At 69.5% G+C, this 57,472-nt stretch carries 51 protein-coding genes and 2 pseudogenes (1 of these 53 cut by a window edge); 24 read left to right on the forward strand and 29 right to left on the reverse strand.

Annotated elements, in window-relative coordinates; genetic code table 11:
• Positions 1-142: 142 nt before the first annotated feature.
• The 8 genes from ABT004_RS07415 to ABT004_RS07450 all read right to left on the reverse strand — a co-directional run bounded on the left by ABT004_RS07415 (position 143) and on the right by ABT004_RS07450 (position 11,567).
• A complete protein-coding gene (locus ABT004_RS07415; RefSeq protein ID WP_351332294.1) occupies positions 143-1,441 on the reverse strand; it encodes a hypothetical protein in 1,299 nt (432 codons plus the stop codon).
• A 160-nt stretch (positions 1,442-1,601) separates the two neighbouring features.
• The gene (locus tag ABT004_RS07420) at positions 1,602-2,948 is read right to left on the reverse strand and encodes an alpha/beta hydrolase-fold protein (RefSeq protein WP_351332297.1); all 1,347 of its coding nucleotides are present in this window, start codon (positions 2,946-2,948) and stop codon (positions 1,602-1,604) included.
• A gap of 159 nt (positions 2,949-3,107) precedes the next feature.
• Complete coding sequence (locus ABT004_RS07425; protein WP_351332300.1) at positions 3,108-4,742, reverse strand: MFS transporter; 1,635 nt, start codon at positions 4,740-4,742, stop codon at positions 3,108-3,110.
• 358 nt (positions 4,743-5,100) lie between these two features.
• Positions 5,101-6,153 (reverse strand): Ldh family oxidoreductase, encoded by a 1,053-nt coding sequence (locus ABT004_RS07430; protein WP_351332303.1) that lies wholly within the window; start codon positions 6,151-6,153, stop codon positions 5,101-5,103.
• A gap of 28 nt (positions 6,154-6,181) precedes the next feature.
• Positions 6,182-7,894 carry a thiamine pyrophosphate-dependent enzyme gene (locus ABT004_RS07435; RefSeq protein ID WP_351332306.1) on the reverse strand — a complete coding sequence of 571 codons (1,713 nt, stop codon included), beginning with the start codon at positions 7,892-7,894 and terminating at the stop codon, positions 6,182-6,184.
• Between the two features lie 13 nt (positions 7,895-7,907).
• A complete protein-coding gene (locus tag ABT004_RS07440) occupies positions 7,908-8,768 on the reverse strand; it encodes an amidohydrolase family protein (RefSeq protein ID WP_351332308.1) in 861 nt (286 codons plus the stop codon).
• Between the two features lie 102 nt (positions 8,769-8,870).
• Positions 8,871-10,070, reverse strand: coding sequence for an L-2-hydroxyglutarate dehydrogenase (gene lhgD / locus ABT004_RS07445; RefSeq protein ID WP_351332311.1), 1,200 nt, complete (start codon positions 10,068-10,070; stop codon positions 8,871-8,873).
• A 39-nt stretch (positions 10,071-10,109) separates the two neighbouring features.
• The gene (locus ABT004_RS07450; RefSeq protein WP_351332313.1) at positions 10,110-11,567 is read right to left on the reverse strand and encodes an aldehyde dehydrogenase family protein; all 1,458 of its coding nucleotides are present in this window, start codon (positions 11,565-11,567) and stop codon (positions 10,110-10,112) included.
• A gap of 215 nt (positions 11,568-11,782) precedes the next feature.
• On the opposite strand from ABT004_RS07450, the gene ABT004_RS07455 reads away from it, so the two are divergent.
• A complete protein-coding gene (locus ABT004_RS07455) occupies positions 11,783-12,070 on the forward strand; it encodes a putative quinol monooxygenase (RefSeq protein ID WP_351332316.1) in 288 nt (95 codons plus the stop codon).
• 88 nt (positions 12,071-12,158) lie between these two features.
• On the opposite strand, the gene ABT004_RS07460 is transcribed toward ABT004_RS07455, so the two are convergent.
• From ABT004_RS07460 to ABT004_RS07500, 9 genes are all read right to left on the reverse strand, one after another.
• Positions 12,159-13,151 (reverse strand): uroporphyrinogen decarboxylase/cobalamine-independent methonine synthase family protein, encoded by a 993-nt coding sequence (locus tag ABT004_RS07460; RefSeq protein WP_351332318.1) that lies wholly within the window; start codon positions 13,149-13,151, stop codon positions 12,159-12,161.
• Positions 13,152-13,153: 2 nt separating this feature from the next.
• Positions 13,154-13,633 (reverse strand): GlcG/HbpS family heme-binding protein, encoded by a 480-nt coding sequence (locus ABT004_RS07465; protein WP_351332321.1) that lies wholly within the window; start codon positions 13,631-13,633, stop codon positions 13,154-13,156.
• Entirely contained in the window at positions 13,630-14,418 is a 789-nt protein-coding gene (locus tag ABT004_RS07470; RefSeq protein ID WP_351332324.1) for an alpha/beta fold hydrolase, read from the reverse strand. The genes ABT004_RS07465 and ABT004_RS07470 overlap by 4 nt, the downstream gene beginning before the upstream one ends.
• 23 nt (positions 14,419-14,441) lie before the next feature.
• The gene (locus tag ABT004_RS07475; protein ID WP_351332327.1) at positions 14,442-14,813 is read right to left on the reverse strand and encodes a VOC family protein; all 372 of its coding nucleotides are present in this window, start codon (positions 14,811-14,813) and stop codon (positions 14,442-14,444) included.
• Positions 14,810-15,598 (reverse strand): fumarylacetoacetate hydrolase family protein, encoded by a 789-nt coding sequence (locus ABT004_RS07480; protein WP_351332330.1) that lies wholly within the window; start codon positions 15,596-15,598, stop codon positions 14,810-14,812. The genes ABT004_RS07475 and ABT004_RS07480 overlap by 4 nt, the downstream gene beginning before the upstream one ends.
• Before the next feature lie 12 nt (positions 15,599-15,610).
• Entirely contained in the window at positions 15,611-17,047 is a 1,437-nt protein-coding gene (locus ABT004_RS07485) for an NAD-dependent succinate-semialdehyde dehydrogenase (protein WP_351332332.1), read from the reverse strand.
• A 100-nt stretch (positions 17,048-17,147) separates the two neighbouring features.
• Complete coding sequence (locus ABT004_RS07490; protein ID WP_351332335.1) at positions 17,148-18,065, reverse strand: VOC family protein; 918 nt, start codon at positions 18,063-18,065, stop codon at positions 17,148-17,150.
• Between the two features lie 141 nt (positions 18,066-18,206).
• Complete coding sequence (locus tag ABT004_RS07495) at positions 18,207-19,160, reverse strand: LysR family transcriptional regulator (RefSeq protein WP_351332338.1); 954 nt, start codon at positions 19,158-19,160, stop codon at positions 18,207-18,209.
• Positions 19,161-19,248: 88 nt separating this feature from the next.
• Positions 19,249-19,857 carry a carboxymuconolactone decarboxylase family protein gene (locus ABT004_RS07500; RefSeq protein WP_351332341.1) on the reverse strand — a complete coding sequence of 203 codons (609 nt, stop codon included), beginning with the start codon at positions 19,855-19,857 and terminating at the stop codon, positions 19,249-19,251.
• Positions 19,858-20,054: 197 nt separating this feature from the next.
• Here ABT004_RS07500 and ABT004_RS07505 point away from each other — a divergent pair, with 197 nt between their 5' ends.
• Positions 20,055-20,459: a cupin domain-containing protein gene (locus ABT004_RS07505; protein WP_351332344.1), complete on the forward strand. Its 405-nt coding sequence runs from the start codon at positions 20,055-20,057 to the stop codon at positions 20,457-20,459.
• Between the two features lie 70 nt (positions 20,460-20,529).
• Here ABT004_RS07505 and ABT004_RS07510 read toward each other — a convergent pair whose 3' ends face one another.
• Together ABT004_RS07510 and ABT004_RS07515 are read right to left on the reverse strand one after the other, a co-directional pair.
• Positions 20,530-21,804, reverse strand: coding sequence for a lactonase family protein (locus ABT004_RS07510; protein ID WP_351332347.1), 1,275 nt, complete (start codon positions 21,802-21,804; stop codon positions 20,530-20,532).
• 202 nt (positions 21,805-22,006) lie between these two features.
• Positions 22,007-23,257: a multidrug effflux MFS transporter gene (locus ABT004_RS07515; RefSeq protein ID WP_351332350.1), complete on the reverse strand. Its 1,251-nt coding sequence runs from the start codon at positions 23,255-23,257 to the stop codon at positions 22,007-22,009.
• A 74-nt stretch (positions 23,258-23,331) separates the two neighbouring features.
• On the opposite strand from ABT004_RS07515, the gene ABT004_RS07520 reads away from it, so the two are divergent.
• The gene (locus tag ABT004_RS07520; RefSeq protein ID WP_351332353.1) at positions 23,332-23,814 is read left to right on the forward strand and encodes a MarR family winged helix-turn-helix transcriptional regulator; all 483 of its coding nucleotides are present in this window, start codon (positions 23,332-23,334) and stop codon (positions 23,812-23,814) included.
• A 246-nt stretch (positions 23,815-24,060) separates the two neighbouring features.
• Positions 24,061-25,203 (forward strand): FAD-dependent monooxygenase, encoded by a 1,143-nt coding sequence (locus ABT004_RS07525; RefSeq protein WP_351332355.1) that lies wholly within the window; start codon positions 24,061-24,063, stop codon positions 25,201-25,203.
• A gap of 107 nt (positions 25,204-25,310) precedes the next feature.
• Here ABT004_RS07525 and ABT004_RS07530 read toward each other — a convergent pair whose 3' ends face one another.
• The 3 genes from ABT004_RS07530 to ABT004_RS07540 are packed head-to-tail and all read right to left on the reverse strand — an operon-like array spanning position 25,311 to position 26,937.
• On the reverse strand, positions 25,311-25,595 hold the full coding sequence (locus tag ABT004_RS07530; protein WP_351332358.1) for a hypothetical protein: 285 nt from the start codon (positions 25,593-25,595) through the stop codon (positions 25,311-25,313).
• 20 nt (positions 25,596-25,615) lie between these two features.
• Positions 25,616-25,963 (reverse strand): GntR family transcriptional regulator, encoded by a 348-nt coding sequence (locus ABT004_RS07535; protein WP_351332361.1) that lies wholly within the window; start codon positions 25,961-25,963, stop codon positions 25,616-25,618.
• A gap of 2 nt (positions 25,964-25,965) precedes the next feature.
• Positions 25,966-26,937 (reverse strand): SdpI family protein, encoded by a 972-nt coding sequence (locus ABT004_RS07540; protein ID WP_351332364.1) that lies wholly within the window; start codon positions 26,935-26,937, stop codon positions 25,966-25,968.
• Positions 26,938-27,106: 169 nt separating this feature from the next.
• On the opposite strand from ABT004_RS07540, the pseudogene ABT004_RS07545 reads away from it, so the two are divergent.
• Positions 27,107-28,007 (forward strand): annotated as a pseudogene (locus ABT004_RS07545) (aminoglycoside phosphotransferase family protein).
• Positions 28,008-28,061: 54 nt separating this feature from the next.
• On the opposite strand, the gene ABT004_RS07550 reads toward ABT004_RS07545, so the two are convergent.
• Entirely contained in the window at positions 28,062-28,832 is a 771-nt protein-coding gene (locus tag ABT004_RS07550; protein WP_351332367.1) for an SDR family NAD(P)-dependent oxidoreductase, read from the reverse strand.
• Between the two features lie 14 nt (positions 28,833-28,846).
• A complete protein-coding gene (locus ABT004_RS07555; RefSeq protein WP_351332370.1) occupies positions 28,847-30,331 on the reverse strand; it encodes an APC family permease in 1,485 nt (494 codons plus the stop codon).
• A 329-nt stretch (positions 30,332-30,660) separates the two neighbouring features.
• Between ABT004_RS07555 and ABT004_RS07560 the strand changes: the two genes are divergently transcribed.
• From ABT004_RS07560 to ABT004_RS07605, 10 genes are all read left to right on the forward strand, one after another.
• Positions 30,661-31,014 (forward strand): cupin domain-containing protein, encoded by a 354-nt coding sequence (locus ABT004_RS07560; RefSeq protein WP_351332373.1) that lies wholly within the window; start codon positions 30,661-30,663, stop codon positions 31,012-31,014.
• A gap of 76 nt (positions 31,015-31,090) precedes the next feature.
• Complete coding sequence (locus ABT004_RS07565) at positions 31,091-32,320, forward strand: PucR family transcriptional regulator (RefSeq protein WP_351332376.1); 1,230 nt, start codon at positions 31,091-31,093, stop codon at positions 32,318-32,320.
• Positions 32,321-32,540: 220 nt separating this feature from the next.
• Positions 32,541-33,434, forward strand: coding sequence for an FAD binding domain-containing protein (locus ABT004_RS07570; RefSeq protein WP_351332379.1), 894 nt, complete (start codon positions 32,541-32,543; stop codon positions 33,432-33,434).
• Positions 33,431-33,988, forward strand: coding sequence for a (2Fe-2S)-binding protein (locus tag ABT004_RS07575; RefSeq protein ID WP_351332381.1), 558 nt, complete (start codon positions 33,431-33,433; stop codon positions 33,986-33,988). Before ABT004_RS07570 ends, ABT004_RS07575 begins: the two co-directional genes overlap by 4 nt.
• A 46-nt stretch (positions 33,989-34,034) precedes the next feature.
• A complete protein-coding gene (locus ABT004_RS07580) occupies positions 34,035-34,334 on the forward strand; it encodes a Dabb family protein (protein ID WP_351332384.1) in 300 nt (99 codons plus the stop codon).
• A complete protein-coding gene (locus ABT004_RS07585; protein WP_351332387.1) occupies positions 34,331-35,299 on the forward strand; it encodes a cyclase family protein in 969 nt (322 codons plus the stop codon). Before ABT004_RS07580 ends, ABT004_RS07585 begins: the two co-directional genes overlap by 4 nt.
• Complete coding sequence (locus ABT004_RS07590) at positions 35,296-36,468, forward strand: FAD binding domain-containing protein (RefSeq protein ID WP_351332390.1); 1,173 nt, start codon at positions 35,296-35,298, stop codon at positions 36,466-36,468. The genes ABT004_RS07585 and ABT004_RS07590 overlap by 4 nt, the downstream gene beginning before the upstream one ends.
• A gap of 28 nt (positions 36,469-36,496) precedes the next feature.
• Positions 36,497-37,162, forward strand: coding sequence for an SRPBCC family protein (locus tag ABT004_RS07595; protein ID WP_351332393.1), 666 nt, complete (start codon positions 36,497-36,499; stop codon positions 37,160-37,162).
• 49 nt (positions 37,163-37,211) lie between these two features.
• Positions 37,212-38,657: an APC family permease gene (locus tag ABT004_RS07600; protein WP_351332396.1), complete on the forward strand. Its 1,446-nt coding sequence runs from the start codon at positions 37,212-37,214 to the stop codon at positions 38,655-38,657.
• A complete protein-coding gene (locus tag ABT004_RS07605; RefSeq protein ID WP_351332398.1) occupies positions 38,654-39,946 on the forward strand; it encodes a flavin monoamine oxidase family protein in 1,293 nt (430 codons plus the stop codon). Before ABT004_RS07600 ends, ABT004_RS07605 begins: the two co-directional genes overlap by 4 nt.
• Before the next feature lie 66 nt (positions 39,947-40,012).
• Here ABT004_RS07605 and ABT004_RS07610 read toward each other — a convergent pair whose 3' ends face one another.
• Both ABT004_RS07610 and ABT004_RS07615 read right to left on the reverse strand, forming a co-directional pair.
• Positions 40,013-40,765: a DsbA family oxidoreductase gene (locus ABT004_RS07610; RefSeq protein WP_351332401.1), complete on the reverse strand. Its 753-nt coding sequence runs from the start codon at positions 40,763-40,765 to the stop codon at positions 40,013-40,015.
• The gene (locus tag ABT004_RS07615; RefSeq protein ID WP_351332404.1) at positions 40,762-43,125 is read right to left on the reverse strand and encodes a xanthine dehydrogenase family protein molybdopterin-binding subunit; all 2,364 of its coding nucleotides are present in this window, start codon (positions 43,123-43,125) and stop codon (positions 40,762-40,764) included. Before ABT004_RS07615 ends, ABT004_RS07610 begins: the two co-directional genes overlap by 4 nt.
• Before the next feature lie 247 nt (positions 43,126-43,372).
• Here ABT004_RS07615 and ABT004_RS07620 point away from each other — a divergent pair, with 247 nt between their 5' ends.
• Positions 43,373-44,464: an alpha/beta hydrolase family protein gene (locus ABT004_RS07620; protein ID WP_351332407.1), complete on the forward strand. Its 1,092-nt coding sequence runs from the start codon at positions 43,373-43,375 to the stop codon at positions 44,462-44,464.
• A gap of 223 nt (positions 44,465-44,687) precedes the next feature.
• Here the strand turns inward: ABT004_RS07620 and ABT004_RS07625 are convergent, their stop codons facing one another.
• Positions 44,688-45,713 (reverse strand): LacI family DNA-binding transcriptional regulator, encoded by a 1,026-nt coding sequence (locus ABT004_RS07625; RefSeq protein WP_351332410.1) that lies wholly within the window; start codon positions 45,711-45,713, stop codon positions 44,688-44,690.
• 177 nt (positions 45,714-45,890) lie between these two features.
• Here ABT004_RS07625 and ABT004_RS07630 point away from each other — a divergent pair, with 177 nt between their 5' ends.
• The 5 genes and pseudogenes from ABT004_RS07630 to ABT004_RS07650 form a co-directional block, all read left to right on the forward strand.
• Positions 45,891-48,926 carry a glycoside hydrolase family 2 TIM barrel-domain containing protein gene (locus ABT004_RS07630; protein ID WP_351332413.1) on the forward strand — a complete coding sequence of 1,012 codons (3,036 nt, stop codon included), beginning with the start codon at positions 45,891-45,893 and terminating at the stop codon, positions 48,924-48,926.
• Positions 48,923-49,372: a NanQ anomerase/TabA/YiaL family protein gene (locus tag ABT004_RS07635; RefSeq protein WP_351332416.1), complete on the forward strand. Its 450-nt coding sequence runs from the start codon at positions 48,923-48,925 to the stop codon at positions 49,370-49,372. The genes ABT004_RS07630 and ABT004_RS07635 overlap by 4 nt, the downstream gene beginning before the upstream one ends.
• Positions 49,373-49,414: 42 nt before the next feature.
• Positions 49,415-50,929 (forward strand): amino acid permease, encoded by a 1,515-nt coding sequence (locus ABT004_RS07640; protein WP_351332419.1) that lies wholly within the window; start codon positions 49,415-49,417, stop codon positions 50,927-50,929.
• Positions 50,930-51,087: 158 nt separating this feature from the next.
• A complete protein-coding gene (locus ABT004_RS07645; RefSeq protein WP_351332422.1) occupies positions 51,088-51,699 on the forward strand; it encodes a dihydrofolate reductase family protein in 612 nt (203 codons plus the stop codon).
• Between the two features lie 57 nt (positions 51,700-51,756).
• A pseudogene (locus ABT004_RS07650) lies at positions 51,757-51,996 on the forward strand (ATP-binding cassette domain-containing protein); the annotation flags it as partial.
• Positions 51,997-52,072: 76 nt separating this feature from the next.
• On the opposite strand, the gene ABT004_RS07655 reads toward ABT004_RS07650, so the two are convergent.
• Both ABT004_RS07655 and otnK read right to left on the reverse strand, forming a co-directional pair.
• On the reverse strand, positions 52,073-52,708 hold the full coding sequence (locus ABT004_RS07655) for a class II aldolase/adducin family protein (protein ID WP_351332425.1): 636 nt from the start codon (positions 52,706-52,708) through the stop codon (positions 52,073-52,075).
• A complete protein-coding gene (gene otnK, locus ABT004_RS07660) occupies positions 52,705-53,991 on the reverse strand; it encodes a 3-oxo-tetronate kinase (RefSeq protein ID WP_351332428.1) in 1,287 nt (428 codons plus the stop codon). Before otnK ends, ABT004_RS07655 begins: the two co-directional genes overlap by 4 nt.
• Before the next feature lie 201 nt (positions 53,992-54,192).
• On the opposite strand from otnK, the gene ABT004_RS07665 reads away from it, so the two are divergent.
• From ABT004_RS07665 to ABT004_RS07675, 3 genes are all read left to right on the forward strand, one after another.
• Positions 54,193-55,593, forward strand: a complete 1,401-nt coding sequence (locus tag ABT004_RS07665) for a homoserine dehydrogenase (protein ID WP_351332431.1) — start codon at positions 54,193-54,195, stop codon at positions 55,591-55,593.
• Positions 55,590-56,948: a GntT/GntP/DsdX family permease gene (locus ABT004_RS07670; protein WP_351332433.1), complete on the forward strand. Its 1,359-nt coding sequence runs from the start codon at positions 55,590-55,592 to the stop codon at positions 56,946-56,948. The genes ABT004_RS07665 and ABT004_RS07670 overlap by 4 nt, the downstream gene beginning before the upstream one ends.
• A 64-nt stretch (positions 56,949-57,012) precedes the next feature.
• Positions 57,013-57,472 carry the 5' portion of a DeoR/GlpR family DNA-binding transcription regulator gene (locus ABT004_RS07675; RefSeq protein WP_351332436.1) on the forward strand. It continues 332 nt past the right edge of the window, so only the first 460 of its 792 coding nucleotides appear in the window; it begins with the start codon at positions 57,013-57,015; its stop codon lies off the right edge, out of view.

The following is a 57,472-nucleotide window of genomic DNA, read 5'->3' on the forward strand; positions in this document are numbered from 1 at the left end:
GGCCGGCTTCCCGGGGTCCTTCATGGCCACCGCGGGGTTGTTTCCCGCCCCCTCGGGCCGGTGGTTCCCGGTTTTACCGGGCGGGGCGTCGGGACCGCGGTCCCTCAGCCCCGCGCGGGAGCACCCGTGCGTGGCGTGCGGGTCAGCCGCGCAGCGAGTCCAGGATCTCGCCGATCCTCGAGGCGACCGTCTCGGCCGCCCCCTTGGCGTACGAGGAGTCGACCGCCTCGTAGGTGATCCTGGCGTAGCTCCTGGCCTCGGCCATGTTCTTCGCGCCGCCCTCCAGCATCGACATGACGTTGGTGTGCGGGAACGGCGAGTGCTTCCTGATGTCCAGCGCGGTGTCGGTGGACAGCTCCGGCGACACCCCGACGAACACCCCGTCACCCACCTGGAGAACCCAGATCGGCGCCTTCGCCGTGCCGTTCGGAGTGAACGTGTACTTCTTCGCCGGCGCCGTCGGATGGCCGCCGGTCACCGCGTCGACCGTGGCGGAGCCGGTGACGAGGCGCAGGGTCGAACCGCCCCCGCCTCCCGCCGTCCTGATGGTCTCGCTGACCCGGACGACCTCGGTGCCGAGGCGTTCACCCTGGACCGTCAGCAGGATCCAGCCCGCGTCCGCGGCGTCGACCTGGGACCACTTCTTGTCCTTGTCGATGGTGTACCGCTTCGAGCGGAACGCCGGTGACTGGTCGCCGCAGGCGCCGACGAGGAAGAGCCCGACGACGCCGTCTCCGTACTGCTCCTCCACGTGCGCCGCCGTCGCGCCCGCGAGATCGGCGGTGATGGGCAGGTCGCCGTTTGCCATCACCGACTCCATCATCACCGAGGACTGGACGTCGTAGTTGGTGAGGACGGCGACGGGCTTGCCGTCGAGGTCGTCGAAGCGGGTGACTCGGACGCTCTTGTCGGACGGGCCCGCCTCGCCGGTTCCGAGCCACCAGCCCTCGTTGGTCAGGACGTCCCGGTTGACGTTGACGTCGCACTTACCGGTGCCGTGGCCGACACGGGCGGGCCGAAGTCCCTTGACCGCGGCGGCGATTGCGGCCGAAGCGGACTCGGTGATCAGCCGGATGTACCGGGCGGCCCCCGCCGAGCTGTCGGCGGCCTGCACGTGCGGGGCGGAGAAGGTGTGCGTGACCGTCACGACGATGTCGTCCGTCGCCACTCCGGACGCCTTGGTGATGGCCGTCCTGATCGCGGTGATCGCTTCCTCGCTGATCGACGTCAGATCGAGGACGGCCAGGGCGACGCGGTGTGCGCCGTTCTCCAGCAGCAGGATCCGTACGTGCAGGTCGTCGTGGACGGTGGTGAAGCCGTCCAGCGGCAGCAGGGACGGCGGGATGCTGATCGCCGCCTTCCCCGCTCCCACCTTCAGCCCGGAGCCGGTGCTCGATGCCCTCGCCGACGCGGCACCACCGGCGAGGGAGGTGGCAGTCACCGCGGCGGCGAGAGAACCGTTCAGGAACGACCGCCGGTGCAGAACACCTCCCTTTCGGCCTCTCTCGCCCGTGTTGTCATTCTTCGACTCCATTGACTCCTCCGTCACGTCCGAACGGTGGTGAAATAAAAGGGAATTGGGGTGCTCTGCCGACCTGGGTCTATCGCGACTGGCGCATGATCCAGTCCCTGATGCCCGGAACGGCGTAGGCGATGCGCCAGGTGCCCATGTGGGCGCTGGTGTCCGAGCCGGAGGGCACGGTGGTGCCGGTTTCGAAGGTGGCGTAGTTGACCGGGGCGTGCTGCCGCTTCAGGTCGCGCACGTCCGCGGCGAACTGTGCGGGGGTGGACCGGCCGTCCCAGACCGCGGCGCCGACCTCTGTGCCCTGCTCCTTGATGACCTTGGTGATGGCGTTCTCGCCGGGGTAGGCCTTGTCGTCGTCCTGCGAGACGAGGATCCACAGCTTGTCGTCGGCCAGCGGGGCGCACTGTTCGGAGGGCCACTGGCCAGCGACGATGAAGGCGGCGGCGAACAGGTCGGGGTAGGCGATGTTCAGGCCCAGCGACATCATCGCGCCCATGGACTGGCCGGTGGTGTAACGCCGGTTCTCGTCGATGCTGTACTCGCGTGTCACCGCCTCGACGAGGTTGGCCGTGGCGTCGAAGAGCGTCGACGGCTTGTAGGTGTCGTCGACCACGACGGAGCCGTACTCGGGTGCCAGCACGAAGGACTCGTGCCGCGCCTGGTCCTCGTCGCTCGCCCAGCAGACCGCGCCGAGCCCCTGTACCAGCGGGCCCTGCGTGGCGACGTTCACGACACTCGCGTCGTGCATGAACAGCACGAGCGGGTACCTCTTGCGGGGGTCGTAGTGCCTCGGGACGAAGAGGTTGTACTTCAGGGTCCGGCCGGTCGCGGGGTCGTCGAACGTGAACTGCCGGAAGTCGTCGACGATCAGGTTCACGACCTTGCTGGTGGTCACCGTCGTGTCGTCGGCCGGGTAGCGGCCGCCGCGTGTGGTGGTGACCGTGCCCTTCTGGGTCAGCTGCGCCTCGGCAGCGACAATGGTGCCACCCGGTGTGCTGTCTCCGACCTGCGGCGGCCCACCTTGTCCCGGGGCCCCGCCCGAGCCGCCACCCGGGCCCTGCTGCGTCACCCACAGCGCCGCCGCCTCGTCGTCGGCCGACAACTCGACGATGACATGACGCCCGTCCCTGCCGTGCTCGGCGAGCTCGACGATCCGGTTCGCGTACACCTTGGTGACGGTGCGGTCGGCGACGGCGAATGTCGAGGTGGTCAGCGCCGAGGTGTCGATGTCGCGGTCGTACTCGACCGCGACGGCGATCAGCTTCTGGCCGTCCCCGAAGACCTTGGTGATCGCGGTGGCGCGCCGGACATGAGCGGACGACGCATGGGCGTCGTCCGAGTCGGCGGCCTGGGCCGCGGTGCCCAGTACGGTCGCGGCTCCGACCGCGGCGGCTCCGGTGACGAACGTACGCCTGGCAACCAATGCAGACTCCTTCGCTGGCGGGAGGGCCATCACGAGGTCCGGTGATGGTTCGCTTTCGGGAGGGATCGGACATCGTCGCCCGCCTCGAAATCCCTTACGGGCAGGGAGACTTGAGTGATCCGGTTCCCGGCGACGGGCAGACGCTACTAAAGAAACTTTTCAACTCGCTGTGTGTGGCAGCGCGGTCGGGGGCGCCGCCTCGCTCTCGTCCGCCGTGTCGGCGACGCCCGTGGTGTGCCGGCGTACGCCGATCATGGCCAGGCTGATGGCGGCCGCCGCCAGCATGCCGATGCCTCCGACGAGGGCGCAGGTGTGCAGGGCGTCGGTGAAGCTCGCGCCGTAGGCGGACAGCGCCTGGCCGGTGGTCTCGGGGGTCTTGAGGTGGAGGAAGGCCCCGGCCTGGATGCCGACGTCCGACACCATGCCGCTCACCGCGCCCTGGTTGGCCTGGTCGAGGCCGGACTCGGCGAGGTGTCCGGGCAGTGTGCCCACGGTGCGCTGGGTGAGGATGACGCCGAAGACGGCCGGGCCGAGCGCGCTGCCGATCTGGCGCAGCGCGCCGTTGGCCGCGCCGGCCGAGCCGGCGAGGTGCCGTGGCACGCTGCCGATGGCGATCGTGGTGATGGGGGCGATGGCCAGCGCGATGCCGATGCCCAGCACGGCGATGACCGCGGCCGCTTCGCCGGTGCCGGTGGTGGCGCTGAACACGTCCACGAGCAGCCCTCCGATGCCCGCGACCACGAGCCCGGTGACCAGGAGCAGTCCCGGAGTGGTGCGGTTCATGAGGCGTCCGACCAGTGGGCCGAGGACGACGGTGAAGCCGTTGAGCGCGATGAGGCGGAGGCCGATGTCCCAGGTCGAGGCATGGTGGACGAGCGCGAAGTACTCGCTGAGCGCGAAGACGAGACCGACCTGTGCGAAGAGCGTGAGGCCCATGACGATCGCGGCACCGGAGAACGCGGACGACTTGAACAGACGCATGTCCAGCATGGGAGAAGGGGACCGGAGTTCCACCAGGACGAACGCCACCAGGCTCACGGCGGCGACCACGAACGCGATGACGGCCTGCGCCGACCCCCAGCCCGCGCTGCCGCCCTCGATGACCCCGTAGACGAGTCCGCCGATGGCGAGGATGGCGAGTACCTGTCCGGGGATGTCGAGGTGACGGTCACGGTCGGCGCGCGACTCGGTGAGGTAGAAGGCCCCGGCGACGATCGCGATCAGGCCGATGACGAGGGAAGGCAGGAACATCCACCGCCAGCCGACCTTGTCGACGAACACACCGGTGAACAGGGGGCCGAGCGTGAGGCCGAGGCCGAGCGCCGCCGTCCACCAGGCGATGGCCCGGGTGCGCTTGCGGGGATCCGGGCAGGCGTGGCTGATCAGCGCGAGGGTGGAGGGGAGCAGGGCGGCGGTGCCGATGCCGGTGAGGGCCTGGCCGACGCAGACCTGCACGATGCCACCTGCGGTGAGACACACCAGGGCACCGAGGCAGGAGACGGCGAGCCCGGCGAGCCAGGTCTTCTTGCGGCCGTAGAGATCGCTGATCATGCCGAAGGTGAGGAGCAGGGCAGCGGTCGGCAGGATGAACGCGTCGGCGATCCACTGCAGCCCGGTGGTGGAGGCGTCGAGCTCCTGCTGCAGGACGCCGAGCGCGACGGAGACGCCCACGACCGGCAGATAGGAGACGAACACCCCGACGCAGGCGAGCACGATCGTGGCGGTGGTGCGGGGTGGCCGCCCGGACCGTGGTGGTGCGGACTGTTGCGGGACGCGGGGCGTGTTGGCCGACATGGCACCTCATAGGTGGGTGAGTGGGCAGGGGCGGGCAAGGACAGCGGCGCGGAGGAGAGATCAAACCGCCGTGTGGGAACGGCAGTTGGTGTTCCGTCCGGCCCGTGGTGTGGGGGCGGTGCTCGGGACGGTATAGGCGCCGACCGCCCAGGTGATGCCCATGGGCGTGCAAGCTAAGGTGACCGTTGACGACGGAGGGCGTGACCTCGTCGCTCGGGCCGGGCCGTCGAATCCGTCCTCGGGATGCGCCTGTCGGCCACGGGCATGCCGAAGGCCGGGGGAGGTGCGCTGCACCAACCCCCGGCCTTCCCTTGTTTCCCCCGCCCCAGGCGTACGCGCCCGGGAACCCCGGCTGTCGCTACGCGACGGTCTCCGGCAGGGTGACGCCCAGCTTCTCCGCCCGTTCGGTCAGGTCGCTCCAGACCTTGGGGGCCACGGGGATGCCCGCCGCGGCGCGCTGGGCGGACACCGCGGCGCTGCGCTCACCCGGGTAGTGGACCTCATCGGCGTCGTCGGCCACCGGAAGTCCCTTGAGGGCGGCGAGAGTTGAGTCCGCGTCGGCCAGGAAGGCGTCCGCGCTGCCGAAGGCCGCCGGGTCGAGGGCGATGAGGAGGGCGTTCTGCCGGTGCTTGCGGCCCTCGGGGTCGTCCGAGTGGAAGGCCGCGAAGATCGGGGCGCCGACCAGGACGCTCGTGATCAGCTCGAACGCGAGGGACATGCCGGAGCCCTTGGCGCCGCCCAGCGGGAGCGGCATCACCGCCTCCTCCGGGTCCGTGGTGGGTGTGCCGTCGGCGGTGGCGGCCGCACCCTCCGGCAGCGGGGTGCCGGACGCCTTGGCCTGGCGGATCTTGCCGAGGGCGATGGTGGCGGTCGCCATGTCGAGCAGCAGCGGCGGACGGCCGAGCGTGGGGACCGCCACGGCCAGCGGGCTGGTGGCGACGGCCGCGCCCTTGACTCCGGTGTAGCCCATGTTGGGCATGCCGGCGACGAAGCCGATCCCGACCAGACCCGCCGCGGCGATCTTCGACACGTAGTAGCCGATGGCGCCGGTGTGCACGGTCTGCCGTACGCCGACGGAGGCGATGCCGTTGGTGCGCGCGCGGGTCACCGCTTCCTCGGCAGCGGCGGACAGGGCGACCGGGCCGGGTGCGCGGTCGGCGTGCAGGACGGCGGCACCCGGGGTCGACGACTCGACCTTCATCTGTGGCGCAGGGTTGGCGACGCCCTTTGCCAGGAGGTCGAGGTAGGCGGGGACACGGGCGATGCCGTGGGACTCGACGCCGCGCTGGGCGGCCCACACGAACACGTCGGCGGTGGTCGCGGCGTGCTCGGCGCTCAGGCCGCCCTTTTCGAGCAGGGCGGCGGCGAAGGAGCGGAGGTCGGCCGCGGCGACCAGGGTCTTCTCGGGCATAGGGGGTCCTTAAAAGATCAGCGAAGGCTCAGCGGGAGACGAGGACGTCGACGACGGCTGTGGTGCCGTCGGCGACGGCCTTCAGCGCCCGTTCGAGAGCGGGGCCGAGCGCGTCCGGCGTGTCGACGGTCTCGGTGTGCATACCGAACGGTTCGGCGAAGGCGGCGAGCCGGGGAAGGCGGTGCAGATCGGTGCCGAGCCACTCGCCGGTCTCGGCGGCGGCGCCGTCCGGGTAGAAACGGCGGTGGTTGAGGTTCATCGACTTGTAGACCCGGTTGTTGAACACCACGACCAGGATCGGGAGTTCGTACGCCTGGGACGCGTCGTACGACGGGATCACCGGGTTGTACGTGAACGCGCCGTCGCCGATGGTGAGCACCACGGGCCTGCTCCGCTCGGCGAGTTTGACGCCGAGCGCGACCGCGATGCCCTGACCGAGACCGCCCTGCACGTAGAAGTAGGAGTCGGGGTCCGCCGTCTTGAGGTGGCGCTTCACGGTACGGCTGTGGGTGATGGTCTCGTCGACGACGATGCTGTCCTGGCCTTCGAGCAACGTCCTTAGTGTGACGGCGACGTGGACCGGGTCGATGCCGTCCGGCGCCGCGGCGGCCTTCGTCTCGGCTGCGGTGATCGCGACCTGCTCGGCCGCGTGCCGTTCCTCCTGCGCCGCGCGCCGGACGGCCACCGAGCCGGCGTCGAGGCCCTTGGCCCGCTTGGCGAGCTGGCGCAGGGTATTTGCGACATTGCCCTCCAAGTAGCGGTCGGCGAACAGGACTTGGTGGGCTATGTGCGGGCGCTGCGGCACCTGGTCGATGACGACGACCGTCGCCTTCGACGGGCGGCGCGACGGCGGGTAGAACGGGGCCCGGCAGTTGACCAGGAGGATCAGGTCCGCCTCGGCCATCCACGGGCCGATGTCCGCGCCCGCGTGCAGCGGGTGGGTGCGCGGGAAGTTGGCGCAGACGGCCGAGTCGGGTTCGACGACCGGGATCTGCCAGGCCTCGGCGAACGCGACGAGCGATTCGAAGCCGCCCGCCTCGCGTCCCGCGGTCTCCGTCACGATGACCGGGTTGGTCGCCTCGCGGATCAACTGGGCGACGGGCTCGACCTCTTCGGGCGAGCTGTGCATCGAGCCGGGCGGGACGATCGCCTTGGCCTCCCGGCCGTCCCACTCCTCCAGGAGGATCTCCAGCGGGATGTTCAGGTACGCGGGTCCTGCCGGGGCCCGCCAGGCCAGTTCCGCGGCCCGCGTCACCATCGACGGGAGCGTGTGCACGCTGGCCGCCTCGGTGGACCACTTGGTGAACGGCTGGGCGATCTGGTGCGGGCCGCCGACGACCGACAGGTTGCGGTACCACTGGCCGCCCGGGTCCTGACCCGGACCCTCGCCGTACGTCGTGGACTCGGACGAGGACACCACCATCGGGACACCGGCGAGCAGCGCGCCGTGCACGGCCATCGAGCCCTGCAGCAGGCCGGGCGCCGCGTGCAGCAGCACGCCCTGCGGGCGGCGCTTGAGGAGTCCGTACCCGGTGGCCATGCCGGCCGCGACGGTCTCGTGCGTCAGGTCGAGGTAGGTGGGTGCGGGGGTCCCGTCACGGTGGTGACGGGCGAGGGACTCCCACACGGGGGCCCACTCGGACCCCGAGGAGCAGAACAGATAGTCGGCGCCGACGGCGTTGAAGGCGGATACCAGAGCGTCCCCGCCGTCGACGCCTTCACTACGTTCCTTGTGCGTCATCTCTGGTGTCTCCTCAGCCCTCGATCGGCCAGTTCAGGACCTCGGCCACGCCCCGGCCCATCATCCACTCGAGCTCTTCGGGGGTGAAGTCCCAGTGCTTCGTGAACTGCTCGATGGTGTCGGTGTACGTGATGCCGTGACCGAGCAGGCGCGTGATGTCGGTGCCGTAGAAGCAGCGCTCCGGGCCCATCTTGTCGACCATCTCGCGCACGTACTTCTGGATGTTGTCGTTCGGGAAGGGCTGCGTGGAGTAGCCGGGCAGCGCCGAGAGCTTGACGTAGATGTTGGGGTGCTCGTGCAGGTCGGCGGTCTCCTGGACCCAGTAGCCGATGGAGTCGTCGACACAGCGGGCCATGATGCCCATGTGGTCGATGATGATCTTAAGTCCCGGGTGCCGGCCCGCGATCTCGCCCAACTCCCGCTTCCAGATGGGCGCGTGGACCATCGTGGGGATGTTCAGCTCCTCGGCGATCGGCCAGTACCAGTCGTTCGTCCCGTCGATCATCCAGTTGCGGTCGATGGGCCGGTGGAAGGTGAGGCGCGTTCCCTTCACATGCGGGTTCTGCGCGAAGTCGGCCATCATGGCCTTGCCCTCTTCGGGCTTGTTCTGCGGGATGCGGGCCATGATGCCGAAGCGGTCCGGGTGCGCCTCGCACGCCTCGAGCGCGTAGTCGATGCGGTCGCCCTCCCAGGACGGCGGAAGGATCAGCGCCCGGTTGACACCTGCCTCGTCCATCAGCTCCAGGGCCTCCTCGTACGAGAAGGCCTCCTCGCGGTGGCCGTTGAGGCGGATCCGCTCGCGGGCGCCGGGGACCCAGGGGCGGTCCGGGGTCTCTTCCTTCCAGATGTGGATCTGGGTGTCGACGACGAACATGTGGGTGCTTCTTTCCGTAGGAGGACGTGTGCTGCGAGATCGACGTTAGGTGGGTCGCCGTGTCTTGCGCAGAGCTGAGAGCGCAAGCAGTTCTTGCGCGCTTCAGGACGCGTCGTAGACCATGTCGACGATGTGTTCGGCGATCGCCATCGACGCCGTCGCGGCGGGCGAGGGCGCGTTGCGCACAGCCGTGATCAGGCCGGCCCGGTGGATGCGGAAGTCGTCGACGAGGGTGCCGTCGCGGTCCAGGGCCTGGGCGCGCAGGCCCGCACCGCCGCGCACGACGTCGGCGACACCGACCCCGGGGACGTAGTGCTTCGCGTCCTTCATGAAGGCGGAGGACGAGAAGGAGCCCTTGTACTCCCTGATGCCGGTGCGCCAGTGCTGGGCTGCCATGCGCCAGGCGCCGGGATAGGCGGCGAGGCCGAGCAGGTGCCCGGGGGAGACCCGGGTGCGGGTGTATCCCTCGCGGGCCAGGGCCAGCACCGCGTTGGGGCCGACCTCGACCGAGCCGTCGACGCGTGGTGTGAAGTGCACCCCGAGGAACGGGTAACGGGGGTCGGGCACCGGGTAGATGAGGCCGCGCACCAGGTCCCGCTTCTCCGGCTTGAGCAGCATGTACTCGCCGCGGAACGGGACGATGCGGGGCTCCTGCCCGTCGTCGGCAAGCCTGGCGACGGTGTCGGACTGCAGGCCCGCGCAGAGGACGAGCCGGTCGACCTTGACGCGCTCCTGCCCGGAGGCCACCTCTACGCCGCCGGGCACGGTGGCGATGCCGGTGACCGGGAAACCGAGCTTCACCTCGCCACCGGAATCCGCGATGTCCTTCGCGAACTCCCGGGAGATCGCCGGGTAGTCGGTGATCGCGGTGCGCGGCGAGTGCAGCGCGGCGATGCCACCGGCGTGCGGCTCGATCTCGGTGATCTCGCCCTTGGAGATCATCCGCAGGTCGGGCACGTGGTTGTTCTTGGCGCGCTCGTACAGGGCGTTCATGCGGTCGAGCTCGTCCGCGCGCACCGCCATGACGAGCTTGCCGATCTCGCGGTACGGCAGCCCGCGGCCCTGGCAGTACTCGCGCAGCAGGGCGACGCCCCGTACGGTCAGGTCTGCCTTGAGGCTGCCCGGCGCGTAGTAGATGCCGGCGTGCACGACACCGGAGTTGTGGCCGGTCTGGTGGTACGCGACCTCCTGCTCCTTGTCGAACACGACGACGCGGGTGCCGGGGCGGCGCAGCGCGATCTCGCGGGCCGTGGCGAGGCCCAGGATGCCCGCGCCCACGATGCCGATCGATTCGTCGGCCAACGTCCGCCTCCTTTCTTGCGGTGGGGGACAGGGCCTTGGTCAGGCGCCGTAGTGGATCGCGACGGTCTTGACGCGGGTGTAGAAGTGCAGCGCCTCGGTGCCCTGCTCCTTGAACGGGGAGCCGGAGTCGTGGAAGCCGCCGAAGGGGTGGTGGACGTCCCAGCCGGGCGTCGTGAGGTTCACGGCGATCTGGCCGCACTCGGCCTCTTCGGCGAAGCGGTGGACGGCGTTCAGGTCGCGCGTGAACACGGCGGCGGCGAGGCCGAAGGAGGAGTCGTTGACGGCGGCGACGGCCTCGTCGAAGGACTCGACGGCACGCAGCGCGACGACCGGGCCGAAGACCTCCTCGCGCCAGATGTCGACATCGGCTGACACCTCACCGAGGACGGTCGGGTTGACGTAGCAGCCGTGGGCGAGGTCGGCATCGCTCGGCACGTCGCCGCCCGCCAGCACCTTCGCACCCTGCTTGACGGCGTTCTCGATGTGCCCGACGACGCTGTCGCGTTGCCGCGGACTGGAAAGGGGGCCCATGCCCGTCCCCCGCGCGAGCGGGGCCCCCGGCTCGATGTGCGCCACTTCGGCGAGCAGCAGCCGCGTGAACTCCTCGTACACGGGCCGCTCGACGATGACACGGCTGGTGGCGGTGCAGCGCTGTCCCGCCTGCCCGAAGGAGGCGGCGGCGACGGTCTTCGCGGCCTTCGCGAGGTCGGCGTCGGCGAGGACCACGGAGGCGTTCTTGCCGCCGAGTTCGCCCTGGAAGCGGATGTTGCGGGTGGCGAACGTCGTACGGAGCCGGCCGCCGACCTCGTTCGAGCCGGTGAACGTCACGGCGGCGATGCGCCGGTCGCCCAGCAGCGCGTCCTCGATCTGCGCCGTACGGCCCGTGACGACGTTCAGGACGCCCGCCGGAAGTCCCGCGTCGTGCAGCGCCCGCGCCAGGTGCAGCCCGGAGACCGGGGTCTCGGTGGCCGGCTTGAGGATCGCGGCGTTGCCGGCGGCGAGCGCCGGGGCGAGCTTGCGGGCCGGGGTGATCAGCGGATCGTTCCACGGAGTGATCGCCAACACGACGCCCAGCGGCTCGTGCTGGGCCGTCGTACGCGTGTCGGGGCGGGCGTCGTTGAGGAGTGTGCCGTAGCCGCCGCGGCCGACGAGGAGCCCGTAGTACTCCAGGAAGTCGGCCGCCTTGATGGCCTCGCCGCGGGCCTCGGCACGGGTCTTGCCGTTCTCCGTGGCGACGTCGACGGCGATGTCGTCGGCGCGCTCGCGCAACAGCCCGGCCGCCTTGGTGAGCACGGCGCTGCGCTCCAGCGGGCTGGTGCGCTTCCAGACCGCGAAGCCGCGCTCGGCGTGGCCGTAGGCGCGGGTGACGGCCTCGGGGGTGAGCGCGGGGACCCGGAAGGCCGGCGCGCGCAGATCGGCCGGATTCTGCACCTCGATCGACTCGCCGGAGGCCGGGGCCACCCACTCCCCGCCGACCAGGGTTTCCACGTCACGCATCTCGATCACTTCTCTCTCCGGGTACTCCGGGGTCCGCCGGACTCACGGGGCTCTGCGACATCTGGAACCCGATGTACGACACACCATGCGGACCGGTGTGCGGGAGATCCGGGGAGGCAGCCAATGGTTGCGCTGTGCGCGGGCCGGTGCCGAGGCGATGTGTGTTGCAATCGGGGGCGCTGTTGAACTGGTCTTTCAGGTAAAGGAGTCACCCCATGGCGTACGCCGTTTTTGCCCACTACCGCTGTGCCGCCGAGGATGCGGAGACCGTGCGGGACGCCCTGTTGAAGGCGCGGGAAGCCACGCTGGAGGAGACCGCGAACCGCGCCTACGAGGTGCACGCGGAGGTGGATGTTCCCGGGGGCTTCGTGCTGTACGAGGTGTACGAGGACCGGGCCGGGTTCGACGCACACTGCGCGTCCGCACACTTCGCGGAGTTCGTCGTGGGCGTGGTGCGTCCCCTGCTGACGTCACGGGAGGTCACGTTCGCTGAAGTGCTCTAGGTGTGTGCTCTAGGTGTGCCCTGGAAGTGCTCCGCGCCCCTGAGGAAGGCCCGCACAGCGGCTTCCCCGGGGGCGCGGTGTGCGTCGCTCAGAACTCGTTGCCCCACACGTATCTGGCCAGGGTCTCCACCAGGACCAGCTTGCTGTGCTCCTCGTCCTGCGTGAGGAGGGGGCGGGCGGCGATGTCCGCGAACCCGCGCGATGGGAGGATCGCGGCGTCCTCCAAGTCCTTCAACTCGCCTGCCTTGTCCAAGCGGTCGAGGACCGTGTCGACATCCTCCAGGCCCGCCACGGACGCGTCCACGACCCCGAAGCACACGTCCCTGTCCTCGGGCAGGGTGCGTACGAGGTCGAGTTCCGCGGTGGAAGCGTGCAGCAGGGGGAGTACCCAGCGGTCCACCGGGATTCCGGAGTAGAGCTGCCGCGCCTTGTCCCGGTCGACGGTGCCCGGAGGTGTCGCTCCCGGGAAGTAGCCGATGCGGACGCCCTCGGGGCGGGTGTCCAGGACGGTGGCGGGGGCGTCGACGGTGAGTGCCTCCGCGAACGACAGGGTGCCCACCGGGGTCTCGTCCGGGCCCGTCGCGGGAAGCAGCAACGGGTTGTCGAGCTGGATGAGGCGGACCCCGGCGTCGACCAGGCGGCCGATCTCCGCCCGGATGATCTCGGCGAACGCCTCGCCCAACTCCCGGGCGGGCAGCGGCCCTTGAACGGTGGCGGCCAGATAGGACGGCGCCGGGAGCGTGACCTTCGGTGCGATCAGCGTCAGCTCGGACAGTCGCGTGGCGCGGTCCACCGCCGACGATCCTGCTGCCTTCGGCGCCGCGTCCGCGGCCCAGGCCGGCAGGCCGTCGGCGTCCGTGCCGCCGGTACGCCGCACTCCGCCGACGTGTTCCAGAATGACGCCGCGGGAGTCCTCGTACGGGAATCCGCCGTCGGTGACGACCGTGGAGCGCAGCTTGCGCTGTCGGGCCACCGAGTCGGCGATCGCCGTGTCGAGGGAGGCGGGGTCGGTGCGGTCCAGGCCCGCCGGGCGGACCAGGCTGCCGTGGTGGTCGATGCGGAAGTTGAACGTGTCCGCCATGGTCAGGACTCCTTGCCGGGAGAGGCCGGCTTGCCCGCGACGCCCCAGGCCGCGAACTCCAGCTCGTAGCCGAGGGACTTGAGGACTTCTTCCGCGATGACCTGGTCCTCGTCCGCGGTCCCGCCGGCGATGCCGAGGCCGCCGATGATCTCGCCGTCCTTCTTGATGGTGAGGCTGCCGTCGGCGGCCATGATCGGCATGGCGGCGCCCGGGAGCTGCGAGAGCTGGGAGAAGAAGACGGGCTGGCTCTCCTGCCACTTCTTCAGCATCTTCCCCGGCCGCTGCATGATCGCCGCGGTGTACGCCTTGGCGCGGGCGATGTCCGGGGTCAGGGGGCGGGCGCCGTCGGGGCGGCGGATCGCCACGACGAAGCCGCCCGCGTCGACGACGGCGACCGAGACCGCCTTTCCGACGTCCTGGGAGCGTTCGTGGGCGGCGGCGATGATTTCTTCTGCGGCGGCGAGCGTCAGAGCGGCGGTCATGCGGAATCCTTCACAGGGGTCAGGGTGCGGCGCAGGCGGGCGACGGCCGTGTTGTACCTGCCGGGTGTCTCCCAGTACATGGAGTGGGGCGCGCCCTCGACGATCTCCAGATGGGAGCCGGGGAGCAGTTCGTGGGCGCGGGTCACGGTCTTGACGCTGAGCACCGCGTCCTTCTCACCGGCGAGGAACGCGACGCGGACACCGGACTCCGTGATGTCCCACAGCGAAGGCCCGTTGGTGTCCAGGTTGCGCAGGTCGGCCATCTTGGCGACGTTGAAGGTGCCCATCTGCTGGAACAGGAAGGTCAGGTCGGCTCGCTCGATCTGAAACGTCTTCGTCAACAGGCGGTCGATGACGGGGAGTTTGACGGCCTCGGCGCGGTCGGCGGCGGCGAGTTCCGCCAGCTCGGGGTGTCCGATGCCGCCGAGCGAGTGGCCGAGGACGACGGACGAGACCCGATCGGGCCGGGCGAGACCGGCACGCAGGGCGGCGACGGAGCCGATGGACTGGCCGACCAGCATCGCGTCGTGGATGTCCTCCTGGTCGAGGACGGCGACGACGTCACCGGGAAAGTCCTGGCCGTCGAACTCCGCCATCGACGAATCGGACTTGCCGAAGCCGCGCAGGTCCACGGTCAGTACCGTGAACTCTTCGCGCAGTGCGGCGACTTGTTGCCACCAGGCGGCGTGGTGGCCGCCGGAGCCGTGCACGAAGAGGATGGCGGGACCGGAGCCGTGACGCTCGTAGTAGATGCGCGCGCCGTCCTCGGAATCGGCGTATGGCATGAATAACTCCTCAGTGCGTCCGGCTAGTTGGGGCGCTTGGCGTGGTACACGAGCTCGATCATGGTGTGGTCGGGATCGTGGATGTAGCAGAACTTCGACTGGTTCTCGGGGCGCTCGATCGGCCTGGTGTGCCGGATCCCCAACTCGCCCAGGTGGTCCAGGAATTCGTCCCAGTCGTCGACCTCGACGGCGAAGTGGTAGGGAGCCATGCGCTCCATCTCCTCGACCGGAGTGAAGTGCAGGTCGAAGTTGCCGCGGGTCATCAGCACCACGCGCGTGTTCGACTTGGGCATGATGCGCTTCATCCCGAAGACCTTCGTGTACCAGTCCGCGGTGCGATCCGGGTCGGTGGTCGGGAAGTTGACGTGGTGGATGTAGCGGGGCGCCTTGCTCATGCGCTTGTCCCTTCCTCAAGTTCCTCGTGTACGGGGTTGGAGAGCACGCCGATGCCGCTGATCTCGACGTCGACGGTGTCCCCCGGCTCCAGCTGACTGGTCGACTCGGCGCCCATCCACAACACGTCCCCGGGGTGCAGGGTGAGGCGCCGGCTCATCGCGACGATGTAGTCGTACGGGTCGAACACCATGTCCCCGGTGGGGAACCGGGAACGGACCTCGCCGTTCACGCGCAGCGTCGTGGTGGTGGCCGGTCCGAGGGCGTCCACACCGGTCTTGATCCAGGGGCCCATCGGCTTGAACGTGTCGCTGTTCTTGGCGCGCCAGAACGTGCGGTCCTCGTGCTGCCAGGTGCGGGCGCTCACGTCGTTGCCGATCGTCCAGCCGAAGATGCCCGCGCGTGCCTCGTCGTACGAGGCGTGACGCATCCGTGTGCCGATGACGGCGACCAGTTCCGGCTCGGCCTCGAACCGCCCGGTGACGTCGGACGGCCTGACGATCGGTGAACCATGCCCGGTCAGCGCGTTGTTGGCGCGGTAGCCGACCTCGGGGCGCTGGGGTGTCTCGGCGTGGTGCTCGGCGATGTGGCGGGGGTAGTTGAACCCGACTGCGTAGAACACCGGTGGGACCACCGGGGGCAGCCAGCGGGCCTCGGTCACGGGCAGTTCGCCCGTGACCGAGGGAGCCGGGCCCTCCAGCGGGGAGGCCGAGAGCAGTTCCACGACGTCACCGGTGACACGGCCCCAGCGGGCGCTTCCTTCGACGTCGACTCGCGTGTATTTCATGGGAGTTGGGCCTCAGCTCAGCTGGTGCGAGACGCGCTTGGTGACGAGGTAGGAGTCGAGCGCTTCGGGTCCGCCCTCACGCCCGTAGCCGCTGTCCTTCACACCGCCGGAGGGGGCCTCGTGCACGGAACCGCCGCAGTGGTTGATCGAGAGGATCCCGGCCTCCAGGCCTGCGGCGAGCTTCTCGGCGGTGGCCGCCGAGTCGGTGAATCCGTACGCGGCGAGTCCGAACGGGAGCGAGTTGGCGAGCGCGAGTGCGTCGTCGAGGTCCGTGAAGGGGACGATCGGGGCGATGGGCGCGAACGGCTCCTCGCTCATGATCAGCGCGTCCTGCGGTACGTCGGTCAGGACGGTCGGCGCGAAGAAGTGGCCGGCCCGCTCCAGGCGAAGCCCGCCGGTGCGCACGGTGGCCCCGCGACGCACGGCGTCGGCGGTCAGGCGCTCGGCGGCGGCCAGGCGGCGCTCGTTGGAGAGCGGGCCCATCGTGGTCTGCGCGTCGAGCCCGTCGCCGACGACGACCGCCTCCGTCGCCTTCACGAACGCGGCGGCGAAGTCCTCGTACAGCGACTCGTGGACGAGGAAGCGGCTCGGTGATGTGCACACCTGGCCCGCGTTGAAGAACTTGGCCCGTGCGGCGCGCTGGGCGGCCTTGGCCGGGTTGGCGTCCGCGCACACGATGACCGGGGCGTGGCCGCCGAGCTCCATCAGGGACGGCTTCATCACCTCGCCGGCCTTGGCGGCGAGCAGCTTGCCGACGGGTACGGAGCCGGTGAAGGCGACGAGTCGGGTGACCGGAGAGGAGATCAACTGGGCTGATACGTCCGCCGGTTCGCCGAAGACGAGGTTGAGGACACCCGGCGGCAGGCCCGCGTCGGCGTAGCAGGCGACCAGTGCCGCAGCTGTCGCCGGGGTCTCCTCCGACGCCTTGATGACCATCGAGCAGCCCGCGGCCAGAGCGGAGGAGATCTTGCGGTTCGGGCCGCCGACGGGGAAGTTCCACGGCACGAACGCGGCGACGGGGCCGATCGGTTCGCGGCGCACGGAGAGCAGGGTGCCGGGGGTGGTGGGTATGGTCCGGCCGTAGGCGCGGCGGGCGTCCTCGATGTGCCAGCGCAAGGTGTCGGCCGTGCGCGTGGCTTCGCCGGCCGCCTCCTTGAGCGGCTTGCCGCCCTCCAGGGTCATGACCTCGGCGATGTCGGTGGCGCGTTCGGTGAGGAGATCGGCGGCGCGGTGCAGGATTTCGCTGCGCCGCGCGATCGGGGTGTCGCGCCAGACCTTGAAGCCTCGGTCGGCGGCGTTCAGCGCGTCGTCGAGGTCACCGGCGGTCGCCAACGGGACGGCCCCGAGGGCCTCTTCGGTGGCCGGATTGACGACCGGCGCGGTCCTACCGTCTCCGGAGTCGCGCCACGCGCCGTCGATGTACAGGCGGATGGTGGGGTAGCTGGTCATAAGCGGGTGACCTTTCGGATCAAGCCCCTGCGGCGGTGCGCGTCGAGCCCTTGCGGCGATCGAGCAGTGAGGTCCGGGGCGAGGAGCCCGGCGTCCGCGCCTAACGTTCGGCGTCACGGTTCTGCCGCAACGACCAGATGGTGTGCGGCGGAGCCGTCTCGTGGACCCGGGTCTCGTACGTCGCGTCGGCCCGGTCCATGTCACACGCGTACTCGACTCGGCCGCCGCACGGCGCGTGCAGGAAGCGGAAGATGTTGGAGCCGATGGTGTGCCGGCCGAGCTTGCGGGCCTCGCGCCATCCCTTGTCGATCATGTTGTTGCCGCCCTCGATGACATCGTCGACGCCCGGCACCTCGTACGCGATGTGGTTGATCCCGGCCTTGTCGGGCCGGTGGCAGAGCAGGAACGTGTGCTGGTCGTCGTCGCCGGGGGCCTGCATGAAGACACCCATGGGCTCGACGATGTCGGTGGGGCGAAAGCCCAGCCGGTCGGTGTAGAAGGCGACGGCCGCCGCGCGTCCGGCCTTGGGGATGTTGAGGGCGACGTGGCACATCCGCAGTGGCCGCACCTGCCCGACCGGCCCCAGCGGGGCGTTCCAGCGGTCGATGCTGCCGGAGACGTTGGCCGGGCGCGGAGTGACATCGAGGGGGCGCGGGCGGGCGAGGGTGAGCCCGACCCCGAAGCCGGTCTCGTCGACGGTGTGGTGCACGCCGTCCGCGCTCTCGCGCACCGCACGGTCCTTGCCCACCTCCCGTACCAGGAGCTCCAGTTCGGCCGCACTGTCCACGCCCCAGACGATCTCGCACACCGTCGGCCCGTCCTCGAGGGGTGGCGGCAGGAATGCTCCCGGAGTGGTGTCCAGCTGGACGGTCTGCCCGGCCAGGGTCTCCAGGGCGGCGTGCTCATCGGTCCGTTCGAGCAGGAGTAGACCGAAGTCCTCGAAGAACCGCACGGATCCATCCAGAACCCCGGTGTCCGGGACCCTGTAGGCGACCGATTCCATGCGCTGAATCCCCATCGATTCCTCATTCCATGACGGAATTTCGCCGAGCGTGAGTGTGAACTCGAACCTGAACTTTCACCTGAACCTGAACCTGAACGTGGGCGTGGGCGTGGCCCTGAATTCCCCCGGCGATCGTAGATTTGCCGGCCGACGGCCTCAACGGGCCTGCCGTGCGGTCTCTGCAATCCTTGGTTGCGCACCGGCTCCGAGCGCCGGCATGGGGTTCCTGGAGAACCATCCTGTGAGGTACTCCAGGAACACGGCGACCTTCTTCGGTGTCGACCGGCCGGGTCCGTAGATCGCGTACAACGGCCGGTCGGGGGCGCCCAGTTCGGGCAGCAGTACCTCAAGGGCGCCGGAGAGGAGGTCGTCGTAGGCGGGTCGCTGCGGAAGAAGCCCGATGCCGCGACCGTGCACGGCCGCCTTCTGCAGGGCGATGTAGGAGTTCGAGGAGAACGCCACGTCGCGGATCTTGTGCAGTGTCGACGCGTGTCCGTGGCCGATGCGCCACACCGGATCGTTGACGTGCACAAGGCACTCGTGCCGGGCGATGGCGTTCGGCTCGGTGAGCGGCCCGTGGCGCTCCAGGTATTCCGGAGCGGCGCACAGGACGAAAGGCAACGAGGCGATCTTCTTCAGGCGCACCCCGGAATCCCGCAGATCGCGGGTGTGGAACGCGACGTCGAATCCGCTGTCGAGAAAGTCGTACGTCCGGTCCGACATGCCGCCGAGTTCGAACCGTACGTGAATCTTCGGATGGGCGGCCGAGAAGGCGGCGATGGCGTCGCCGAGGTCCAGGCTGCCGATCCATTTCGGGCAGATGATGCTGAGTGTGCCCTCGGCCCGGTCGTGGCTCTGCGCCAGCGAGGTGTCCTGTTCCGCTATCTCGTCGAGGATGCGGGAGCAGAACTCGGCGTAGAGCAGGCCCTGTTCCGTCAGGCTCACCGAGCGCGCGGTGCGGTTGACGAGGCGGACGCCGACCTGTCGCTCCAGTTCGGCCACGTGCCGGGAGACGAGTGAGCCGGAGGAGCCGAGTTTCTTCGCGGCCCCGTTGAAGCTGCCGTTCCGGGCGACGGTGACGAAGCTGTGCATGAGCAGTAGGCGGTCCATGGTCCCTCGCTTTCAGGTGCCCCCGCAGAGATCAAAATAAGGTCACCCTCACCTAAATTGTCAACCATCATGTTGTCAATCGATTCGCCTATCGAGAGTGCGGGTGCTGCTTGCGCTGCTCGCGCGCCACTCGCCCGTATTCCCGCACGTCCGGGAACGGCGGCTCCTTGTCGGCCTGCAGATCCACCTGGAAGGTGTTGAGGCACATGCCGAGCATGGTGAAGTTGCCGAGCGCGCCGATGGCGTCGACCAGGCCCTGGGCGCCGAAGTGCTGGTGGGCCGCGGCGAATGTGTCGTCCGTGACGAAGTGCTCGTCGAGCACCTCGTGCACGAACTGGTAGAAGGCCTGGTCGGCAGGGTCGTCGAAGTGCACGTCCGTGTGCCGCTTCTCGGCGATGGCACGGACGGCGGCCTCCGGGATCCCGGCGTCGATGGCCTGCTGCACATGCGCGTTCCAGGAGTACTGGGCGTCCCAGTTGCGCGCGGCCATCAGGAGACTCAGCTCGCGCAGATGCTTGGGCAGGGAGCAGTCGAAGCGCGCGAACGCGCCCAGGGAGTTGGCCCGTTCGGCCATCTCCGGACTGTGCAGCCACACGCGGAACGGGCCGCGCACGGCCCCCCGCTTGCCGGCGATCCGGGCGGCCAACTCCTTCTGGCGCGGGGTCATCTCGTCTTCGCTGAGCACGGGGAGCCGCATGGCCGCATACCGCCTTGGTGTCATCAGGGCACGGCCTGCTTTAGCCGTGCGGACGGTGGCCGACGGTACCCCCGCACCCGCCCGCCGTGATCCCTCCGGGAGTGCAACGTAAAGCTGCGCGCCGAACGGCATCCCCCGACGTCACACGCCTTCTAGCCTCGGTCGACGCACTGCACTACTGGTGAGAGGTTCCCCGCATGACCACGATCATCAAGGCCGCCGACGTCCCGCTCCTCGACCGGGGCGGAGCCGTCGCGTCCACACCCTTGATCACGACCCCCTCCGCGGGCGGCGAGAACAAGATCACCAGCGGGATCAGCGTCTACCCGGTGGGTTCCGGCGCCCCGTTGCACTCGCACAACTGCGACGAGCACGTCACGATCCTCGACGGCGAGGCCGAGGTCGTGGTCGACGGCGAGGTGACGAAGCTGGAGCGGTACGACACGACGTACGTCCCCTCCCCGATACCCCACCTGTTCCGCAACGTCGGAGACACCCCGCTGCGCATCCTGTGGGTGTACTCCTCCGGGTACGTGACTCGCACGTTCACCGAGACCGGCAAGACGGTGGAACACCTGTCGGCGGAGGACCAGATGGGCTGACGCACGGCTTTGCGCAGAAAGTGGATTCATATACCGGATTCATACTGCCCTGCGCGGGACCGTCGGGTTGTCAATGCGAATGATGTGGCAGCTCGTAAAATATGCAGGCCGCGGCCGTCGGTTGGGGGGTGCGTTTCCCCGTGTCCTGCAAGGTTCCGTTCTCGCGGATTTTGAGCACGAGGAGTTCCTCGCTGGATATGCAGGCCACGACCAGGTACTGGCCATCCGGAGAGATGTCGCACCCCCTCGGCCATGTGCAGTCGAGATTCAGGATCTGTAGACGTGTGAGTCGGCCGGATTCCTGATCAACCATGAAGGTGGTGATGCACTCGAATCCGGAGGTGTTGTCGCTTGCGCCGCGCGTGATCGCGTAGAGGCGGGTGCCTGAGGCGTTCAGTTTCAAGTCCTGCTGTTCGAACTTTCCGCCTTCTGGGATCCTGCTCTTGAGCCACCTTCCCGGTACCGGCTCCACGGTATTGACGGGAGTCAGATTTCCCTCCGTGTCGTAGGTGAACGCACATACCTCGTTCACGGCTTCGTTGTTCATGAAGAAGTACGGTTTGTGCGGATGGAAGGTGCAGTACCGCGGGGCGGACCCGCTCGGGCGCGCGTGTTCGGATGTGCGGATGAGTTCGTTCCGGTCGCGGTCGATTCGGAAGAAGCTGATTCGATCGCTTCCCTTGTCGCACACGGCGAAGAGGTTGCCGCTCGGGTCGGGGACGCAGCAATGCGGGTGAGCGTTTGCTTGATTGGCATTCGGGCCGGACCCGTGATGTTTGTACATGTCGTAAGGCTGGCCAATGACACGATTCTCGTCGACAGGGAACAGAGCCGTCGTGGAGTCTCCGTAATCCGTTGTGACATGCCACGTGCCGTCCCGCCCCTTCTCGCTCTTCGTGACGGGAGCCGAGGTGCCGTGGTTCGAAACCATCAGGTACCTGCCGGTGCCGTCCACTGCGGGCATCGACGGCATTGCGGCGTATGTGCGTGCAGCGCAGATCTGCGTCAGCTCGCCGGAGTCGGCGTCGATGGCGAAGGAGATCACCCGGCCGCCGCCTCCCGTCTCCCCGGGCAGGTCGGCCTTGGAATCAACGACGTAAAGCGCGTCATTCTTGGGAGTGACAAAGAAATCTCCGACGCTGATGTCGTCCGCGACGGCCGTCTTCAGCTTCAGGTCCCCTGTCCTGGGGTCGAACTCGTAGAGCCACAGGCCCTGTTCGCCGCCCAGGTGCGACCAGGCTCCGACGGCCAGGAACATCGTGCTCGTACGGGTTCCGGCCACGGCCCGTGCAGGTACGGTGCCGGCGAAGAGGCTGAATCCGAGGGCGACCGTTCCCTTGGCCACGGCCCGCCTCCCTATCGCGTGCTTGTCCATCGCGTTCCTCCGCATGGGTGCCAGGACTGCTCTTCGCGTGATCGTGGCGGCCAGAGCGAGCGGCTTGTAAGCGGCCGGAACGCAAACTAAGTGTGTGTCTGTCGGACGTGGGTCTCCGGTCGGCCCGGGGGGCATGGGCCATGCCCCCGGGCCGACCGACGGAGTTACTGAGCTACTCCGAGGTGGCCACCGTGGTGCTGAGATCACCTTCCGTACTGTTCTCGCGTTCAGTCTCAGTGGACTTGTCGGGCAGTACTGCGAACGCCACCGTGGCGAGGGCGATCGACACGAGTATGGCGATGACCATCGGGGCGGCGCTGTTCTCGCCCGCGATGCCGACCAGCGGTGAGATCGCCGCGGCGAGCAGGAACTGCAGGAAGCCCAGGAACGCCGATCCGGTCCCGGCGTGCTTGCCGGTCTCGGCCAGCGCGAGCGTGGTGGCGTTGGCGAAGATGGGGCCCATCGAGCCCTGGAACACGGCGAACAGCACGAGCGTCGGGACCGTCGGTACGCCAGCCGAGACACACACCGCCAAGCCGACGGCCGACAGTACGGCGACGGTCAGTCCGACCGCGATCATGCGGCGGTACGGAACGCGCCCGGCCAGCGCGGCGGCGACGGCACTGGTGGCCACGACGACCAACGCGTTGAGGCCGAACAGCAGCGAGTACATCCCCGACGACAGGCCGATGACCTGCTGCATCACGAACGGCGACGCCGAGATGTAGGCAAAGAGAGCCGCGAAGGCGAAGCAGAAGGTGAGGAGATAGGCGACGTAGGTCCGGCTGGTCAGGGTCTCCCGGACGGCGGAGAACGTCGCGCTCAGGCCACCTCGGGCGCGTGCGGACTTCGGCAGTGACTCGCGCACCCACACCAGTGTGCAGACGGAGGCCAGCAGGGCCAGGGCCGCCTGGACCCAGAACACCGCTCGCCAGCTCGCGAAGGCGACGATCGCGCCGCCGGACAGCGGGGCGACGACCGGAGCCACCACGTTGATGATCATCAGCACGCCGAGCAGCCGCGCGGCCGCCTGACCGCGCGAGGTGTCGGAGACGACGGACCGGGCCAGCACGACGCCGGCCGCGCCGCTGAGTCCTTGCAGGAACCGGCCCAGGGCCAGCAGTTCGACATTCGGAGCCAGCGCGCAGGCGACCCCGGTGACCGCGCAGATCGCGGTGCCGAGCAGCAGCAGCCGACGACGGCCGAGCGCGTCGGACATCGGCCCGATGAACAGTTGGCCCAGGCCGAGACCGGCCAGGCACGCGGTGAGTGTCAGCTGTACGCCGGTGGCGGTGGTGCCGAGTTCCTGGGCCATCGCGGGGAACGCGGGCAGATACATGTCCAGCGCCAGCGGGGCGACAGCGGTCATCAGGGCCAGGGCGGCGATCAACCGGCCAGTGACGCGAACGGGGGTGTCTTCCATCTGTGCTTCCGATCCACAAGAAGTGAGCGTGGCAGTTAGTTATGAGCTAGATATATATCTCTAACATATCTGATATGGTCGAACTCATGACTGCGGCCCGAAACCATGCGGTCGAGCAGCGAAGGCTCGCCACGGTGCTACGCGACCTGGGTTGGACGATCCATCGCTTGTTGCCCGAGGTGGCTGGGCTGGAGCCGCTGTCCAACAGCGAGTTGGCCGTGGTCAAGCAGGTTCTTTCGACGCCGGGCGTGACAGGCGGCGAGATCTCCCGCCGCTTGGGCATGCGGCAGAGCAATGTCAGCGCCGCCGTTCGCGGGCTGGTGGAACGCGGGCTGGTCGAGCGGGAGCGCAGCGCCGAGGACCGCCGGATCACCTGGCTGCTCCCGACGGAGAAGTCACTCGGTGCCGTGGAGTCGATCGCTGTCACGTGGTCAAAAACCTTGCGATCGGCGCTGTCCGAACTCACTCCGGAACAAGCCGACGCCATCGAGTCCGCCACGGACGCGCTGCGGGCGCTGGACACGGTGCTGCGCGAGGGCCCCGGCCCGGAGTCCTGACCTCGCCCGGTCGGTTTCCGCGTCGGCCGTCCCCGGGCGAGCCGCCGTCCCCGGGCGAGCCGCCGTCCCCGGGCGAGCCAATGGAGAGAGGGCATGCGCGATCCGTGGGGAAGCGCTCGTACTGCACGTTGAGGTTGAGTCCCAGCGCGCTATCCAGCCGTCTGCCGCGTCACTACTTTCGTAGCCGTGATCAGTCCCGTGTGTCTGGAAGACGACGGGAAGAAACGGCTAGCGAAGGTGGCTGGGATGATTCGAGGCAGTGTCTTGATAGTCGGTGGCGGGATCGGTGGCCTGTCCACCGCGATCGCGTTGCAGAACGCCGGATACGAAACCCGCATCCTGGAGCTGCAGGAGGGCGTCCACTCCTCTGTCTACGGAGTGGGGATCATTCAGCCGGTGAACGCGCTGCGGGCGCTGTCGATGATCGGCTGTCTCGAGGAGTGCCTGGCCGCCGGCTACGCCAGTAAGGCCTGGGGGCGGATGCTCGACGTTGATGGCAACGAGATCCGCGAGGTGCCAGGAGCGGTCATCCCGGAGTCCGGTCTGCCGTCGATGAACGGCCTGACCCGGCCCAAGCTGCACAAGATTCTGACGGACAAGGCGCTGGAGGTCGGCGTCGTCATCACATACGGCGCGACGTTCACCGAACTGACCGAGCACGCCGGTGGCGTTGATGTGTCCCTCAGCGACGGCGGCACGGTCACCGTCGACATGGTGGTCGGTGCGGACGGCGTCAACTCCAAGGTGCGCCCGTACGTGTTGGGCGAGGACGGGCCGCAGCCGAAGTACCTGGGCCAGTCCGCGTTCCGGGTGAACATCCCGCGTGAGCCGGAGATCGACCGGATCGTGCTGCAGCACGGCCCGGCGGGAATGGCGGGATTCGTTCCGATCGGCCCCGACCTGGCGTACCTCTTCTACAACATGAACTGGGAGGAGGGGCGTCGGCTGCCGCAGGAGCAGACCGCGGAGCAGCTGCGCAAACACCTCGCACCGTTCGGCGGCCTGACCGGCCGCGTGCGTGACAAGTACCTGGACGACCCGTCCGCGATCGTCTTCAGGCCGGAGGAGTGGCTGATCGCCCCGGCGCCCTGGCACCGCGGCCGGATCGTCCTGATCGGCGATGCCGTGCACGCCGTTCCGCCGCACCTCGGGCAGGGAGCGGCGCAGGCCATCGAGGACGGCGTCGTGCTCGCCGAGTGCCTGTCCGACTCCGGGGACCTGGAGTCCGCCTTCTCGGCCTACGTCGGTCGCCGCTACGACCGCTGCAAGCTGATCGTGGAGTCCTGCGTGAAGATCGGCCACTACGAGATGGACCCGGCCGGCCACCCCGACTTCGACCATGCCGGGCTGACCCAGCACTGCCTGGAGACGATGGTCAAGCCGCTCTGAGGGGGGTTGAGCCGATGTCTCCTTGCGTGTGAGGTCAAACCAACCGGTGGCGGCGGGGCGGGTCATCAGGCTGGTCATGCCTGCTGCCCGGGCGCAGGCGGTCACGGTCAGCTTGCCGTCGCCGAATTTTGAGCGCTGCACCATGCCGTCTGCGGTGAGCCGTTGACCGTGTCATCGTCCACGGTCACCTTGCCGGGCTTGCCGAGTCGCTGCCCCGCCGCACCGGACACCGGGAGGGACCGTTCGTCGGTGGTGTGTCCCGTGACCCGCAGCGATGCGGTGTCCACGCGCGCGGTGCCGCCCTCGACCGTGAAGTCGACTGCGCTGCCGTGCACTTGGGGCGGCTTGGTCGAGGCGGCGTCGTCCGACGGCGACCCGGCGGTGGCGGGCACTTCAGGCGCTTCGACCGCCGTCAGTACGCCTCCTCCACCAGGTCGATCAGCGCCTGTCGTGACACCCCGGCCTCGCGGGCTCGCGTACACAACTCCCTTACCGTGCCCCGGATTTCGCTCGCGCCTTCGCCGGTGGCGACGACCACTGCGCCGCGGCCACGGCGGAGTTCGATGACACCTTCTTCGCGCAGGGCCTGGTAGCCGCGTAGGACTGTGTGAATGTTGACGTCGAGGGAGTCGGCGAGGGTGCGGGCGGCCGGGAGGCGCTCGCCGGTCGAGACCTCGCCGGCGGCCACGGCGCGGCGTACGCAGGCGGCGATCTGTTCGCCAAGTGGCGTACGCGCGGCCGGGTCCACGCGGAAGAGCACCGTCAGCTCACCTTCTCGCGCCGGGCGAGCGCGTTGAAGAGGGCGGCGCCGGTACGGGCGTCGTCGACCGTCACGCTGAACTCCCGTCCGGAACGCCGCTTGACGGCCAGCGCCTCACCACCGCGCACCACGACACCGGAGCGACCGGGGCGCACCCGGTAGCCCCAGCCGCCGAAGTCTCCCAGCGGGCTGACCTGCCGTACCAGGGCTTCGCCCGCGTCGAGCGGCACCCGGGCCTCGGGCCAGGGCAACACCCCGAACCGCACCCGCAACCCCCGCGCGTCGACCCGTACTCGTACCCGACCGAAGCAGGTGAGCAGCACTCCGACCGGAAGCACGATCACGAACGGAGACCAGCCGTACAGGCCGAGCCTGGCCGCACCGACCGCCGCGAGTGCGACGCCCGCGGTCAGGACGACCTCGTTGACGGCGGTACGGGTCCACACCGCGCGTTCGCCCGCGCGAAGTTCCATGTACGGAGGTGTGTCGCCCGCACCCGTGCCTTCCCCCTCCGGGACCGGCACTCGCGCGATCAGTAGCCGGCCGAGCAGCGCGGACAGCAGGCCGACTCCCGCGGCCGTGCCCATCTGCCACAGCGGAAGGGACGCCCCCGCGCCGTCGGACAGGCCGCGGTTGACGATCACGACGGCGGAGAGGATGTAACCGATGAATCCGGCGACACCCCAGCCCAGGACCACGGTGAACCGGGTGGAGCGCGCCTCGCGGCCACGGCGCACGGTGATCGCGAAGAGAGCGCCGAGCGCGGCCAGGGTCACCAGCGCGCTCACGGCGTACGAGGTGAGCGAGGCAGTCCCGTCGACGTCCCCGCCGAGCCCGAAGTGGGTGCCGAGTTCGTCGGGCAGGTCACCCGAGACGACGGCGACGATCACCGCGAACGCGATGAGGGCGAGCACGTACGGCGCCGCGGCGACGGCGGTGAGGGTGCGGGTTCTGCCCGCTCGCGGTGTTCCCATGACGACCCTTCGCAGTAGTTCGACTTGTTCGCATTGTATGCGAACAAGTGGGAGGGATGGAAGATGGAACACCGCGTCGTGCCGGCTGACGGGTGAGCCTGCCGCTCGGCCCGCAAAAGTCGGGGAAGCGGCGGAGGACGTCGGGGCCGTCTCGGTACTGTCGTTTCGCATGACCGACACGGAGATCGAGATCACTGCGGACCTGGTCCGTGACCTGTTGCAGGAGCAGCACCCGGACCTTGCGGGGTTGGCCGTCCGCGAGGTGGCGGGCGGCTGGGGGAATCAAATGTGGTGTCTCGGGGCGAGTTGGCCGTGCGGATGCAGCGCATGGCCCCACCCCCGAGAGCCAGTTCAACGAGCGGCGCCGGCTTCCCGTGCTGGCTCCGCGTCTGCCGCTTCCGGTGCCGAACCCGGTGCGGTTCGGCGCACCGTCCGCGCGCTTCCGCGGGCACTGGACCGTGATGACGTGGGTCCCCGGCGTGCCGCTGGACCACGGCGTGATCAGTCGCGGCGCGCACGCGGCCGAGGCTCTGGCGGGTTTTCTCAGGGCGTTGCATGTGAAGGCGCCCGCGGAGGCGCCGGTCGCCGAGGACCGCGGCGCCCATCCCAGGAACTACACGGACGGCTTCGAGGACTTCATCCAGGCCGTTGTCCCCGACGGCCTCGCCGGCGATGTCCGGGCTGTCTGGGGGGACGCCGTTGCGGCCCCTGGGTGGGAAGGTCCGCCGGCCTGGGTGCACGGCGACCTGCATCCCGCGAACGTCGTCGTCGCGGACAGAACGCTCTCGGGCATCGTCGACTTCGGTGACATGTGCGCCGGCGATCCGGCGTGGGGCCTTGCTGCCGCATGGGTGCTCCTGCCCGCGGGGAGTGCCTCGCGGTTCTTCGATACGTACGCGCGGGCAGACGGGGCGACGATCCGGCGCGCCCGCGGGCTGGCCGTCAGGAAGAGCCTCTTCCTGATGCTCATGGGACAGAACGGCGACCGGGGTTTTCCCGGCGGCAAGCCGCACTGGGGGCCTGCCGGCCGGGCGGCACTCGAGCGTGTGCTGAGAGGCAGTTCGATGTAGCCACGGGGCGACGAGTCGACGCCCCGTGGACGCCGCTCGTCCCCGCTGGTCACATCAGGCCCAGTCCGCGGCCTCGGCGAGAGGACCGGCCAGCATGCCGCCGTCGACCAGGAAGTCGGAGCCGGTGCAATAGCTGCTCTCGGCGGAGACCAGGAACGCGATGACGTGCGCGACCTCTTCGGGTTCCCCGATTCGCCCCAGGGGGACCGTGGAGCCGGAGTGCCCCTTGTTCCGGCGGATGCTTTCGCGCTGCCCCGCTCCCTGACCGCCCATCATCGTGTCGACGAAGCCGGGCAGCACGGCGTTGACGCGAATGCCGTTCGCGGCGAGTTCGAGCGCCGCCTGGCGGGTGATTCCGCGAATCGCCCATTTCGCAGCGCTGTACGAGCCGAGGCCGGGTTGGCCCACGGTTCCGGCCACCGACGAGACATTGACGATGGAGCCGCCTCCCGCAGCGCGCAGCGCGGGGGCCACCGAGCGGATCCCGAGCCATACGCCCGTCTGGGATATGGCTACCACCCGTTCGTAGTCCGCGGTCGAGGTGGATTCGATGGTGCCGTCCAGTGCGATGCCTGCGCAGGAGACCAGTGCATTCACTTTCCCGAAGCGTTCCTCCGTCGCCGCGACCAGGCCGGTCCAGTCCGTTTCGCAGCTGACGTCCACGTGCGTGTACATGGCCTTCGGGCCGAGTTCGGCGGCGAGTTCCTTACCCTCTGCGTCCTGGATGTCCGCGATGACGACGTCGGCTCCTTGTGAAACGAGGAGCCGTGCTGTGGCTCGGCCGATTCCATGCATGGATGCGCCGCCGGTGACGATGGCGGTCACGTTTTCTAGACGCTTCATAGTTGCTCCTCCTGCCGGCTTTCCTGGCGGGTCTGTGGTGCGGGGTCGGCGCCGATCCGTGCGTAGACCGCGGGCCGCCGTGCCCTGAGCCAGGTGCCCAGGACGGTCCCGGCCAGAGCGACGAAGACAAGCAGCCACGGAAGTGAATTGATCAGCGGCGAGGAAACCCCGGTGAGTTTGTCGAAGTTCTTGACGATGAGGACCACCAGCACGGAGAGGCCGACGAAGGCGGCGGCAGTTGCCGCGAGGGTGCCCCGCAATCGCTCGGTGCGGCGCGCGACGTAGGTGCCGATGGCCGCGGCGGCCGCGACCTGGAGCAGCATGACGCCGAGGGTCCCCACGCCCGTCATCGAGGTCACGACAGTCAGGTAAGGGTCAAGACCGGTGCTCGCGGCAACGACGACGACGAGGAGATTCACCGAGCTTTGGAGGAGGCTCGCTCGTGACGGTGTGCGGTGCCGCGGATGCGGGGAGCCCACCCACCGGGGCAGCAGTCCCTCGCGTCCCGCTACGAATACGTAGCGATTGGCGACATTGTGGAGGGCGAGGAGTGAGGCGAGCAGGCTCGTCAGGTACGTGATTTGCATGACGGTGGTGAGCGCATGGCCGGCGTACGTGTCGCTCAGGGTGAAGAACGTGTTCCCGAGTTCCTTCGACGCGACCGACTGCACCTTGTCGGGCCCGATGGCTCCGACCGCGATCCAGGACGAGAGGAAGTAGAAGACCGCGATCACCACGACAGACAGGAACGTGGCACGGGGCACGGTCTTGTGCGGTTCGGCCGTTTCCTCGCCGTACAAAGCGGCCGACTCGAAGCCGATGAAGGACAGCAGGGCGAACATGAAGCCGAGCCCGATCGACTTCGCATCTGAAACCGTGTGCGGCGAGAAGATCGAGAGTGGGAAGGCGTCGGCGCCGCGGTTCATGACCATCGCGATGTCGAGGATGATGATGGTCGCGACCTCTGCCGCCAGCAGGTAGACCAGCACCCGCGCCGCTACGTCGATTTCGCGATAGCCGAGGAAAGCGACGACGGCGATGGCAGCCACCGACAGCACCGGCCACGGTAGGTGAAGCCCGAACACGGAGCCAGCGATGAGGTTTCCGAAGTATCCGAACCCGGCGACACAGGTCAGGGCCACCGCGTTGTACGCGACGATGGCTACGAAGGAGGCGGCCACGGCGGGCGGCCTGCCCAGGCCATGGGCGACGTACTTGTAGAAGCCGCCGGAGCCGCTCATCCGCCGGCTCATCGCCGCGTATCCGACGGAGAAGAGGAGGAGGACGGCTCCCGCGACCAGGAACGCGAGAGGGGTGGCGGCCCCGCCGCCGAGTGCGAAGCCGAGGGGGATGATGCCGGCGATGCACGAGATCGGTGCCGCCGCGGCAACGACCATGACGGTGATCTTGGAAGTGGTCAGTGTCCCCTTGAGGTTGGCCGACTCACGGGCTGCGGGCGGGGCTTTCTTCGCAATGGCCATCTTGTCCTTTGCCTTCGTCGCGGAGCGGACCCCGGGGGAGTGTGATGCGGGTGGAAGTCGAGCCGACCGTAGCCACCGGCGAGGAGCCGGTCTTTGTGTAAGTGCGAGCAAAAACGCGGGGGCTTCATCGGAATCGTCAGTCGCCGAGAATGCGCCACGTGACGTCGTCCGGCCTCCTGCCGAACCCCACAAGTACGGAGGCGTGTGTTGCAGGAATCCGTAGATCCCGCAGGCCCGCCCACGGGTGACGCTTGGCCGCGAAGCCCGGGGCCGCCCGGGGCACCTTGTGACCATCCGAATCCGCCCGCCCGACGCAGGGGAGCCACGTTATGAAGAATCCCGGTGCCATGTCGGCGCCCCGCACGACACCTCTGGAAACCTGGCAGCCGGAAGGCGTGACACTACGGTCCGGGACCCCCGCGGGCCGCGGCTTCACCCTCTTCGAGGACCACCGTGACGGCGCCCGGGCCACCGGCTTCTTCGAGTGCGACCCCGCCGTCACCGAGTACCTGCTCGAGTACAACGAGTTCATCTACGTCATCGAGGGACAGGCGCGCGTCGAGCTCGACGACGGCAGCGCCGTCGAACTGGGCCCGGGAGACTGCGCGTTCCTCCCGAAGGGCCACCGCTCCACATGGACGTTCAGGTCGACGTTCAAGGAATTCTGGGTCCTGTGCGACTGACCAGGACCCGGCGTTCGCGGTCCACCGGATGAACAGCCGGTGGACGCCATGAAGATGACGAGCCTAGGCTCCGGGAGTGGCCTTGGAAGACAACCTGCGTACGCTGTCCGACACCATCCGGGAGCGTCTTCCCGCCCTGACGGACGCGATCCAGCACCGTCTCAGGGAAGAGGTGCCGGAGTACTACGTACGAGACGATCCGCGCCTCGCGGCCTCGGAGACCGAATCGATCATGTCGTCCCTCCGGGACATCCTCGACGGGCTCACCGGGAACCGCGAGGCCCCCGCCACCGCCTCCGATGCCACGCTGCGCGAGGCACGGCTGGCCGCGCAGGCCAACCTCGACCTCCATGCGCTGCTGCACACGTCCCGGGTGGCGCAGGCATGCCTGTGGGACGTGTTCCTCGAAGTCGCCAACGAGCACATCCAGGACGACGAGGAACGGCTCGACATGCTGCGGCGCGTCAGCAAGTTCCACTTCGCCTGGAACGACCGCGTCACCGCTTCCATCATCGACACGTACCAGAAGGAGTACAGCGCCTTCTATCTTCAGGGACGCGACCGCAAACGACGCGCCATGGTCCGCGACATCCTGGCCGGACTGCCCGTCGACGCCGCCGCGCTCGGCTACCAGCTGCGCGGCCGGCATCTCGCCCTCATCGCCTGGGGCGGTTCGCCGGAAGCCGCCCTCAAACGCATCGCCACCACCTTCGGCTGGCAGGTGCTGACCGTGGCGGGCTCGGACGACACGGTCCTCGCCTGGCTGGGCCGACCCGGCACCAAATCCACCGGCGACCAGGACGTGTCCGCGGTCGACTTCGGTCCCGACACCTACGTGGCCTGCGGGCAGTACGCCAACGACGTCGAGGGTTTCCGGCTCAGCCACCGCCAGGCCTGGCAGGCATACCGGGTCGCCCGGATCTCCGCACGCCAGGTGACCTGGTACCAGGACGTCGCCCTGGAAGCCCTGGTGTTGCGTGATCTGACAGCCGTCAGCGACTTCGTGTCCCAGGAGTTGGGGCCACTGCACGGAACCGGTGAGCGGGCACGTGTGCTGCGCGGCACCCTCGTGGCCTACTTCGCCAGTGGACAGAACGCGGCATCGACCGCGACGGTCATCGGTGTGCACGAACGCACCGTCGCCTACCGGCTGCGTTCCATCGAGAAGTGGCTCGGGGTGTCCGTCTCCGCGCGCCGGGACGAACTCTCCGTCGCCCTGCGCCTCTTCGAACTCCTGGAGTCCCGGCCGCGCGACGCGGGCGGCGAGACACCCGTCGCCCTGCCCGCCGCCGGGCCGCTGCTGTAACCGGACCCCTCAGGCACCGGGTTCCGTCAGGAATCCACGCAAACACCTGCGGTCCTTGACCGGAAAGTGAAGTACCACCGCCCCGGTGTCATGCCGCACCGTGGAGCACTCCACTGCCCCCGCCGACTCGCGGCCGGGGCAGCAACCGCCATGCGTGGGTGCGTATGTACCCCGGTGACGCCCCGCCCACCCCGTACCCGGCCCACCGGGAAGGTGTCCTGTGAAACCACCACCGTTCGCATACGAGTCACCCGAGACACTCGACTCGGCCGTCGCCGTGCTCGCCGACGTCGGCGACGAGGCCAAACCACTGGCCGGCGGCCAGAGCCTCATCCCGCTCCTGAACCTGCGCTTCGCCTCACCCACGACGCTCGTCGACCTCAACCGCCTGACCGGCCTGGACCACATCCGTGTGGACGGTGACACACTGCGCATCGGCGCCCTGACCCGCCACAGCACCGTGGAACACAGCCGCGACGTAGCCGTGCACCACCCGCTCCTCGCCCAGGCCATGCGTTTCGTCGCGCATCCGCAGGTGCGCAACCGCGGCACCCTCGGCGGCACCGTCGCGCACGCGGACCCCGCCGCCGAAATCCCCCTGGTCATGCTGCTCGCCGACGCACGCTTCACGGCCCGCTCCCTGCGCGGTGAACGCGAGCTCGCCGCGCGGGACTTCTTCGTCTCCCTCTATACGACGGTCCTGGAACCGGACGAGATCCTCACGGAGGTGTCCCTGCCGATCGCCCCGCCGCGCCACGACCGGGCCCGCGGCAGCTCGTTCCAGGAGTTCGCACGACGGCACGGTGACTACGCGATCGGGGGCGCGGCAGCCGTCGTGGAACTGGGCCTGGACGGTGTCTGCACCGATGTCCGCCTCGGCCTGCTCGGCGCCGGCGGAACCCCCCTGGAGGCGGGCGAACAGGCACGCGCACACCTGCTCGGATCCGAGGTCACCGCCGAGGCGGTGCGCGCCGCCGCCCACGAGGCGACCACCGGCATCAGCCCACCGGCCACCCTGCACGGAGACACCAGGTACCGGACCACTGTGATCACCGAAATGGCCATGCGGGCACTGCGTGGCGCGACCGACGCGGCCAAGGAGGCACGGACATGAGCAGGCACATCGAGGTCGCGGTCGAGGTCAACGGGGAGCGATACGTGCGCGACGTCGAGCCGCGGCTGCTGCTGTCTGATTTCATCCGTCACGAACTGCACCTGACCGGAACACATGTCGGCTGCGAACACGGCGTGTGCGGTGCCTGCACCATCCTGCTCGACGGTGCACCGGTCCGCGCCTGCCTGATGCTCGCCGCACAGGCCGACGGGCACCGCATCCGCACCGTGGAGGGCCTGGGCGAAGACGGCGCGTTCACACCGCTACAGGAAGCGTTCCGAACGTGCCATGGCCTCCAGTGCGGATTCTGCACACCCGGATTCCTGATGACATTGCAACCAGTCGTGGACGCCGGAGCCGCACTCACCGACGACGAGGTGCGCGAAGCCATCTCCGGCAACCTGTGCCGGTGCACCGGGTACCAGCAGATCGTTGGCGCCGTCCAACTGGCCCTGGCCGCAGGGGAAGACGGTGTCTTGCCGCACTCCGGCAAATCCGCTCCGACTCTTGTGCCTGAGTGCACTGTGGCCCCAACCGCACCGGCACAAGACTGAACACGTCCCGCACACGACGGGGCACCCCACCCAAGGAGGAACACACGTGATCCGGCATGTCTTCATGTGGCAGGTGGCCGACGGCAACGACCCCGAGGAGGTGGTCGCCCTGCTGAACAAGCTCAAGGGCCTTGCCAGCCTGCGCAGTTGGGAACTGGGCAAGCGCACCGGCGACCCGGGCGACAACGGCACCCCGTGGGACGGCGTACTCATCAACGACTTCGATGACTGGCAGGGCCTGGAGGACTACTCCGTCGACACACTGCACACCGAAGTGGTCGCCCAGCTGATGCCCAAGCTCGCCGCCCGCGCGGTCGTCGACTTCGAGAAGGGGGTGACGGTGTGACCACCACTCCGTCCCCGTCGCGCGCCGGAGTCCGGGCCGCGTCCAGCCCTTGGGGCCCAGACGACCAGCTCGGTGCCCTCAACCTGCTGTCGCCCATCGCCGGGGCCGCGGTGCTGGCCCGCGCGGACGGCCGCCACGTCTACGACCTCAGCGTCGACTACTACGTGGGTATGCCCAGCTTCCAGGCGGCCGGCGACCCCGCGTACCAGATCTACATGAGCCACACACCGGGCGGAACCGCGGTGGACAACCTCAACGGCGCCGGTGAACAGGTCAACCGCCATGTCTGCTACTCCGGCGACGTGGTGTTCATGTACACCCACACCGGAACGCACATCGACGCGCTCAACCACTTCGGCGTGGACGGGCAGATCTACAACGGCTTCACCCCCGAGGAACACCTCGGCAGCAGGCACTGGACCAAGGGAGGCGCCGAGCAGATCCCGCCGATCATCACTCGTGCCGTCCTCCTCGACGTGGCGCGACTCAAGGGTGTGGAGTGCCTGCCCCCGTCATACGCGATCACCGTCGACGACCTGCGTGCCTGTCTGGACGCCGCTGGAACCGAACTCGCCCGGGGGGACGTGGCACTCGTGCGCACCGGCCGGATGGCGTACTGGCCCGACGGCGCCAAGGTGCTCGGCAACCCGCCCGGCCTCGGCCTGGACGCGGCGCGCTGGCTCACCGACCAGGGGATCGCTGCCGTGGGCGCGGACCAGGAGTGTGTCGAGGTGGGCCCGTCGGAGCACGAGGACAACTGGCTGCCGGGACACTGCCACTTCCTCGCCGAGGCCGGTGTCCCGATGATCGAGCTGTTGAACCTGGAGGCACTCTCCCGCGACGGACACACCGAGCTCTGCCTGATCGCCGCGCCGATCCGGCTGCGGGGAGCCAGCGGGGCACCCCTGCGTCCGCTCGCGCTGCCGCTGCGCCCCGCAGCCACGACGCAGGACGGCACCTCATGAGGATCGCGGTCGTCGGCGGCTCGCTGGCGGGACTGCACGCGGCGGTCCTGCTGCGCGACGCCGGTTTCGAGGTGGACCTGTACGAACGCTCACCGGCACCCCTGTCGGGCCTGGGCACCGGCATCGTCGTACAGCCGGAAGTGGTGCGCTATCTCCTGGAGCGCACCGCCACCACCCTCGAGGAGATCAGTGTCTCCTCCCACGTGATGCGTTACCGCAGGGCCGATAGCGGTGACCTCCTCGGAGAGATACCGGCCGGCTGGCGTTTCACCTCCTACAACTCCCTCTACCAGGGGCTGTTGCAGTCCTTCGGACGCGAGCGCTACCACTGCGGACGGGCCCTGATCGGCCTCGACCAGGACGCCGACCGCGCCGAACTCCGCTTCGCCTCGGGGGAACGCGTGACGGCCGACCTCGTGGTGTGCGCCGACGGCGGCTTCTCCACCGCGCGACAGCGGCTGCTCGGGCTGCAACCCGAGTACTCCGGGTACGTCACGTGGCGCGGGGTCGCCGACCGGGACACGGTGTCCGGTGAGACATGGGACCACTTCGACGAGGCCTTCACCTACGGGCTGCTCGACGACGGGCACATCATCGCCTACCCCATCCCCATGACGGGCGCCACCTCCTCGGTGACCCGCGGCCTCAACTTCCAGTGGTACTGGAACGTCGAGGGCGCGGCCCTCGACGAACTCATGACGGACACCAGCGGGGTGCGCCGGCCCGTCTCCGTCCACCACGGCGCCCTGCGGCCCGAGGTCCTCGCCGAGTTCCGCGGCAGGGCGAAGGAGGGGCTCGCCGGGCCCTTCGCGGAACTGCTGCACGCGGCGGCGGAGCCGTTCGTCACGGTGATCGCCGACAGTGACGTGCCCACGGTCCGGGTCGGCCGGTTCGTGCTCATCGGAGACGCGGCGATCACCCCGCGGCCGCACGCCGCCGCGGGCGCGGCCAAGGCGGCCGCGGACGCCTGGGACCTCGTGTCGTCCCTGACCGGATCCGCGGACGACCCTCTGGCCGCGCTGCCCGCATGGGAGGCCCGGCGCCTTGCCGTCGGGCGCGCCTATCTGCACAAGGTGCGCCGCATGGGAGACGTCCTACAGAACGGCGGACCGTTCGAACCGGGCGACCCGGCCAACCAGTTCGGTCTCGCCACCGCCGCGCGGTCCTGACCGGACCGCCACCAGAGAGGACCACGCCGTGCAGTTGAACAACGAAATCCGGGTGCCGCTGCCCATCGAGGACGCCTGGAAGCTGCTCACCGATCTCGAACGGGTGGGGCCCTGCCTGCCCGGCGCCTCGATCACGGGCCGGGAGGGCGACGACCACCTCGGCCAGGCGAAGATCAAGGTGGGGCCGATCACCGCCAACTACAAGGGCACCGCCCGCTTCACCGAACTCGACGAAGCCGCCCACCGGGCCGTCCTGACCGCCTCGGGCCGCGAGGCCCGCGGCGGCGGAAACGCCTCGGCCACCGTCACCGCGGAACTCGTCGACAAGGGCGCCGAGACCCAGGTCGTCCTCGTCACGGACCTGGCCCTGTCCGGCAAGGTCGCGCAGTTCGGCCGCGGGGTGATCGCCGACGTCAGCTCGGCACTGCTGAACACCTTCAGCGAGCGCCTCGCCGAGCTGCTCGAAGCCGACAGCGCGCCGCCCGAGCCGACGACACCCGGTCCGCCCGCGCCCACCCGTGCGGCGACCACGAGCGGTCCGGCGCCCGTAGCGGACGAGGCACTCGACCTCCTGGCACTCACCCGCGGCGCGGACGCACTCCGGTTGCCGAAACCGGCCGGCTACGCCGCTCTCGCCCTGCTCTCGCTGGCCATCGGCTGGCTGCTGGGGCGCGGTTCGTCATCGAGAGGCTGAGTCCGTGCGGCGCGGCCCATCTTCCGTGCAGTTGTCCCTAGGAGAGAACGTGGCAACGAACGAGATGGAACCGGGATTGACGCCGACCTCGGCCGCCGAACCACCGCGGGACGAGCCCGGCGGCCTCAAGCCGGCCACACTCACCACGAACCAGGCGCTCGGTCTCGCCGTGGTCGTCTTCAGTCCCGTACTGACCGCGGCGACCGTCGGTGTCCTCATCGGCGGCGCGACAGGCAGCTCGGGCTGGCTGTCCGTGCTCGCCGGGGCACTCGTGATGACCTGCATCGGGGTGGCCATCGCACCCTTCGCACAACGCCACGTGGCCTCCGGCGCGTTGTACTCCTACGTCGGTCATGTCTTCGGCGGCGCCGCCAGGTTCGTGGCCAGTGCCTCGCTCGCCGTCGGGTACCTGGTGGGCCTGATGGTCGTGCTGGGCGCCCTCGGGCTGTACGCGGGGAGCATGTTCTCCTCCGTGTTCGGCATATCGGCCGCCAACGGATTCGTCGGGCAGGCGGTCATCTACGCGGTCACCATGGCGAGCGCCGCGCTGCTGGCGTTCAAAAGCCTTGATGCCTCGGCGAAACTGAGTATCGCGCTGCTGTTCCTCTCGGCGCCCGTGGTCCTCGCCGTCCTGATCGGGAACCTCTTCTCGGCCGGGTTCGACTTCATCGGCCAGTTCACGTTCCATGACTTCTCGTTCAGCGGATTCTCGTTGGGGCTCGCGCTGAGCACGACCTTCACCGTCGGCTTCGAGACCAGTGCGGCGACGGCGCTGGAGACGAAGGACCCGGTCCGCACCGTGCCCCGCGTCATCATCCTGGTGCCCGTCATCGTCGGCGGCATCGCCGTCGTCGCGTCGTTGCTGTCGGTGCCCAGCCTCGGCGCCCTGGCGGACCGGATCGCCGCGGGCGAGTCGCCGGTCGCCGCCATGGCCCACCATGCGGGCCTCGGCTTCCTCGCCCAGGCCTCCGACATCGCCCTGGTGGTGACCTGCTATGCCATCGTCGTCGGATTCATGAACTACGCCCCCAGGGTGTGGGCGGCGATGGCGAACGACGGCCTGTTGCCCGCCGCCATCGGCCGCGTGGCCCGACGCACCAGGACTCCCGGCACCGCCATCCTCGTCATGGCCGTACTGACCGCGGCCCTCCCGCTGGCGCTGGCCGCCATCACGGGAGCGGGGCCCATGAAGCTCTACCAATACCTCGCCACACTGTTCCCGTACCTCTGGGTCGTGCCCTACATCCTCATCTGCGGCGGAGCCATCGTCCTCCTGCACCGCGAGGGTGAACTGACCGTGGCCAAGGCGTTCGCCTGCGCGGTCGGCGCGCTCGCCACCGGCTGGCTCTACCTCAACTCCCTTGTCAATCCCACCGGTACGGCCCTGGACGCCATGACATGGATGGCCCCGGTGTCGATCGTGGCGATGATGCTCATCATGGGCGCGCGGCGCCTGGTGGCGCGCCCCCGCAACACGACCGAGGAGACCCGATGACGTACGACACCCTTGTCGTCGGAGGCGGCTTCGCCGGCCTCCGATGTGCCCGCGAACTCGCCGCCGCCGGCCAGTCGGTGCTGCTGCTGGAAGGCGGTGACCGGCTGGGCGGCCGCGCCTACCGCCGCCGTTCGGCCACGTCCCCCGGCCTGGAGGTCGAGATCGGCGGCGCGTACGTCCACCGCCATCACCACCCGCGGGTCGCGGCGGAGATTGAGCGGTACGGGGTCAGGACGGAACCGGCCGCCGAGGCCACCGTCTTCCGCAACCGGCTCGGCCCCGGCGGCCGCGACGCGGCGCTGCCCATTCCCGTGGAAGAGGCGGCGGAGGCCGAAGCGGGCCTGTACCGCCTGCTGTCGGACGCCCACCGCATCGATGTCGACGCGGGCCTGGACGCACAGGGTCTGGACGACCTCGACATCTCCCTTCTCACCTACGTCGATTCACTGAAGCTGCCCCCGGTCACCCGCCAACTGGTGCTGTCCTGGGGCTGGAACATGATGGGGCAGCCGGTCACCGAGGCGTCCGCGCTCTGGGCCCTGCAGTTCGTCGCCGCACACGGATACAGCGTGCTGGGTGTCGTCCTGTCCATCGACGAGGTGCTCAGCGACGGTACGACGGCGCTGGTCGAGGCGATGGCCGCCGAGGTGCCCGACATCCGGCTCGGGGCCGTCGTCGAGAGCGTCCGCCAGGGCGGCGCGGGTGCCGAGGTCGTCGTGCGCGGCGGGGAGGTACTGACCGCCCGGGACGTGGTCGTCGCGACGCCGCTGAACACATGGCGCACCGTCACCTTCGACCCGCCGCTGCCCGCGGACCGCGCCCCGGTGGTGGCACAGGGCCATGGCTGCCGAGGCCTGAAGATCCTCGTTCAGGTCACCGGGGTACCGGCGGGCATCTCCTGCACCGGCGATGGTGTCTTCCCGACCCTCTACGACTACATGGCTGCCGAGGACGGCGGCCGGATCCTGGTCGCGTTCACGGATTCCGGTTCCTTCGACCCCACCGACCCGGCGGCGGTCGAGGCCGCCGTCCACCACTACCTGCCGGAGGCCACGGTCGTCGGTGTCGACTACCACGACTGGTCGAGCGACCCGCTGTTCCTGGGCCCATGGGTGTCGCCGAGAGTGGGCCAGTTCAGCCGCGTGCACAAGGCGCTCGGCGAGGCACACGGCCGGGTGCACTTCGGGGGCTCCGACGTGTCACTGCGGTTCCCCGGCTACATCGAGGGAGCGCTGGAGACCGCCGACCGGGCGGTGGGGGAGATCCTGCACGGGCGGCAGTCCGTGTGACAGACCTCGCGACTTGTGCCCCCGCTCTCCGGTGAATTCCCGACGGGCGGGGGCACAAGTCATGTCTCAGAAGGGTTCGTTCGGCCGCTGCGGTGGGCCGGCGACCAGCCCCAATACGTGGTCCGCCCACGCCCGGTCGTAGCGCTCGAGCCGCGGAAACCCCTGCCCCGGCCGCCCGGTCCAGTGGTACGCGACCCCCGGATTGTGCGCCGCGTACCGGTGGCCCACGAAGAAGTGCGGGCTGCCCTGCACCTGGGGCCCCTGGGCGGCCCGGAAGTGCCGGAACACCTCGGCGTGGCCAGCGCCCCGAGCCAACTCCCTTTCCAGCGCCGTGACATCGACCGTCGGGCAGGTCTCGGCCGCCGCCAGGATCTCGGCGTGCACGCTGATGCACCGGTGGTCGCTGTAGAAGGCCGTGCGCAGCGCCGCGTCGAGGTCGTCGGAGGCGCGGAGTCCGCCCACACGGGGGTCCTTGGCGGCCTGGACGGCGGCCATGGCCGGGAAGGTCGTGACGGCGTACGCCGAGTCGGGCTCCCGCCACAACCGCCAGCCGACCTCGGGAACCAGTCCGGCGATCGCGACGACCTCCATGTCGATGACCGGCTTCGGGGTCGGCCGCCGGTTGAACAGCTCCAGTGGGAACGCCCGGTGGTCGACGAGCAGCGTCGCGCCCTTGGCAGCCGCCCTGTCCCGCAGCACGTTCAGGGCCAGAGCGGCCCACGGGCAGCCGATGTCGGACCATACGGTGACCACGGCCGGGTCGTCCGCGACCACGGTGGACCGGCCGCCCGGCGCGGGCGAGGCCGCTCCCCGGCTCATCGCTCACCCGCCGCACGGCTCAGCTCGAACAAGTCCTGGGGGTGGACAGGAATGCGCCGCACGCGCAGTTCCCCGCCCAGCGCGTCGTCGACGGCCCCGGCCACGGCCGCCCCCACCGCGATCATTCCCACCTCACCGAGTCCCTTCGCGCCCAGCGGGTTGTCCGGCGTCGGGGCGTCCTCCGTGACGAAGAACTGCACCGGCGGTACCTCTCCCGCGCCGGGCAACAGGTAGTCCATGAACGAGGTCGCGAGCGGCTGGCCCTGCTCGTCGTACTGGAACTCCTCGAACAGCGCGCCACCGATGCCCTGCGCCGCCGCACCGATGATCTGGCCCTCCGTGGTGAGCGGGTTGATCATCCGTCCGGCCTCGGTGCTGGTGAAGAACCGGCGGATGGTGTGTCCCCCGGTCGTCGGGTCGATCTCCAGTTGCACGAGGGTGACGCCGTACGGATAGTTCATGTGCTCGTCCACGTATACGGCCGAGGCACGCAGTCCGGGCTCGTCCCCGGCGAGACGGGCGCTCCAGGTGTCCCAGCGCTCGGCGACCTCGGCGAGCGTCAGGCGCAGCTCCGGCTTGCCTGCGACCTCGACCCCGCCATCGGCGGCCCGGAGGTCCGCGCCGTCCACCTCCAGCAGCGTGGCGGCCACCCGCAGCGCCTTGTCCAACACCTTCTGGGCGGCGGCGCGGGCCGCGCCACCGGCGAGCACCGTGGAACGGCTCGACCAGGACCCGACCCCGTCGGGCACGAGGTCCGTGTCCCCGTGCATGACGTCGATGTCCCGCGGTGCGACGCCCAGTTCGTCGGCCACGATCTGGGCCAGTACGGTCTCGACGCCCTGGCCGACCGACGACGCCCCGGTCAGCACCCGGACCCGCCCGGTGCCGTCGACCTCGACGTCGGCCGTCTCGTAGAGACCGAGGCCCGCCTTGTCCATGAGGACACCGATGCCGTTGCCGACGAGCCGTCCTTCCTCCCGCAGCCGGTGTGCGTCCTCGCGCCACGCCTCGTAGTCGGCGGCGTCGAGCGCCTTGCGCAGATGGTCGAGGACGTCGCCTGAGTCGAAGCGGTAGGGCTCGAAGACGATCTCGAAACCCGGCTGCCAGGGCAGATCGGACGTGGTGAGCACGTTTCGCAGCCGCAGTTCGACCGGGTCGATCCCGATATCCCGTGCGGGCAGGTCGAACAGCCGCTCACGAGCGAAGGTGCCCTCGTACCGGCCGGGCGCGCGATAGGCGGACAGCGGCGTCTTGTTGGTGGTCACGGCGTGCAGTTCCGCCCGGTAGGCCGGGACGCGGTACGGCCCCACGACCATGCCCGCGGTGATGTCACTGACCAGGGGCTCGACCTGACGCAGAAACGCGCCGTGGTTGTGCCAGATCTCGTCCCGCAGCCCCAGCAGCCGTCCATCGGCGTCGAACGCCCCCTCGATCCGGTGCACCTGCTCGCGGGCGTGCGCGATGGACACCATGTGCTCGACGCGGTCCTCGATCCACTTCACCGGACGGCCGAACAGCCGCGCAGCATGGGCTACCAGGACGTACTCGGGAAAGGTGCCACCGCGGACACCGAAGTTGCCGCCGATGTCGGTGTGTCGCATCCGGACACTCGTCAGGGGCATCCCCAGCATGCGGGCCAGGATGCGACGGCAGTCATGCACGTGGACCGTGCCCCACACCCACAACTGGTCCCGCCCCGGGACGGGTTCGACGACGCAGCCACGTGTCTCCATCGGGACACCGCTGTGCCGCCCGACCTTGAACTCGCCGCGTACCACATGTGCCGCCTCGGCGAACGCCCGCTCCGTGTCCCCGTACTCCTTGACGAAGGAAGCCGGTTCGTTGCCCGCCTCGTGCAGGACCGTGCCGCCGGCGGCGGCCTCGACCGGGTCGAGCACCACCGGCAGTTCCGCATAGTCGACCTCGACCAACTCCGCCGCGTCCTCGGCCACGTACGGATCCTCTGCGATCACCGCGGCCACCGGCTGGCCCACGTAGAGCACCCGGTCGTCGGCGAGCACCGGATGGCCATAGTCGTCGAGCCGGGGGAACAGCTCGTGGTACCCCGCCTCCTCCAGCGGCACCCGACCCAGCGCACGCACATCCTCACCGGTCAGGACCGCGCGCACACCGGGAAGGCCCCGCGCGGCCGACGCGTCGACCGAGGTGATCCTGGCATGCGCGACGGAGGCGCGAACGACCCTCATCCACAGTTGTCCCGCGAGATCGACGTCGTCCACGAAGGCACCTCGCCCCCGCAGGAGGCGTACGTCCTCACGACGAGGTGTACGGGCGCCCACATGGCTCCCGGTTGGCTGGTCCATGTCCGCGGTGCTTTCCGCGGTGTTCGACACACTCATGAAGGCGCTCCTCCTGCGATCCGGGATGCATGCGATAGGGGATGTCTGAATTATCGGAAGCCGCGGCGGTCCGGTCCTTTGCGGAATCCGTACAGCTCGGGCCCCGGTTGTCGGGCATTCGCAGGGGCTTCGCCCATGGCACGGACCCGATACTGGCGCGGCACCGTGCCACGGACGAGCACGGTGTACATGGCCTGCGCATCTCCGGACTCCGGCCCGGAGGCGACAGGAAGGGAAGGACTCACTGGTGGCAAAGCCCGTCGACAGCCCGATGCCGAACCCCATGCCGGAGGAGGAGATGCTCAACTGGGGACGTCTCCTCCTAGACGGACTGCCGTACGCGGATCTGGTCGCGGCCCGCGACAGGGCCGGCGATGTGTCGTGGTTCGACCACTGGATGGCCGCGGCCGACCGCTACGAGGCTCTGGCCGACGACTCCCTGCGCACCGGACATCGGCGCACGGCGGCGGAACTGCTGCTGACGGGAGCACTTGCGGCGCAGTACGGCCAGTTCCTGTGGTTCGACGAGCGGCGGCAGCGCGGCCAGCGGCGAAAGGCGGAGCTGTACCGCCGCGCGGCGCCACTGCTCGACCCGCCGGCGCACCGCTTCGACCTGCCGATCGACGACACATCGATCCCCGGCTACCTACGTGTCCCGCCGCTGCCGCCGCACGCAACGGCGCCACAGCCGTGCGTCGTGCTCATCGGCGGGCTCGAATCGACGAAGGAGGAGAGCTTCCGCTTCGAGGAACTCCTGCTCCAGCGAGGCATGGCGGTCGCCACCTTCGACGGCCCCGGCCAGGGCGAGATGTTTTCCCGGACCCCGCTGCGCGGCGACTTCGAGCGGTACACCTCGACGGTGGTCGACGCGCTCGTGGACGACCCGCGCGTCGACTCAGGCCGGATAGCCGTCCTGGGCCGCAGCCTCGGCGGCCACTACGCGCTGCGCAGCGCAAGCCTGGATCCACGTCTCGTCGCCTGCGTCTCCTGGGGAGGGTTCGTCGACATGGACGAGTGGGAGGCCGAAACCCCGATGACCAAGGAGAGTTGGCGCTATGTCAGCCAGATGGACACCCTCGATGAGGCGCGCGCACACGTACGCAAACACCTGGACGTCCGCCCCGTACTGCACCAACTCCGAGTACCGACCTACGTGTTGCACGGCTCCCTCGACGAGATCCCCGACGCTGAACTCGACGTCCTGCGCGAGTGCGCGCCGCACGCCCCGCTGGACATCGTCGTCGAGCCGCTCGGCGACCACTGCTGCCACAACCTCGGCCCGGAACCCCGCCTGAGAATGGCCGACTGGCTGGCGGACAAGCTGGGAACGGCTGATTGAGTGCTTCGCCGGTGAGTGCGTGCCGGTGGGCGATCCACTTTTCCCCTTGCGACGACTTGTGGCGGCACCAGTGCTGCGCGATCAAGGCCACTGTCCGGCCCCGGCGGTTCGCTTCACAAGACTCGGCATCACCACAGACATCACTGCCGAAGCGCAGAGTTGTTCAGCCTGGCGAGCGCTTGCGCCGCCGTTCCGTTTCACGGGGCGGGGGCGGTACGACCCCTCAGGCGGACCCGCGAGACACCAAGCTCATCTCAAGCACCTCGGTGCGCGGCCCCGCGCCGCCGATCATGTCGAGGGCGAGGCGGGCCGCGACGTGGCCCTCCTCCACGAGGGGCTGTGCGACCGTGGTCAGCGGCGGTGTCGAGGTCTCGGCGATGGCGTGACCGTCGAAGCCGACCACGGCGACGTCCTCGGGGACCTGCCGCCCGGCGGCGTGCAGCGCGGCGAGCGAGCCGACGGCGATGCGGTCGGAGCCTGCGAGGATCGCGTCGATGTCGGGGTGTGACTCCAGGAGGCGGGCCGTCGCGGCGAGACCGGCCGTGGTGTCCCAGCCGGTGTGTACGACGAGGGCCTCGTCGAGGCGGGACCCGAGCACCTCCGCGTAGCCGCGCCTGCGGTCGACGGTCGCCGGGTTGTCCGCGGGGCCGAGGACGACGGCCATCCGTTCCCGCCCGTCGGCGAGCACCCGTTCCGCGGCGAGGCGGGCGCCGCGCACGTCGTCGGAGTAGACCGTCGAGAAGACGCCGTCGTACGGAGAGTCGTCGAGCTGCCCGCACAGGACCACGGGAAGACCGGTGCCGGCGAGGGATTCCAGCAGGTCACTGCCTCGGTACGGGGTGAGGTGGACGACCGCGTCGACCGAGCGGCGGCCGAAGCTGCGCAGCGCGAGCGCGCGCTCCGATTCGCTGGAGGCCTGGATGATCACCGGCAGGAAGCCGCTGCCCGTCAGGCCCTCCGCGACGCCGCGCAGCACTCTGCCGTACGTCGGGTCGTCGAAGAGTTCGTCCAGCGGCTCGGTGACCAGGACGCCCACGGTCTCCGCGCGCCCGGTGGCCAGGGCGCGGCCCCGCGCGTTCATCACGAAGCCGGTGCGCTCGATGGCCTCTTGCACGGCGCGCTTCGTCTCGGCCGTGACGAGGTCCGAGTCGTTGATCGCGCGGGAGGCAGTCGCACGGGAGACCCCCGCCTCGCGGGCGACATCGCCGATCGTCACGGAGCGCGGGGCGCCGGGCTTGCCTCGAGGCATCGGTGACCTTTCCGCACGGGGCAGGGGCCCGTGACCAGGACGAACGGAGAAGTGCGGTGTTCAGTATCGCCCAGGTGACTCGTTGTCAGGGCGCCGAGGGCGGGTGGGCGAGGTGAGACCTAGGTCACGTTTGACCGGTGTTGTGGCGCAGGAATGTAACCGGTTACATTCCGGATCATGACTCTCCATCTCACGGAGCCGGCAGACCGGGACCGAGCCGACCGGGACCCGGCGGACTGGGAGAACCCCGCCCTCACCGGACGCAACCGGCTGCCCGCGCGGGCGTACTTCTTCGGTTACGACTCGGCCGAGCTCGCCCGCACCATGGACCGCCGCCGCTCGCGCGGCTTCGTCGACCTCACCGGCGACTGGCGGTTCCGGCTCTTCGACCACCCGGCGCGCGTCCCGGCCGCCGCGCTCGCCGAGGAGTCCGAGGGCTGGGACACCGTGCGCGTACCGCACCTGTGGCAGGTCGACGGGTACGGGCGGCTGCAGTACACCGACGAGGGCTTCCCGTTCCCGGTCGACCCGCCCCGCGTGCCCTCCGACGACCCGACCGGTGTGTACCAGCGCACCGTTGTGCTGCCCGGAACGCCGGCCGGTGAGCGCACCGTGCTCCGGTTCGACGGGGTCGAGAACTACGCCGAGATCTACTGGGACGGCACCTACGTCGGCATGACCAAGGGCTCGCGGCTCAGCGCCGAGTTCGACGTCACCGACGTGGCACACCCCGGCATCAACCATCTCGTCGTCAAGGTGCACCAGTTCTCGGACGGCACGTACCTCGAAGACCAGGACATGTGGTGGGCGTCCGGGATCTTCCGCGACTGCTACCTGCTGAGCCGGCCCGCCGCACACCTCGCCGACTTCTTCGTGCGCACCCAACGCCTCGCGGACGACCGCGCCGAGGTCACTCTGAGCACCACCGCCGTCGGGCGACCCGATGTCACCTGGGAGGTGTACGACGGCGAGCGCCTCGTCGCCTCGCGCGCCGTCATGCCGGGCACCGACGCCACGCTGGTCGTCGAGGGCGCGCGGTTCTGGAACCCCGAGGACCCGTACCTGTACGACATGCGCCTGACCGTGCGCGGCGCCGACGGGACCGTCGAGCACGTGCCGCACCGCCTCGGCCTGGCTGAGGTGACCATCGTCGACGGCCGACTGCTGCTCAACGGCACGCCGTTCAAGATGCATGGTGTCAACCGGCACGACCACGACGACCGGCACGGACGCGCCGTGGGCATGGCCCGCGTAGAGCGCGACCTGCACCTGATGAAGCAGCACAACATCAACGCGGTGCGCACCGCGCACTACCCGAATGACCCCCGCTTCTACGAACTGTGCGACCGCATCGGCCTGTTCGTCCTCGCGGAGACGGACCTGGAGACACACGGCTTCGCCAACGTCGGCGACCTTTCCCGGATCACGGACGACGCGGCGTGGCAGACCGCGTACGTCGACCGCATCGAGCGGCACGTGCTCGCGCAGCGCAACCACGCCTCCGTCAGCATGTGGTCCCTGGGCAACGAGTCCGGGTACGGGTGCAACATCCCTGCCATGTACCGGCGTTGCAAGGAACTCGACCCGACCCGCCCGGTGCACTACGAGGAGGACCGGGACGCCGAGGTCGTCGATGTCATCTCCACGATGTACTCGCGTGTCTCGCAGATGAACGACATGGGGGAGCACCCGCACCCCAAGCCGCGCATCATCTGCGAGTACGGGCACGCCATGGGCAACGGACCCGGCGGACTCGCCGAGTACCAGCGGGTCTTCGAGACCTGGGACAGCATCCAGGGGCACTTCCTGTGGGAGTGGTGCGACCACGGCCTCGTCGCCACCACGGACGAAGGGCGCGAGTACCACTCCTACGGCGGCGACCACGGGGACTTCCCGAACAACGGCAGCTTCTGCATCGACGGCCTCGTCTTCCCGTGGCAGGAGCCGAGCCCGGGCCTCGTCGAGTACAAGCACGTCATCTGCCCCGTGCGCGTCGACTACGCGGACGGTGTGTGCACCGTGACGAACGGGCGCTGGTTCACCGACCTGTCCGACGTGGTCGTCGTCCTCGAAACGCTGCACGACGGGCGCGTCGTCGGATCGCGCACGCTCACCCCGGGACCCGTACCGCCCGGCAAGGCGTGGAGCGAGGTCGTGCACCTGGACGTCGCGGCACACGGCGAGACACATGTGACCTCCCGCGTCCTGTCGACCGCCGCGCACGAATGGGCCGAGCCCATGCGCGAGTTGGGCCGCTACCAGACACTGGTCGCCGACCGCCCGCGCCGGACCGCGGTGGCCGTGACCCGCGCGTCCGTCGCCGCCGAGGCCGAGGGCACCTCGCTCGTCGTCACCACCCCGGACGCCGACCGGTACACGGTCGACCTGCTCACCGGAGATCTGTCGTGGCGCAGCCACGGGCGTGAACTCCTCCTGGAACCGCCCCGCGTCGGCTTCTGGAAGCCGCTCGTCGACAACCACCAGCAGGAGAACGACGAGCTGTGGGCGCCCCGGTTCCTCTCGCTCATGCAGACCTCGACGCGTGAGGTGGCGTGGCGGGAGCAGGACGGCGCCGTCGTCGTGGAGGTGTCCGCGCGCATCGCGCCGCCCACCCTCGACATCGCCATGAAGGTCGTCCTGACGTGGACCCTCGCGCACGACGGCGTACACCTCGCCGTCGCGGGCGAACCCGTCGGCGACTACCACGACATCGTGCCCCGCATCGGCCTGTCCTTCGCGGTGCCGCGCGAACTGCGCTCCGTCGACTGGTACGGCCTGGGGCCCGGCGAGAACTACCCGGACTCCCGCGCCGCCGCCACCCTCGGCCGCTGGCACAGCACCGTCGACGACATGTTCACCCCGTACGTCGTGCCCCAGGACTGCGCCAACCGCGGCGATGTGCGCTGGGCGTCCCTCACCGACCCGCACGGCGACGGACTCGCCGTGCGCGCGGCGGGCTCGGGCCCCTTCGCGTTCTCGGCGTGGCCGCACTCCGCGGCGGCCATCGACGCCGCCCGGCACCACAACGACCTGGCGCCGGAGGACCGCGTGACCGTCAACGTCAACCACCGTGTGCTCGGCCTCGGGTCCAACTCGTGGGGCAGCGAGGTGCTCGACACCTACCGGGTCCGCTTCGAGCCGTTCCGCTTCGAGCTCGACCTGCGCTCCGTGTCCGCGACCGCGCCCCACCACGACGAAGGGATCGCCTCGTGAGGATCTTCCGCGACCACTCCCACCTCGAAGAGGTCCTCGGCGGCGTCACCAAATGGCAGCGAACGCTCCAGGCGTTGCGCGCGGAGGGACGCCCCCTCGGCGTCATGTACTCGGTCGGTGACTCGCTCACGACGATGCGCGAGCACACCGACGTGCTCGCCACGGACGACCTCGTCGCCCGGCGCCGGTACCTCTACGTGCTGTCGCCCGTGGACGGGGACGTCGAGATCGAGACGGCCCCCGTGGCGACGCTCGAACCGGCAGAACCGTACAGCGACTTGACCGACCGTCAGCCCCTGCGCGGCAAGGGCGAACGGCGCACACTCTCGCGCGGAGCCGTCCTCGTGGCCGGACCCGACGAGGCGGTGCGGGTCCTGCCCGCGCCCAGGACGACGGCGGTTGTCGCCCACGTGACCGTGGAGGGCGCCACCTTCCACAACAAGTAGCCGCACCAGCCCCACCCCCTCCCGACATCAACGGAGCATTCAATGACGAATCGCCGGTCGATCGGTGCGGTGATCCTGTTCAGCATGGTCATCGCGGCGGTCTTCAACTTCCGCAACGTGGTCAACAACTACGTCGCGATCGGGACACTCGCGGCCCCGATCTTCCTGATCGCCACGATCCTCTACTTCGTGCCCTTCACCCTCGTCATCGCCGAGATGGTGAGCCTCAACCGCCGCTCGGAATCCGGCGTCTACCAGTGGGTGAAGTCCTCGCTCGGCGGCCGCTGGGCGTTCTTCACGGCGTTCTGCTACTGGTTCGTGAACCTCTTCTACTTCATCTCGCTGCTGCCGATCGTCCTCGTGTACGCGGGCTACATGATCCTTGGACACGAGTGGGCCATCCAGCCGTGGCTCATCGCCGTGCTCTCCGTGGTGATCTTCTTCGTCGCCACCTTCGTGTCGACGAAGGGCGCCCGCTGGATCGGCAGTGTCACCTCGTTGGGGTCCACCCTGATGATGGTCATGGCGCTGCTGTTCATCGTCGCGGGCATCGGCGCGCTGCTCGGTGGCATCACCCCGGTCAATGACATGTCGCCCGGCGGGATGCGCCTCGACCCGGGTTCCGGCATCACCGCGTGGGCGTTCCTCGGCACCCTGGCGTGGATCATCCAGGGCGTCGGCGGCGCCGAGTCGATCGGTGTGTACCTGAACGACCTCAAGGGCGGCGTGCGCGCCTTCGTCCGCACCATCATCGTGGCCGGCGTCGCGATCGGCCTGCTCTACTCGGTCGGCACGTGGTTGATGGGCATCTTCGTGAAGAAGAGCAGCGTCTCGTACAGCAACGGCATCTTCGTGACCATGCAGGCTGCGGCCGGACACTTCGGCCTGTCGGGCGACCTGGTGGTGCGCGGCGTCGGCCTCATCATGCTCGTCGCGACCCTGGGCGGCCTGCTGATCTGGACCTCCGCGCCGGTGAAGATCTTCTTCTCCGAGATACCCGACAAGGTCTTCGGCAAGCGCGTCGTGGCGCTCAACGACCAGGGCGTGCCCGTGGTCGGCGCCTGGATCCAGTTTGCGATCGTCGTGCCGCTGCTGTTCATCCCGACGCTCGGCGCGGGCAGCTCGATCGACGACCTGCTGAAGATCGTCACCAACATGACGGCCGCCACGGCGCTGCTGCCGCCGGCCCTCATCCTGGTCGCCTACCTGGTACTGCGCGCCCGCTTCGAGGGTGCGGTCCGCGAGTTCCGGTTCGGCTCCCGGGCCGTTGGCCTCGGCATGTCGATCTTCCTGCTCGCGGTGTTCGCGGTCGCCTTCGTGGCCTCCACGTTCCCCGAAGGCCAGGCGTTGTGGCTGACCCTGGCCTACAACGTCGGCGGCCTCGTCGTCTTCCTCGGCGCCTCGCTCCTCTGGTACGAGCGCTACCTGCGCCGCCTGCGCGCAACCTCCCCGGAGGAGGCCGCGGCCGAGCTCGCGCCGTCGGCCCCGCTGCGCTCCGAGGAGAACGGGCGGGCGCTGCGTGCGGGCGATGCGGAGGGGATGGCGACTTCGGCGTAGGACGACGACGCTCCGGGTGGGCGGTCGCAGGCAAGCCTTCAACGGCTTCGCGATGTCGCGATGAGTTCGGTCGCCGCTGGCGGTCTAGGTCTATATATGTGTTGTGCGGTCCGGTGACCGCACGGCCGCTCACAACTGCTGCCTTGAGAGAGAATCAGATGACCGATACCACCTGCCACATGTCGATCTCGCTCGACGGCTTCGTCGCCGGGCCCGAGCAGAGCCGGGACAATCCGCTGGGCAAGCGCGGCCAGGAGCTGCACGGCTGGCATATCGGCGACCCGCGCGCGACCGACGCCGACAAGACGGCCAACAGCTGGCTGATGCGCTCGCGTGGCGCCTACGTCATGGGCCGCAACATGTTCGGGCCGATCCGAGGCGAGTGGGACGAGGCGTGGAACGGGTGGTGGGGCGCCGAACCTCCGTACCACGCCCCGGTCTTCGTGCTCACTCGTTACGCCCACGAACCGATCAAGATGGAAGGAGGGACCACGTTCCACTTCGTCACCGAAGGCTTCGACGCCGCCTACGCGCAGGCGCTCGCAGTCGCGGACGGCAAGGGCGTGGACATCGCCGGTGGCGCTTCGACGGTTCGACAGGCACTCAACGCCGACGTGATCGATGAACTCACCCTCGACATCGCACCCATTCTGCTCGGCAGCGGAGAGCGCATGTTCGACGGCGTCGAGATCTTCGATTTCGAGCCCGTCGAGGTGCTCCACTCACCGCTGACCACTCACATCCGCTACCGCAAACGCGACGCAGGCTGAGCAGGGACCGGGGGCTTCGGACAGGGTTCGGAAGAACCGAACCCTGTTTCCGAGGGTGGCCGACGCATGGTGCACGCCTTGTGCGAGGTGGATGTCCAGGTGCCGGAGCGTTCGCTCACGGCGGTGATGGGGCCGTCCGGCTCGGGCAAGTCGACGTTCCTGCAGTGTGCCGCCGGGCTGCTAGACCGGCCCACCACGGGCGAGGTGCGGCTCGGCGGTCGCGTGATCAGCTCAATGACGGAGCGTGGCCTGTGCCGGCTGCGGCGGACGCACAACGGGTTCGTCTTCCACGCGTTCCGTACGGCGCGGTTCCGCATCCATGCCGCGCCTCGACTCGCCCGACTGGCCAACCTCTGAGGCCTGGCCCCGGCCCTCAACCGCTCCAAGCCGTACCGTACTTGTCGGCGAGGTGTCGTGCTTCCTGAAGGGTGAGCAAGCGGGCCGGGTGTTGGCCGAGAGCGAGGAGGAGGGCAGCGGTTTCCTCCAGTTCCACGGTGGTGTCGACGGCTGCCGCGACCGATGCCCCGGACACCACAGGCCCGTGGTTCTGCAACAGCGCGGCGCGGAACGGGAACGGCAACTGTTCGAGTTCCGCGGCCTGTTGGGCGTCGCCCGGGGGAGCGTAGGGGAGCAGCGGTGTCTGACCCACGCGCATCACGAAGTAGGGGGTGAGCGGGGGGAGCGCGCTGTGCGTGGACCACGAGGGGAGGCAGGATGCCGCCGCGGCGTGGCGTGAGTGCAGGTGGACGACCGTGCGGGCCTCGGGGTCGCGTCGGTAGAACGCGGTGTGCAGGGGGAACTCCTTCGAGGGCCGGGGGCCGTCGAGGTGTGTGCCGCTCAGGTCGAGGGTGGTCAGGTTGTCGGGATCCAACGCGGCGAGGTCGGCGCCGGTGGGAGTGATGAGGACATGGTCGCCCTCACGGACGCTGAGGTTTCCGGAGGAGCCGGGGCTCAGGCCGAGGGCGGCCAAGTGTGCTCCGGCCGCGGCGAGTTCGTGGCGGGGGCTCATGCGAGGTGGTCCCAGGCCGTGGTGAAGATGTCCGTGCCGCCGAAGTTGCCGGACTTGAGGGCGAGGTCGATGCCGTCGGACGCTCCGCCGGCGCAGGGCTGGGTGCGGGCCCAGGCGACGCCCGGGGCGATCTGTTGGCCGATCCGCAGTGTGCGGGCTTTCAGGGCGGTGGTGACGGCTCCGGAGGTTTCCCCGCCGGCGACCAGCAGGCGCCTGGCTCCCGCGTGTACGAGGGCCGTGGCGCAGGCCGCCAGCGCCTGCTCGACGAGTTCGGAGGCGGGCGTCGCGCCGAGAGGGGTGTCGTGTTCGAGGTCCGCGAGTGAGGCGACCGCGTAGATGAGCGGTGGCAGAGTCGCGTCACGGTGCCAGCAGGCGCGGGCGAAGTCGACGAGCTCGGCCACCGCCGCCGCGGGGTCCGAGCGCAGCGCCGCGATGTCGAGCTTGCGGTGGGGGAGGTGCTGCTGCGCGTGGGCGACTTGGGCGCGGGTGGCGGCGGACGCGCTGCCGGCGAGGACGGCTCCGGGGGCGCCGGAGGCGGAGGCGGCGGTGGCGCGCGCCGTGCCCTCGTGCGGACCGGCCAGCCCGAGGGCGAGGCCTGCAGCGCCCGTGACCAGGCGCATGTCACTCGTCGCGGCGGCGATGGTGCGCAGGTCGTCGTCGTTCGTGGCGTCGATGACGGTGAGCGAGTCGGTGAACTGCGGGGCGGCGAGGGCGTCGCGCAGCGCCTGGGCGCCGGAGCGCACCGTATCGAGGTCGACCGACTGCACGGGTCGTGCGGTCTGGGGCGCGAGGAGCCGCCCGAGGTGTGAGTCGCGCATCGGCGTGAGCGGGTGGTCGCGCATCGGGCTCTCGTCGAGGAGTTCGTCGAGCACGAACAGGCGCGACTTGTAGACGGTGCGGCCCGTGGCGGGAAAGGCCGGCACGACGACGGTCGCACTCTCGCCCAGCGCGTCGAGGAGGGCCTCGGACACCGGGCCGATGTTGCCCTCGGGAGTGGAGTCGAACGTCGAGCAGTACTTGAAGTAGAAGCGATTGCAGCCCGCGGCCTGCAGGGCCCGCAGCGCGGTCGTGGACTCGCGGACGGCCTCGTCGACGGGCACGGTGCGCGTCTTGAGGGCGACCACCACGGCATCGGCCCGCTGTACCTCGGCTGCGGCGGGTCCGTCGCCGGTCAGGCCGGCGGAGCCGACCGCGACCACCGTCCGGAATCCTCGGGCGACGAGCATGGTGGCGAGATCGGTGGCGCCGGTGAAGTCGTCGGCAATGGCCCCGAGCAGTGGCATCGGACCTCCAAGGTGCGTGGGTGTGGCGTCGGCTGTGAATCCGAGCCCCGTGCATGTGAAGTTATGTTAACAACCTTTACTCCAGTGAGAATGCCTGATACATGTTGTTAACCGGTGGGAGTAGTTCAAGCCACCGTCGGACGACCCGCGAGCCGCTGCGCCGGGGTCACGCCTGCCTATGAGCACTCATTGAGGAGGGCCATGAATCTCCATCACCTGTTCGCCGCCGCCAAGGGCCGGAGCGTGCACTACGCACTCTCGGGCGCCGGCGGCGGATTCGCTCGCACCCTCCTCGCGCAGACCCGCCGGATCGACGCCCTGCAGCCGTCCGTCCTGTGCGACCGCGACCTCCCGCGCCTGCGCGCCATGCTCGGTGACCTCGGCTACGACACCGCCCGCCTCACCGACTGCGAGGACGCGGACGCCGTCACCCGGGCCCGCGCCGAAGGGCACATCGCCCTGGTCGCCGACGGCGCCCTCCTCGGCGCGGCCGACTGGGACATCCTCGTGGAGGCGACCGGCAGCCCCGTCCATGGACACGCCATGGCCGAGGACGCCCTGCGCAGCGGCCGCCATGTGGCCATGGTCAGCAAGGAGGTCGACTCCGTCGCCGGACTCCACCTCGCCGAACTCGCGGCGCAAGAGGGGCTCGTCTACACCACCGCGGACGGCGACCAGCCCGCCAACCTCATCGGCCTGGTCACGTGGGCGCAGTTCCTGGGCCTCGACATCGTGGCCATCGGCAAGTCGAGCGAGTACGACCTCGTCCTCGACCCGGAGCGCGGCACGGTGACCCAGCTCGACACCACCGTCCCCGCCCCCGAACTCGCCGGCCTGCTCACCCTCGGCGACGACGTCGCGGCGACGCTGGAGGCCCGCGCCGCCGCCGTGGCCACGCTGCCCCAGGGTGCCACCGCCGACTACTGCGAGATGGCCGTCGTCGCCACCAACACCGGCTTCAAGCCCGACACCGAGCGGCTGCACTACCCCGTCGCCCGCATCGCCGAACTGGCCGACATCTACCGGCTGCGCGAAGAGGGCGGAGTCCTCCAACGGGCCGGCGCCGTCGACGTGTTCAGCGCCCTGCGCCTGCCCGGAGAGGCATCCTTCGCGGGCGGCGTCTTCGTCGTCGTACGCACCGGCGACCAGGAGACCTGGGAGACGCTGCGCGGCAAGGGACACGTCGTCAGCCGCGACGGCGGATACGCGGCCGTCTACCTGCCCTACCACCTGATGGGTGTCGAGACGCCGCTCTCGCTGCTCTCGGCGGTCCTGCACCACCGCCCCTCCGGCGGCACCGACCCGCGCGGCCACGCCGTCCTGGCCGGCCGCGCCCGCCAGGACCTGTCCGCGGGCACCGTCCTCGACATGGGCGGCCACCACCACGACGTCACCGGCGTCCAGGCCGTGCTGCTGCGCGACGAGGACACCCCCGGCGACATCGCCCCGCTCTACCTCGCCGCCCACACCACGCTGGCCCGGCCCGTCGCCGCGGGCGAACTCCTGCGCCTCGGCGACCTCGCCGATGCCGACGAGAACCTCACCCGGGCCTGGACGGCCGGCCGCGCCGCCCGCCCCGCCGCATCGGCGGTGCAGGCGTGAGCACCGACGTCCAGCATCTGCTGCTCGGCGCCGCGGCCGTCGCCGTGCTCGTCGTGCTCATCACCAAGTTCAAACTGCACCCGTTCCTCGCCCTCACGCTCTCCGCCCTGGGCCTCGGCCTCGCCGCGGGCATCGGGCCGGGCGCCACCGTCGAGCACTTCCAGGACGGCTTCGGTGACGCCCTGGCCAGCAGCGGACCCACCATCGGCCTGGGCACCCTGCTCGGCGGCATCCTGCTCGGCTCCGGCGGCGCCGACCGCATCGCCACCGTCTTCATCGGCACACGCCCCGTGAAGTGGATCCCCGCCGCGATCACCGCGGCGGCCCTGCTCATCGGCATGCCGCACCTGTTCGACGTCAGCTTCGTCATGCTCGTCCCGCTGGTCTACGCCGTCGCCAAGCGCACCGGCACCCACCTGCTGTACGTCGGCCTGCCCATGGCCGCCGGCCTGTACGTCTCGCACGGTCTGCTGCCGCCGCACCCGTCGCCGACCCTCGCCGTCTCCGCGTACGACGCGAACACCGGCCTGACCATCCTGTACGGCCTCATCATCGGCATCCCCCTGGCCGTCATCACCGGGCCCCTGCTGACCAAGGTCGCCTCCCGCTGGTTCGGACCCGCCCCCGACCTCGACAAGGGGCCGGTTCCCCAGCCCGACCCCACCCCTGACAACCAGCGCCGCCCCGTCTCCTTCGCCCTGGCCATGATCACGGTGCTGCTGCCGCCCGGGCTCATGCTGATCGGCACCCTGGGCACGTCCAACACGGCCAAAGGCACCCTCCCGTACGCCTTCTTCGAGGCCTGCAACTCCTCAGTGCTCTCGCTCCTCGCCGCTGTCGTGTTCGCGTTCTTCGCTCTCGGTCTGCGGTCCGGGTTCGGCCTGACGCAGCTGCAGAAGATGGCAGGCAAGGGGCTCGGTCCCGTAGGCGCGATCGTGCTGATCCTGGGCGCCGGAGGCGGCCTGAAGGCCATGCTCACCGCCACCGGCATCGACAAGATCATCTCGGACTACGCCGTCGATTGGTCGGTCCCGCCGCTGCTGCTGGCCTGGCTCGTCGCCGCGCTCCTGCGCATCTGCCTCGGCTCCGCCACCGTCGCCACCGCCGCCGCCACCGGCATCGTCGCCCCACTGCTCGCCGCCTACCCCGGTGTCTCACCGGAACTGATGGTGCTCGCCTCTGCGTCCGGCGCCGTGATGCTCTCCCATGTCAACGACTCCGGATTCTGGCTCTTCAAGGAGTACTTCCAGCTGTCCGTGTCCCAGACCTTCCGGACCTGGACCCTGATGCTGTCGCTGCAGTCCCTGCTCAGCCTCGGTGGTGTCCTGCTGCTCAGCACATTCGTCGGAAGCTGAGTCGGCGCCGGAGCACGGGCGAACATCGGCTAACGTCGCGTACGAATTGTGAAGGAGGGTGACGATGACCGCTCAGCAGCACCTGCCGCTCATCCCGGACCAGCGGCGCGAGCAACTGCTGCGCCACCTGCGCAAGGAGGGCGTACTCAGCGTCCAGCAGATCACGCAGCTGTTCAACGTCTCCCACATGACGGTGCGGCGGGACATCGCGGAACTCGAGCGCCAAGGGCTGGTCTTCTCGGTGCCGGGCGGCGTCAGGATCGCCAGTCACCTCAGCACGGAACCCAGCTTCCAGGACAAGGCCCGCGTCGAACAGCCCGCCAAGGCGGCCATGGCGAGCGAGGCCGCGCGCCTCGTCACCGAAGGGATGACCGTCTACCTCGACGCGGGCACCACCCTCATCGCCATGGTCCCGGAACTGGCACGCCTGAGCGAACTGACGGTGGTGACGAACGATTTCGACACGGCCGAACAGCTCATGGCCTCGCCCCACCTCGACATCATCCATACCGGCGGCCGTATCG

The sequence above is a fragment of the Streptomyces sp. NPDC002790 genome (assembly GCF_040295505.1).
Classification (GTDB): Bacteria; Actinomycetota; Actinomycetes; order Streptomycetales; family Streptomycetaceae; genus Streptomyces.

Bases quoted from the DNA above. Each gene is read 5' to 3' on its own strand.
- ABT004_RS07425 (WP_351332300.1), bottom strand. From the start codon at position 4,742: ATGTCGGCCAACACGCCCCGCGTCCCGCAACAGTCCGCACCACCACGG.
- ABT004_RS07430 (WP_351332303.1), bottom strand. From the start codon at position 6,153: ATGCCCGAGAAGACCCTGGTCGCCGCGGCCGACCTCCGCTCCTTCGCC.
- ABT004_RS07435 (WP_351332306.1), bottom strand. From the start codon at position 7,894: ATGACGCACAAGGAACGTAGTGAAGGCGTCGACGGCGGGGACGCTCTG.
- ABT004_RS07440 (WP_351332308.1), bottom strand. From the start codon at position 8,768: ATGTTCGTCGTCGACACCCAGATCCACATCTGGAAGGAAGAGACCCCG.
- ABT004_RS07450 (WP_351332313.1), bottom strand. From the start codon at position 11,567: ATGCGTGACGTGGAAACCCTGGTCGGCGGGGAGTGGGTGGCCCCGGCC.
- ABT004_RS07455 (WP_351332316.1), top strand. From the start codon at position 11,783: ATGGCGTACGCCGTTTTTGCCCACTACCGCTGTGCCGCCGAGGATGCG.
- ABT004_RS07460 (WP_351332318.1), bottom strand. From the start codon at position 13,151: ATGGCGGACACGTTCAACTTCCGCATCGACCACCACGGCAGCCTGGTC.
- ABT004_RS07465 (WP_351332321.1), bottom strand. From the start codon at position 13,633: ATGACCGCCGCTCTGACGCTCGCCGCCGCAGAAGAAATCATCGCCGCC.
- ABT004_RS07470 (WP_351332324.1), bottom strand. From the start codon at position 14,418: ATGCCATACGCCGATTCCGAGGACGGCGCGCGCATCTACTACGAGCGT.
- ABT004_RS07475 (WP_351332327.1), bottom strand. From the start codon at position 14,813: ATGAGCAAGGCGCCCCGCTACATCCACCACGTCAACTTCCCGACCACC.
- ABT004_RS07480 (WP_351332330.1), bottom strand. From the start codon at position 15,598: ATGAAATACACGCGAGTCGACGTCGAAGGAAGCGCCCGCTGGGGCCGT.
- ABT004_RS07485 (WP_351332332.1), bottom strand. From the start codon at position 17,047: ATGACCAGCTACCCCACCATCCGCCTGTACATCGACGGCGCGTGGCGC.
- ABT004_RS07490 (WP_351332335.1), bottom strand. From the start codon at position 18,065: ATGGGGATTCAGCGCATGGAATCGGTCGCCTACAGGGTCCCGGACACC.
- ABT004_RS07495 (WP_351332338.1), bottom strand. From the start codon at position 19,160: ATGGACCGCCTACTGCTCATGCACAGCTTCGTCACCGTCGCCCGGAAC.
- ABT004_RS07500 (WP_351332341.1), bottom strand. From the start codon at position 19,857: ATGCGGCTCCCCGTGCTCAGCGAAGACGAGATGACCCCGCGCCAGAAG.
- ABT004_RS07505 (WP_351332344.1), top strand. From the start codon at position 20,055: ATGACCACGATCATCAAGGCCGCCGACGTCCCGCTCCTCGACCGGGGC.
- ABT004_RS07515 (WP_351332350.1), bottom strand. From the start codon at position 23,257: ATGGAAGACACCCCCGTTCGCGTCACTGGCCGGTTGATCGCCGCCCTG.
- ABT004_RS07520 (WP_351332353.1), top strand. From the start codon at position 23,332: ATGGTCGAACTCATGACTGCGGCCCGAAACCATGCGGTCGAGCAGCGA.
- ABT004_RS07525 (WP_351332355.1), top strand. From the start codon at position 24,061: ATGATTCGAGGCAGTGTCTTGATAGTCGGTGGCGGGATCGGTGGCCTG.
- ABT004_RS07540 (WP_351332364.1), bottom strand. From the start codon at position 26,937: ATGGGAACACCGCGAGCGGGCAGAACCCGCACCCTCACCGCCGTCGCC.
- ABT004_RS07555 (WP_351332370.1), bottom strand. From the start codon at position 30,331: ATGGCCATTGCGAAGAAAGCCCCGCCCGCAGCCCGTGAGTCGGCCAAC.
- ABT004_RS07560 (WP_351332373.1), top strand. From the start codon at position 30,661: ATGAAGAATCCCGGTGCCATGTCGGCGCCCCGCACGACACCTCTGGAA.
- ABT004_RS07575 (WP_351332381.1), top strand. From the start codon at position 33,431: ATGAGCAGGCACATCGAGGTCGCGGTCGAGGTCAACGGGGAGCGATAC.
- ABT004_RS07590 (WP_351332390.1), top strand. From the start codon at position 35,296: ATGAGGATCGCGGTCGTCGGCGGCTCGCTGGCGGGACTGCACGCGGCG.
- ABT004_RS07605 (WP_351332398.1), top strand. From the start codon at position 38,654: ATGACGTACGACACCCTTGTCGTCGGAGGCGGCTTCGCCGGCCTCCGA.
- ABT004_RS07610 (WP_351332401.1), bottom strand. From the start codon at position 40,765: ATGAGCCGGGGAGCGGCCTCGCCCGCGCCGGGCGGCCGGTCCACCGTG.
- ABT004_RS07615 (WP_351332404.1), bottom strand. From the start codon at position 43,125: ATGAGTGTGTCGAACACCGCGGAAAGCACCGCGGACATGGACCAGCCA.
- ABT004_RS07625 (WP_351332410.1), bottom strand. From the start codon at position 45,713: ATGCCTCGAGGCAAGCCCGGCGCCCCGCGCTCCGTGACGATCGGCGAT.
- ABT004_RS07630 (WP_351332413.1), top strand. From the start codon at position 45,891: ATGACTCTCCATCTCACGGAGCCGGCAGACCGGGACCGAGCCGACCGG.
- ABT004_RS07640 (WP_351332419.1), top strand. From the start codon at position 49,415: ATGACGAATCGCCGGTCGATCGGTGCGGTGATCCTGTTCAGCATGGTC.
- ABT004_RS07645 (WP_351332422.1), top strand. From the start codon at position 51,088: ATGACCGATACCACCTGCCACATGTCGATCTCGCTCGACGGCTTCGTC.
- ABT004_RS07655 (WP_351332425.1), bottom strand. From the start codon at position 52,708: ATGAGCCCCCGCCACGAACTCGCCGCGGCCGGAGCACACTTGGCCGCC.
- otnK (WP_351332428.1), bottom strand. From the start codon at position 53,991: ATGCCACTGCTCGGGGCCATTGCCGACGACTTCACCGGCGCCACCGAT.
- ABT004_RS07665 (WP_351332431.1), top strand. From the start codon at position 54,193: ATGAATCTCCATCACCTGTTCGCCGCCGCCAAGGGCCGGAGCGTGCAC.